58 protein-coding genes and 1 tRNA gene (1 of these 59 running past the window's edge) are annotated in these 57,671 nt (G+C 64.0%); 14 read left to right on the top strand and 45 right to left on the bottom strand.

Translation table 11 applies throughout. The features are described 5' to 3' along the window. Positions 1-214: the 5' portion of a hypothetical protein gene (locus tag VLT15_06415; protein ID HSR44846.1), read on the bottom strand. 8 nt of this gene lie to the left of the window's left edge; the window shows 214 of its 222 coding nt (coding positions 1-214); the start codon lies at positions 212-214; its stop codon lies beyond the left edge, outside the window. 106 nt (positions 215-320) lie between these two features. On the opposite strand from VLT15_06415, the gene VLT15_06410 reads away from it, so the two are divergent. Next, positions 321-920 (top strand): hypothetical protein, encoded by a 600-nt coding sequence (locus tag VLT15_06410; protein ID HSR44845.1) that lies wholly within the window; start codon positions 321-323, stop codon positions 918-920. Here VLT15_06410 and lysS read toward each other — a convergent pair. From lysS to VLT15_06310, 20 genes are all read right to left on the bottom strand, one after another. Then, complete coding sequence (gene lysS, locus VLT15_06405) at positions 896-2,467, bottom strand: lysine--tRNA ligase (GenBank protein HSR44844.1); 1,572 nt, start codon at positions 2,465-2,467, stop codon at positions 896-898. The genes VLT15_06410 and lysS overlap by 25 nt on opposite strands. Positions 2,468-2,477: 10 nt before the next feature. Then, positions 2,478-3,398, bottom strand: a complete 921-nt coding sequence (panC, locus tag VLT15_06400; GenBank protein HSR44843.1) for a pantoate--beta-alanine ligase — start codon at positions 3,396-3,398, stop codon at positions 2,478-2,480. Beyond that, positions 3,395-4,216, bottom strand: a complete 822-nt coding sequence (locus VLT15_06395) for a DUF2520 domain-containing protein (GenBank protein ID HSR44842.1) — start codon at positions 4,214-4,216, stop codon at positions 3,395-3,397. Before VLT15_06395 ends, panC begins: the two co-directional genes overlap by 4 nt. A 104-nt stretch (positions 4,217-4,320) precedes the next feature. After that, positions 4,321-5,283 (bottom strand): 2-amino-4-hydroxy-6-hydroxymethyldihydropteridine diphosphokinase, encoded by a 963-nt coding sequence (folK, locus tag VLT15_06390; protein HSR44841.1) that lies wholly within the window; start codon positions 5,281-5,283, stop codon positions 4,321-4,323. Continuing rightward, a complete protein-coding gene (gene folB / locus VLT15_06385) occupies positions 5,280-5,639 on the bottom strand; it encodes a dihydroneopterin aldolase (protein ID HSR44840.1) in 360 nt (119 codons plus the stop codon). Before folB ends, folK begins: the two co-directional genes overlap by 4 nt. Before the next feature lies 1 nt (position 5,640). Continuing rightward, positions 5,641-6,132: a hypothetical protein gene (locus VLT15_06380; protein HSR44839.1), complete on the bottom strand. Its 492-nt coding sequence runs from the start codon at positions 6,130-6,132 to the stop codon at positions 5,641-5,643. After that, positions 6,129-6,992 carry a dihydropteroate synthase gene (gene folP / locus VLT15_06375; protein HSR44838.1) on the bottom strand — a complete coding sequence of 288 codons (864 nt, stop codon included), beginning with the start codon at positions 6,990-6,992 and terminating at the stop codon, positions 6,129-6,131. The genes VLT15_06380 and folP overlap by 4 nt, the downstream gene beginning before the upstream one ends. Then, positions 6,989-7,573, bottom strand: a complete 585-nt coding sequence (folE, locus tag VLT15_06370; GenBank protein HSR44837.1) for a GTP cyclohydrolase I FolE — start codon at positions 7,571-7,573, stop codon at positions 6,989-6,991. Before folE ends, folP begins: the two co-directional genes overlap by 4 nt. A 10-nt stretch (positions 7,574-7,583) precedes the next feature. Next, a complete protein-coding gene (gene ftsH / locus VLT15_06365; protein HSR44836.1) occupies positions 7,584-9,497 on the bottom strand; it encodes an ATP-dependent zinc metalloprotease FtsH in 1,914 nt (637 codons plus the stop codon). A 69-nt stretch (positions 9,498-9,566) separates the two neighbouring features. Continuing rightward, complete coding sequence (gene hpt, locus VLT15_06360; GenBank protein HSR44835.1) at positions 9,567-10,091, bottom strand: hypoxanthine phosphoribosyltransferase; 525 nt, start codon at positions 10,089-10,091, stop codon at positions 9,567-9,569. Further along, complete coding sequence (gene tilS / locus VLT15_06355; protein ID HSR44834.1) at positions 10,088-11,392, bottom strand: tRNA lysidine(34) synthetase TilS; 1,305 nt, start codon at positions 11,390-11,392, stop codon at positions 10,088-10,090. The genes hpt and tilS overlap by 4 nt, the downstream gene beginning before the upstream one ends. Then, the gene (locus tag VLT15_06350; GenBank protein ID HSR44833.1) at positions 11,371-12,423 is read right to left on the bottom strand and encodes a zinc-dependent metalloprotease; all 1,053 of its coding nucleotides are present in this window, start codon (positions 12,421-12,423) and stop codon (positions 11,371-11,373) included. Before VLT15_06350 ends, tilS begins: the two co-directional genes overlap by 22 nt. Beyond that, entirely contained in the window at positions 12,420-12,695 is a 276-nt protein-coding gene (locus VLT15_06345; GenBank protein ID HSR44832.1) for a hypothetical protein, read from the bottom strand. The genes VLT15_06350 and VLT15_06345 overlap by 4 nt, the downstream gene beginning before the upstream one ends. A gap of 56 nt (positions 12,696-12,751) precedes the next feature. Further along, positions 12,752-12,988, bottom strand: coding sequence for a mycothiol system anti-sigma-R factor (rsrA, locus tag VLT15_06340; GenBank protein ID HSR44831.1), 237 nt, complete (start codon positions 12,986-12,988; stop codon positions 12,752-12,754). Further along, entirely contained in the window at positions 12,981-13,562 is a 582-nt protein-coding gene (locus tag VLT15_06335; GenBank protein ID HSR44830.1) for a sigma-70 family RNA polymerase sigma factor, read from the bottom strand. Before VLT15_06335 ends, rsrA begins: the two co-directional genes overlap by 8 nt. A gap of 80 nt (positions 13,563-13,642) precedes the next feature. Then, a tRNA-Thr gene (locus VLT15_06330) sits at positions 13,643-13,714 on the bottom strand. 70 nt (positions 13,715-13,784) lie between these two features. Continuing rightward, on the bottom strand, positions 13,785-14,330 hold the full coding sequence (locus VLT15_06325; protein ID HSR44829.1) for a lysophospholipid acyltransferase family protein: 546 nt from the start codon (positions 14,328-14,330) through the stop codon (positions 13,785-13,787). Between the two features lie 94 nt (positions 14,331-14,424). Beyond that, on the bottom strand, positions 14,425-15,504 hold the full coding sequence (locus VLT15_06320) for a DNA polymerase III subunit delta' (GenBank protein HSR44828.1): 1,080 nt from the start codon (positions 15,502-15,504) through the stop codon (positions 14,425-14,427). Continuing rightward, entirely contained in the window at positions 15,498-16,100 is a 603-nt protein-coding gene (tmk, locus tag VLT15_06315; GenBank protein HSR44827.1) for a dTMP kinase, read from the bottom strand. Before tmk ends, VLT15_06320 begins: the two co-directional genes overlap by 7 nt. Continuing rightward, positions 16,097-17,386, bottom strand: a complete 1,290-nt coding sequence (locus VLT15_06310; GenBank protein ID HSR44826.1) for an MFS transporter — start codon at positions 17,384-17,386, stop codon at positions 16,097-16,099. Before VLT15_06310 ends, tmk begins: the two co-directional genes overlap by 4 nt. A gap of 332 nt (positions 17,387-17,718) precedes the next feature. Between VLT15_06310 and topA the strand changes: the two genes are divergently transcribed. Next, complete coding sequence (gene topA, locus VLT15_06305; GenBank protein HSR44825.1) at positions 17,719-20,286, top strand: type I DNA topoisomerase; 2,568 nt, start codon at positions 17,719-17,721, stop codon at positions 20,284-20,286. An 82-nt stretch (positions 20,287-20,368) separates the two neighbouring features. On the opposite strand, the gene VLT15_06300 is transcribed toward topA, so the two are convergent. The 13 genes from VLT15_06300 to VLT15_06240 all read right to left on the bottom strand — a co-directional run bounded on the left by VLT15_06300 (position 20,369) and on the right by VLT15_06240 (position 33,425). Continuing rightward, complete coding sequence (locus VLT15_06300; GenBank protein HSR44824.1) at positions 20,369-20,833, bottom strand: EVE domain-containing protein; 465 nt, start codon at positions 20,831-20,833, stop codon at positions 20,369-20,371. Between the two features lie 82 nt (positions 20,834-20,915). Beyond that, positions 20,916-22,223, bottom strand: a complete 1,308-nt coding sequence (locus VLT15_06295) for a PhoH family protein (GenBank protein ID HSR44823.1) — start codon at positions 22,221-22,223, stop codon at positions 20,916-20,918. A 90-nt stretch (positions 22,224-22,313) separates the two neighbouring features. Beyond that, positions 22,314-23,261, bottom strand: a complete 948-nt coding sequence (locus VLT15_06290) for a threonine/serine dehydratase (GenBank protein ID HSR44822.1) — start codon at positions 23,259-23,261, stop codon at positions 22,314-22,316. Positions 23,262-23,285: 24 nt separating this feature from the next. Then, the gene (locus VLT15_06285) at positions 23,286-24,521 is read right to left on the bottom strand and encodes a histidine phosphatase family protein (protein ID HSR44821.1); all 1,236 of its coding nucleotides are present in this window, start codon (positions 24,519-24,521) and stop codon (positions 23,286-23,288) included. Between the two features lie 55 nt (positions 24,522-24,576). Then, the gene (locus tag VLT15_06280) at positions 24,577-26,673 is read right to left on the bottom strand and encodes a sodium-translocating pyrophosphatase (protein HSR44820.1); all 2,097 of its coding nucleotides are present in this window, start codon (positions 26,671-26,673) and stop codon (positions 24,577-24,579) included. Positions 26,674-26,862: 189 nt separating this feature from the next. Next, positions 26,863-29,508 carry a cation-translocating P-type ATPase gene (locus tag VLT15_06275; protein HSR44819.1) on the bottom strand — a complete coding sequence of 882 codons (2,646 nt, stop codon included), beginning with the start codon at positions 29,506-29,508 and terminating at the stop codon, positions 26,863-26,865. Between the two features lie 14 nt (positions 29,509-29,522). Then, on the bottom strand, positions 29,523-29,918 hold the full coding sequence (locus VLT15_06270) for a hypothetical protein (protein HSR44818.1): 396 nt from the start codon (positions 29,916-29,918) through the stop codon (positions 29,523-29,525). 17 nt (positions 29,919-29,935) lie between these two features. After that, entirely contained in the window at positions 29,936-30,313 is a 378-nt protein-coding gene (locus tag VLT15_06265) for a TadE/TadG family type IV pilus assembly protein (GenBank protein ID HSR44817.1), read from the bottom strand. Beyond that, positions 30,313-30,465 carry a DUF4244 domain-containing protein gene (locus tag VLT15_06260; GenBank protein HSR44816.1) on the bottom strand — a complete coding sequence of 51 codons (153 nt, stop codon included), beginning with the start codon at positions 30,463-30,465 and terminating at the stop codon, positions 30,313-30,315. The genes VLT15_06265 and VLT15_06260 overlap by 1 nt, the downstream gene beginning before the upstream one ends. Before the next feature lie 89 nt (positions 30,466-30,554). Continuing rightward, positions 30,555-31,172: a type II secretion system F family protein gene (locus tag VLT15_06255; GenBank protein HSR44815.1), complete on the bottom strand. Its 618-nt coding sequence runs from the start codon at positions 31,170-31,172 to the stop codon at positions 30,555-30,557. A gap of 2 nt (positions 31,173-31,174) precedes the next feature. Further along, positions 31,175-31,834, bottom strand: a complete 660-nt coding sequence (locus VLT15_06250; protein ID HSR44814.1) for a type II secretion system F family protein — start codon at positions 31,832-31,834, stop codon at positions 31,175-31,177. After that, complete coding sequence (locus tag VLT15_06245) at positions 31,831-32,892, bottom strand: ATPase, T2SS/T4P/T4SS family (GenBank protein ID HSR44813.1); 1,062 nt, start codon at positions 32,890-32,892, stop codon at positions 31,831-31,833. The genes VLT15_06250 and VLT15_06245 overlap by 4 nt, the downstream gene beginning before the upstream one ends. Beyond that, positions 32,883-33,425: a hypothetical protein gene (locus VLT15_06240; protein HSR44812.1), complete on the bottom strand. Its 543-nt coding sequence runs from the start codon at positions 33,423-33,425 to the stop codon at positions 32,883-32,885. The genes VLT15_06245 and VLT15_06240 overlap by 10 nt, the downstream gene beginning before the upstream one ends. A 229-nt stretch (positions 33,426-33,654) precedes the next feature. Here VLT15_06240 and VLT15_06235 point away from each other — a divergent pair, with 229 nt between their 5' ends. Continuing rightward, positions 33,655-34,476, top strand: coding sequence for an HAD-IB family hydrolase (locus VLT15_06235; GenBank protein HSR44811.1), 822 nt, complete (start codon positions 33,655-33,657; stop codon positions 34,474-34,476). A 27-nt stretch (positions 34,477-34,503) separates the two neighbouring features. Next, the gene (locus tag VLT15_06230; protein HSR44810.1) at positions 34,504-35,838 is read left to right on the top strand and encodes an MFS transporter; all 1,335 of its coding nucleotides are present in this window, start codon (positions 34,504-34,506) and stop codon (positions 35,836-35,838) included. Here the strand turns inward: VLT15_06230 and VLT15_06225 are convergent. Then, positions 35,829-36,353 (bottom strand): hypothetical protein, encoded by a 525-nt coding sequence (locus VLT15_06225; protein HSR44809.1) that lies wholly within the window; start codon positions 36,351-36,353, stop codon positions 35,829-35,831. The two genes, VLT15_06230 and VLT15_06225, sit on opposite strands and share 10 nt — an antisense overlap. A gap of 45 nt (positions 36,354-36,398) precedes the next feature. Between VLT15_06225 and VLT15_06220 the strand changes: the two genes are divergently transcribed. The 4 genes from VLT15_06220 to leuD all read left to right on the top strand — a co-directional run bounded on the left by VLT15_06220 (position 36,399) and on the right by leuD (position 39,679). Beyond that, positions 36,399-36,926, top strand: coding sequence for a macro domain-containing protein (locus VLT15_06220; protein ID HSR44808.1), 528 nt, complete (start codon positions 36,399-36,401; stop codon positions 36,924-36,926). Further along, entirely contained in the window at positions 36,923-37,603 is a 681-nt protein-coding gene (locus VLT15_06215) for a hypothetical protein (protein HSR44807.1), read from the top strand. Before VLT15_06220 ends, VLT15_06215 begins: the two co-directional genes overlap by 4 nt. A 64-nt stretch (positions 37,604-37,667) precedes the next feature. Continuing rightward, a complete protein-coding gene (leuC, locus tag VLT15_06210) occupies positions 37,668-39,077 on the top strand; it encodes a 3-isopropylmalate dehydratase large subunit (protein HSR44806.1) in 1,410 nt (469 codons plus the stop codon). Next, positions 39,074-39,679 (top strand): 3-isopropylmalate dehydratase small subunit, encoded by a 606-nt coding sequence (gene leuD / locus VLT15_06205; GenBank protein ID HSR44805.1) that lies wholly within the window; start codon positions 39,074-39,076, stop codon positions 39,677-39,679. The genes leuC and leuD overlap by 4 nt, the downstream gene beginning before the upstream one ends. Before the next feature lie 188 nt (positions 39,680-39,867). Here leuD and VLT15_06200 read toward each other — a convergent pair whose 3' ends face one another. The 10 genes from VLT15_06200 to VLT15_06155 form a co-directional block, all read right to left on the bottom strand. Continuing rightward, positions 39,868-40,653: a glycerophosphodiester phosphodiesterase gene (locus tag VLT15_06200; GenBank protein ID HSR44804.1), complete on the bottom strand. Its 786-nt coding sequence runs from the start codon at positions 40,651-40,653 to the stop codon at positions 39,868-39,870. Positions 40,654-40,756: 103 nt separating this feature from the next. Then, positions 40,757-42,103 carry an imidazolonepropionase gene (hutI, locus tag VLT15_06195; GenBank protein HSR44803.1) on the bottom strand — a complete coding sequence of 449 codons (1,347 nt, stop codon included), beginning with the start codon at positions 42,101-42,103 and terminating at the stop codon, positions 40,757-40,759. Positions 42,104-42,106: 3 nt separating this feature from the next. Further along, positions 42,107-43,765 carry a urocanate hydratase gene (hutU, locus tag VLT15_06190; protein HSR44802.1) on the bottom strand — a complete coding sequence of 553 codons (1,659 nt, stop codon included), beginning with the start codon at positions 43,763-43,765 and terminating at the stop codon, positions 42,107-42,109. Positions 43,766-43,845: 80 nt separating this feature from the next. Continuing rightward, positions 43,846-44,856, bottom strand: a complete 1,011-nt coding sequence (locus VLT15_06185) for a branched-chain amino acid aminotransferase (GenBank protein HSR44801.1) — start codon at positions 44,854-44,856, stop codon at positions 43,846-43,848. A gap of 97 nt (positions 44,857-44,953) precedes the next feature. Continuing rightward, positions 44,954-46,456 (bottom strand): histidine ammonia-lyase, encoded by a 1,503-nt coding sequence (gene hutH / locus VLT15_06180; protein ID HSR44800.1) that lies wholly within the window; start codon positions 46,454-46,456, stop codon positions 44,954-44,956. A 144-nt stretch (positions 46,457-46,600) separates the two neighbouring features. Next, positions 46,601-47,038, bottom strand: coding sequence for a hypothetical protein (locus VLT15_06175; protein ID HSR44799.1), 438 nt, complete (start codon positions 47,036-47,038; stop codon positions 46,601-46,603). An 87-nt stretch (positions 47,039-47,125) separates the two neighbouring features. Further along, positions 47,126-49,684 (bottom strand): MMPL family transporter, encoded by a 2,559-nt coding sequence (locus VLT15_06170; protein ID HSR44798.1) that lies wholly within the window; start codon positions 49,682-49,684, stop codon positions 47,126-47,128. 77 nt (positions 49,685-49,761) lie between these two features. After that, complete coding sequence (hisC, locus tag VLT15_06165; protein ID HSR44797.1) at positions 49,762-50,832, bottom strand: histidinol-phosphate transaminase; 1,071 nt, start codon at positions 50,830-50,832, stop codon at positions 49,762-49,764. A 27-nt stretch (positions 50,833-50,859) separates the two neighbouring features. Beyond that, positions 50,860-52,191, bottom strand: coding sequence for a metallopeptidase TldD-related protein (locus VLT15_06160; GenBank protein HSR44796.1), 1,332 nt, complete (start codon positions 52,189-52,191; stop codon positions 50,860-50,862). Next, positions 52,188-53,621, bottom strand: coding sequence for a TldD/PmbA family protein (locus tag VLT15_06155; GenBank protein HSR44795.1), 1,434 nt, complete (start codon positions 53,619-53,621; stop codon positions 52,188-52,190). Before VLT15_06155 ends, VLT15_06160 begins: the two co-directional genes overlap by 4 nt. A 93-nt stretch (positions 53,622-53,714) precedes the next feature. Between VLT15_06155 and VLT15_06150 the strand changes: the two genes are divergently transcribed. The 6 genes from VLT15_06150 to VLT15_06125 form a co-directional block, all read left to right on the top strand. Further along, on the top strand, positions 53,715-54,281 hold the full coding sequence (locus tag VLT15_06150; protein ID HSR44794.1) for an LOG family protein: 567 nt from the start codon (positions 53,715-53,717) through the stop codon (positions 54,279-54,281). Between the two features lie 6 nt (positions 54,282-54,287). Beyond that, positions 54,288-54,563 (top strand): hypothetical protein, encoded by a 276-nt coding sequence (locus VLT15_06145; GenBank protein ID HSR44793.1) that lies wholly within the window; start codon positions 54,288-54,290, stop codon positions 54,561-54,563. A gap of 2 nt (positions 54,564-54,565) precedes the next feature. Continuing rightward, positions 54,566-55,435, top strand: coding sequence for an NUDIX hydrolase (locus VLT15_06140; GenBank protein HSR44792.1), 870 nt, complete (start codon positions 54,566-54,568; stop codon positions 55,433-55,435). A gap of 75 nt (positions 55,436-55,510) precedes the next feature. Continuing rightward, positions 55,511-56,641 (top strand): aminotransferase class V-fold PLP-dependent enzyme, encoded by a 1,131-nt coding sequence (locus VLT15_06135; GenBank protein HSR44791.1) that lies wholly within the window; start codon positions 55,511-55,513, stop codon positions 56,639-56,641. Between the two features lie 92 nt (positions 56,642-56,733). Continuing rightward, complete coding sequence (locus VLT15_06130) at positions 56,734-57,252, top strand: hypothetical protein (GenBank protein HSR44790.1); 519 nt, start codon at positions 56,734-56,736, stop codon at positions 57,250-57,252. A gap of 12 nt (positions 57,253-57,264) precedes the next feature. Next, the coding region (locus tag VLT15_06125) for a DUF87 domain-containing protein (GenBank protein ID HSR44789.1) at positions 57,265-57,671 on the top strand (407 nt) is incomplete at its 3' end.

The raw sequence follows: 57,671 nt of genomic DNA, 5'->3' as shown, positions 1-57,671 counted from the left end.
GGAAGTCGACCAGCGAAGGCTGAGTCGACCTCGAGAGAGCCTCAAGGATCGTCTGATAGGCGGCGGCGCGCCTCCGTAGCTCACCGACGGGCGCAGCGTCGACCCGAAGCGAAGCCGACTCAGCGCCCGGCGCCGATTCAGCAGAGGGACGGCCCTCAACCTGGAGGGTCTCCTGCTCCATCAATCGCGACGAGGGCTCTTCACCAATCCTCATTGATGTCTCCCCGTGGGACGGACCTGCTTCATCAAACTGCGTTTCGGAACCCGCACGACTACCCAGTCGGCAATCCTGCGCTATCGATAAGGCATGATTCCGGCCGGTGGTCACTATCCTCGACTTGCTGATGGACATCGATCCTGCAAACGAAGAACCCGGAACCATCGAAAAGGCGCTCATCGCCCGTGACGATGAGATCCGTCGTCTGAGGCTTGCACTGGACGTGCTGTCTCCGATCGACCCTGCATCCGGAACACTCAATCGGAACGGACTACTCGACGCAATCCAGGAAGCGTTGAACTGGCTTGCCCGACGCAAGGACCGGTTCGGGATACTCCTCATCGAGGTGAAGGGACTACCGGACTCCCCTACCGATGACGACCACCGCTGGCTGGACGGGCATTTGGAAGCCGTGATGAGCGCAACACTGAGAGGCGTCGACAAGATCGGCCATCTCGATCGCCTCACTTATGTAGCCGTGCTCAGGGAGTTCAAAGTCGAGGGGGTCACGGCACTTCTCGATCGCCTGACCGCCATTCTCCGAGTGGAGTCGGAACACCTGGAATCCCTGACGCTGAGCGCCGCCTTCACGCTGGTAGCGGTGCAGAACGGGGAGAACCGCCGGGCCGGATCACTACTCGGAGAAATCGAGTCGCTGAGGGGCCGGGCAACCGTCGATCATCCGGTCGTCGTCGAGCTCTGATCCGGCGGCGGACGCCGGCTGCCGCTCTCCGGCTTCAGGTGCGGGAACAACAGGACTTCACGGATCGTCGACTGCCCGGTCAGCAGCATGACCAGACGATCGACACCGATGCCCAGACCGCCGGTCGGAGGCATGCCGTACTCGAGAGCGCGGATGAAGTCCTCGTCGATTGGATGGGCCTCCTCATCGCCGGCGGCCTTCGCCTTTGCCTGCTGCTCGAAGCGCTCTCGCTGATCGAGCGGATCAATGAGCTCCGAGAAAGCATTGCACAGCTCCATTCCTCCGGCGAACAACTCAAACCTCTCGGTCAGGTTCGGGTCCCGGCGATGGACTCTTGCAAGGGGCGACGTTTCCTTCGGATGATCGATCACGAAGACCGGCTCCCATAGATCCGGTTCAACCAGGTGTTCGTACAACTCGGTGATCACCTTGCCCTTGCCCCAGGCGGCATCCGGCGTGATCCCCTTGGAAAGTGCCAGCTCACGCAGTTCCGTCAGCGACAGGTCGAACCCAACCGATTCCCCGAGTGCCTCGGACAGCAGATCGAGCAGCGTGGCCCGCCGGTAGGGAGGCGTGAGATCGATTGGTCGACCGTCGTATTCGATCTGCATCGATCCGGTTGCAGCCTCGGCGACTGCCGCCACCACCTCTTCCACCAACTCCATGATGTCCCGATAATCGGCGAATGCCTCATAGGCCTCGAGTGTCGTGAACTCGGGATTGTGCGTCGTGTCGACACCCTCGTTGCGGAAAATCCGGCCCAGTTCGAACACGCGCTCTAGGCCACCGACTACCAGCCGCTTGAGGTGGAGTTCGGTCGCGATGCGCAAGTACATGTCGATGTCGAGCGCGTTGTGATGGGTCTCGAAGGGCCGTGCCAGGGCTCCGCCGGCTTGTGACTGCAGTACCGGCGTCTCTACCTCGATGTAGCCGCGCTCTGTGAACTGTCTGCGAAGCTCCGCGATGATCTGCGACCGGGTCAGCGCGATGCGGCGGGCCTCATCGCTCACGATGAGATCCAGGTATCGCCGGCGGTAGCGTCGCTCGACGTCTTTGAGCCCGTGCCACTTCTCCGGCAGCGGCCGGAGTGATTTCGAGAGCAACACCCACGACCGGACCCGCACACTGAGCTCACCCTTCTTCGTGGTGATTATCTCGCCCTCGGCGCCCACCCAATCCCCGGAGTCGACGCCGCCGAAGCGCTCGAACTCATCTGCTCCGAGTGTGTTGCTGGCGACGAAGAGTTGAATCCTCCCCGTCTGATCGAGGAGCACCGGGAACATGAGCTTCCCGAAGCTGCGCACGTTCAGGACTCGGCCTGCGACTGCAACGATCCTGCCGGTCTCGGCCCCCGGTTCCAGGTCGCCGTACTCGGCATGCAGCTCGGCGGCCGTTGCCGTGCGGTCAAACCTGTAGGCGTACGGTTCCCCGCCTCCAGACCGTATCTCGGAGAGCTTCTCGAGGCGGCGCGCGGTGATCGGGTGCGCGGCGAGCCCGGCGTCTTCCGGAATATCCTGCGGTTCGTCTGACGGTTTCTCGTCGGTCATGGGGGACACTCTAAGTTCCAAGCTCCAAGTTCCGGCTTCTTGGTTCGTTCGGCGCGTACAAGATGCTCCCGTGGTCGAGCCGGGTCCCCCTGTCGGCGGCGACACCGGCGCCGGTGACGCTCAGGAACACGTTGTCGATGAGTCTGGTCTCACCGACCCGCGCCGCCACCGCCAGGAAGGCATCATCCTCCAGGCGGTCGACCCTCCTGGCAGACGAAGCCCCGGCCAGAGAAACGTAGTCGATGAGAACCCCGTCGAGACGAGCCCGCACGATGGATTCGAGCCGCGCTCCGTCCCGTTCTCCGTCTTCTGCCGCATCCGCCGCCGCCATCAGTCCCGATGAGATTCCCAGAGCCCTACTTCGCTCTCTTGACGAAAGAAAGACGTTGCGACTCGACAACGCCAATCCGTCCTGCTCCCTCACGATCGAAACAGGGATCACCCGGATCGGGATCGAAAGGTCCGCTGCCATCCTGGCAACGGTGGCCAACTGCTGAGCATCCTTGCGGCCGAAGTAGGCGCGGTCGGCTCTGATACCGGCGAACAACTTGGCGACAACAGTCGCAACACCGTCGAAATGACCGGGGCGGTGAGCGCCTTCCATCTCTTCGGTGGTCCCGGACACGGTCACTCTCGTCAAAGGTTCCTCCGGATACATCTCGTCGAGGTCGGGCGCAAACAGAACGTCGACGCCGCGGCCCTCCGCCAGTGCGGCGTCCCGATCCAGGTCGCGCGGATAGCGGGATAGGTCGCTCCCCTCGTCGAACTGGAGCGGGTTCACGAAGAGACTCATCACCACCGTGTCACAATCGCGACGTGCCGCATCGACCAGGGCCAGATGTCCCTCGTGCAGAAACCCCATCGTCGGAACGAGCCCCAGCGTGCCGCCGGCCGAAGCCCGCACATCGGAGAAACGTTCCACGATCCTCATCGAAGCATCTCGTGCATCGCCGCGTCTGCGCCGGCCAGCCTGGCAGTTGCGCGTCCGAACGCCTTGAAATCGGCTGCCAGGTCGGGATCGACCTCTGCCACGGCCCCGATCTGCGCCGACACGGTACCCAGGTCACCTCTGGCAATAGGGCCCGTCAGAGCATCCCGCGGCCCCACATCGAATGCGTTGGCGACGACCTCGGAGACCAGGGGCCGTGCGAGCCCAAACGGCACTCCGGCGGCTTCGAACAGTTCTTCAGCCAGCGCAAGCGCAGTCAGCACGTAGTTGGCCGCGCAGGCGGCGGCGGCGTGATATAGAGGGCGCCGGCCGTCTTCGAGCTTGAAAGGACGCGCCCCGATGCTGATAGCCAGATCCTCCAGTCTCGCCTCGAGCGGCGAATCGGCAGTGATCCCGACGGCGGCACCCGCCAGGGCTGCGGCGCCGTCTTGAGGGTTCGGCATCGTCTGCAGCGGGTGAAAACCCCCGATGTCGAGCCCGGCAGACCCGAGGGCGCTGAGGGCATCGACGGAGGTGAGTCCTGAGAGATGCACGGCGGCTGAGGAACTGGCTGCAACCGGGACGAGCCGCTCGGCGACCGGCCGGATCGCGTCGTCACGTACGGCCACGACGACGAGATCGCAGTCGGGAAGAGGAGCGTCCCAGTCGAGTGCCGGAGCACCCAGGGTGGCCGCCCGGGCCGCGACGTTCGACCGGCCCAACACGCCGACGATCTCGTGTCCGGCCCGCCGTGCTGCGAGCCCAACCGACATTCCGGCACGCCCCGGCCCGACAATGACGATGCGGAGTGGTCTGTCCATCGGCATAACGGTAGTCAGGGGTGCCGGGGGCGAGGAGATTACGAATAGGCCATCGGCTGTGATCTCCGGGAGCCGGGGGACTGCGCGGGCCTAAGGCCCATCGCTCACAGAACCCACGGGACCAGCCGCGCCCGGGTTCTCTCCCGATACTCGGCGTAATGCGGGAAACGATCCAGCAGTCTCATCTCTTCCCGTCCGGCTTTCATCCAGAAGAAGACGCCGGCGAACATCGCCGCCAGCAAGCCGTAGAGGGAAGCCCCGAAGAGCGCCATACCGGCGAGCCCCAGAACGGTTCCGCCGTATATCGGATGCCGAGCCTTCGCGTAGACGCCGGCACGGATGATCTCACCACCGGCGAGCGGCTCCGGGAACGGTGTGAGCCGATCGCCGAGATGCCGGAGCCCGAGCATCCCGAGAGCGAGGCCGGCGAGGGCGACAACGGCACCACCGACGCGCAGGGCAGATCCACCCGGGAGAACCGGGCCGCCCGTGCCCAGAGCAACAACGACCAGCCCTATCAGCAAGAACTGGGCGGCCACCCACCAACCACCCCTTTCGACAAAGCCCTGCGCCGCCGGCCGGGGCGGCCACCAGCCGCCGAGGTCGGTGAGATCCTGGTCGGCAACACTTGCTTTCAAGGTCGAAACCCTGGTCCCGTCGGGCAATGCTGCTTCCGGCCAGACGTTCAGCAGGGGCTCGACGACAAAGCGCCGCTCATGCATCCGCGGGTGCGGAACCACACAATCGTCGGTTGCATGGCTCTCCCGGCCGTACAGGAGCAGGTCGAGATCGAGGGTTCTCGGGCCCCAATGGATCGTGCGGGTCCTGCCTCGCCGGCGTTCGATGTCGTGCAGCCCGGCCAGCAGCTGCTCCGCGGGCAGCATCGTGTCCACGATGGCAACTGCGTTCAGATAAGGGCCCTGCTCGGGTCCACCCACGGGAGCCGTCTCGTACAGGCCTGAGACGCCCACCACTTCCCCGCAGGACGCCAGGCCCCTGACGGCGAACTCGAGGTTGGCGCGCCGATCGCCCAGGTTCGATCCCAGCGCGACGGCCGCTCTGGTCATCGGGACCGGCTGATCGTCGTTGAGACGTCCGCGAAGGGGACATCGATAGGGGCAGAAGGCTTGTGCACCGTGACATCGACCCCCATCACTCGCTCGTTCTCGAGAACCAGATCCGCTACCCGCCCGGCCACCCGCTCGATGAGATCCCAGCGTTCGTTGGCGACCCTGTCGCGTATGGCCACTGCGAGGTCGCCGTAGTGGACGGTGGTCGAAAGATCATCCGAATCGGCAGCCTCCGACAGATCGATTGCCACATCGACATCTATCACGAATACCTGCCCGCGCAGCTGCTCCTCGCTCAGCACACCGTGATGAGCGAATACCTCAATGCCGTGCAGTCGAATCCAATCGGTCACATCAATCCCGGGTGAAGCGTTCCGGTACCCGGATCATCGCCCTGGCTTTCGGTCCGAGCGGCTTGCCCAGGATCTCCTGAATCACTGCGGAGGCGATGATCGGGTCGTCCAGGTAGCCGGCATGCACGAGATACCCGGCAAGGAGTCCGCCGATCCCTTCGTCGATTGTGTCCCGGTGGACCAACACAACCGACTTCTTGTCCTTCAGCGCCTCATCGAGGGTGGAGAAGAACGGCATGAGGCTGCCGTTCTCATCCTCCGGACCGAACGGGCAATGGAGTACTTTGAAGCCGGCGTCCTCGTAGGCGGAGACATTCTGGTTTCCAGGCAAGAGCGAGACGATCGATGTGATCTTTGCCTCTCTTCGGAGCCAGGCGATCTCCTCTTCGCGGCGAACGCGACGATGCTGAAAGCCGTAGCCGCCGATGCGTTCACACACCGCCAGCCGACCGGCGATAACCCACACAAACTCTCTCGGTTTGAGACCCGTCATCCACCGACCTCATCGAAGTTCCTCGATCGCACGATAGCGTCGGCAACCCGGGCAGATTGGAGGTTCCCGGGAACATCATGAACCCGGACGCAGAATACTCCGGCGGCCACGGCCAGGGCAGTCGTACCGGCCGTTGCCGCGTCCCTGTCCAGAGGGTCCGGCAATCCGGCCAGCGCACCTAGAAACGACTTGCGCGATGTTCCCAGAATCACCGGATACGAGGTCGACGTGAAGGCCTCGAGGTCGTGGAGCAACCTCAGGTTGTGCTCGATCGACTTCCCGAAACCAATGCCCGGGTCGAGGCAGATGCGCTCCCGGCCGATACCCGACGATTCGGCCAGGGCGGCGCTCTCCAGCAGGGCGGCCAGAACTTCCGCGGTCACATCGTCGTAGTGAGGCTCGGCCTGCATCGTGGCCGGCGTGCCCTGCATGTGCATGAGCACCACCCCGGCGCCCCGGTCGGCGATCAACGCGGCCATCGCCGGATCCGACAGGGCAGAGACATCATTGATTATCTCTCCACCTGCCGACAAGGATTCCTCGGCGACGCAAGCTTTCGTGGTGTCGACAGAGACCACGATGCCGTCTGCTGCAAGCGCCCGCACTACCGGCACCACCCTCCGAGCTTCCTCTTCCGCAGATACGGGAGGCGCCCCGGGCCTCGTCGACTCTCCCCCGACGTCGACGAGGTCGGCCCCTGCCGCGGCCAGCCGACGCCCATGGGCGACCGCCTCCGCCTGGTCGAAGAACCGGCCTCCGTCCGAGAAGGAGTCCGGGGTGACGTTGACGACTCCCATCACGAGCGTGTGATCGTCATTGCTCAGAGCCCTGGTTCGCAACTGCCAGTCCACGAGAGTCATCGACCGCCGTAGATCAGCGAAAAGGCTTCAGCCCGGGTCGCATCCAGGTCGCAGAAAGCGCCGCGGACTGCCGACGTGACGGTTATCGATGCGGGTTTGTTAACGCCACGCATGCTCATGCAAAGGTGCTCGGCCTCTACGACCACAAGGGCTCCATGCGGCTTCAACCCTTCCATGAGCGTGTCGGCTATCTGCGTGGTCAGGCGCTCCTGAAGCTGCGGCCGGCGGGCGAAAGCTTCGACCAGACGCGCCAGCTTGGAGAGCCCGGTCAGACGACCTTTCGGCAAGTAGGCGACATGAGCCTTTCCGTGAAAGGGCACCAGGTGGTGTTCGCACATCGAATAGAAGGCAATGTCCTTGACCAAAACCATCTCATCGTGGCTCTCGTCGCTGAAGACGGTGCTGATCACGCTGCCGGGGTCGACCCGCAACCCGCCGAACACCTCGGCATACATCCGGGCGACTCGTTCCGGGGTGTCCACGAGGCCTTCCCGGTTGACGTCCTCACCCACTGCTTCGAGAATCGCCCTGACCGCCTTGGCAATAGCTTCCTGCTGGACTTCGGATCCGGCCTCTGCCATATGCTGCTCCTCAGGTAACCGGGCCGTGCTCGGTGATGTGCGCAGCGGCCGCAAACTCCTCCGACGATGACGTTGCGGGCATCTGGATTCGCATGGCCCCGTCCGTAGTGTGCTCCCACTTGGGCACATCGTGGAAGAGCGCGGCAACCTCCTCGGCGTCGATCGTCTCTTTATCGATCAACTCGGCGGCAATGCGATGCAGAGAGTCCTCGTGAGCGGTCAGTATCTGCTGCGCCTCGTCGTGGGCCTGGCTGATTAGCTTTCGGACTTCGGAATCGATGTACGAAGCGACTTCGTCGGAGTAGTCGGGCTGCCGCGAATAGTCGCGTCCGAGGAAAACCTCTCCCGCCGCGTGCCCATACTTCATCGGTCCGAGCCGGTCGCTCATCCCGTATTCCATGACCATCTTGCGGGCGAGATCGGTGGCCTTGTCGATGTCGTCGCTGGCGCCGGTTGATGGGTCGCCGAATATCAGTTCCTCGGCTGTGCGTCCACCCAGCAAGAGGGCCAGCTCGTCGACCATTTCGCTCCGCCGCTTGTAGAACCGATCCTCGGTGGGGAGGGAGAGGGTGAATCCGCCGGACCGACCGCGCGGAATGATCGTCACCTTGTGAATCGGATTGGTGTTCGGCAGAGCAAACCCCACCAGCGCGTGCCCGCCCTCGTGATAGGCGGTCAACTTACGTTCCGGTTCCGAGATGACCCGGCTGCGTCGCTCGGGACCGGCGATGACACGGTCGATGGCTTCCTCCAACTCGTCCATCCCGATGCGCTTCTTGTCGCGTCGGGCGGCCAGCAAAGCGGCTTCGTTGATCAGGTTGGCGAGGTCCGCTCCGGTGAACCCCGGGGTTTGGCGAGCCAGGACCGTGTTGTCGATCTCGTCCTCGAAGGGCTTGCCGCGCGAATGCACGGCCAGAATCGCTTCGCGACCTTTCAGGTCGGGTCGATCGACGACGATCTGACGATCGAAACGGCCCGGACGCAACAAAGCCGGGTCGAGGATGTCCGGCCGGTTGGTACCGGCGATGACGATAACGCCCGTGTTCACGTCGAAACCGTCCAGCTCGACCAGCAACTGGTTGAGGGTCTGCTCGCGCTCATCGTGCCCGCCGCCCAGGCCGGCACCGCGGTGCCGACCCACTGCATCGATCTCATCGATGAAGATGATGGCCGGCCCCTGCGCCTTCGCCTGCTCGAAGAGGTCGCGTACCCGGCTGGCGCCGACGCCGACGAACATCTCTACGAAATCGGAGCCCGAAATCGAGAAGAACGGGACACCGGCCTCACCGGCCACCGCCCTGGCGAGCAGCGTCTTCCCCGTTCCCGGCGGCCCGTAGAGCAAGACGCCCTTCGGGATCTTGGCGCCCATTGCGCGAAACTTCGACGGGTTCTGGAGGAACTCTTTGATCTCCTCCAGTTCTTCAATGGCTTCATCGACCCCTGCAACGTCGTCGAAGGTCACCTTGGGTGTGTCACGGGTGACCTGCTTTGCCTTGGCCTTCCCGAACTGCATGACGCGATTGCCGCCGCCCTGCATCTGGGTGAATATGAAGATCATGAATCCGATGAGGAAGAGCCAGGGCAGAAGGCTGATGACGACCTCCCATATGGAGGTGTCTGATTCGGCCGTCATCGCAACCTGGTTCTCAACGAGGATCTCCGTGAGCGTCCCTTCCCATTCCGGCGGGTAGGAGAAGGTGAAGTCGGGCGATGTGTCGGGCCCATCCACACGGTCGCCGGTAACGAGATCGGACCTGGTGAAGATCGTGACCGACTCGATCTCGCCGTCTTCAACCAGCTGAACGAACTCACTGGCAGTGACATCGACGGCCTGGTCACCGGTCTCAAACCAGGTTTGAGCAACGACGACCATGAGCACGACGACGACGCCGTATACGAGGATGGTACGAAGGGTTCTGTTCATGAAAGCTCGCTAATCACTATCACGGGCTTCCACATGGTATGCCGCTCTCGGAACTACACAGCATCGAGCTCAGTCATCTTCTTCCATCACGGCAATCTGAGGCAGATTGCGGAGCTTCCCGGCGTAATCGAGGCCGAAGCCGACAACGAACTCCGGGCCTATGTTGAAGCCCGTGTATTTCACGTCGAGCGGGACCCGCTGGATCCCCTCCTTCACCAACAATGCCGCTACTTCGAGACTGGCCGGACGGCGGACCCGCAGGCTCTTGAGGAGGTAGCTGAGGGTGAGGCCCGAATCGATTATGTCCTCGACGATCAGCACATCCCGGCCGGCGATCTCCTGGTCGAGATCCTTGAGAATCCTCACCACGCCCGACGTCTGAGTCGCCGCGCCGTACGAAGACACGGCCATGAAGTCAAACTCAACCGGAACCGTCAAATGACGGGCGAGGTCGGCCATGACTATGAAGGCGCCCTTCAACACGCCGATCATGAGTAGATCCTTGCCCTCGTAGTCGGCGTTGATCTGGGCGCCGATTCTGGCGAGCGCTCCGTCGATTTCTTCGGCGGATACGAGTGTTCTTCCGACTTTCACGGGATCTCCATTGCTGCGTTTACCCAAAGGTAGCGCCGCGTGGACGATCCCACCCAAACGGACCGGGAGATTCCCGCTCCCGGGATCCACACGACCGTCTCGCCGGAGAGCACGACGGGCCAGGTCGACCGCTGGTCGGCCGGCACCCCCACTCGTCTGAGCCGCTCGGCAACAGGCACGCCGTCGACGACATCCCCCGGTTCGGCACACCGGATGGTCAGGTGAGGCGGGAGGGAATCTGCATCTGACACGGCCGTCCACGAGGAGAGCGGATAGGCGGCGGGCGGCCGCTCATCCGTCCACGCCGCGAATGCCCATGAGCCGAATCGAGCTTCTCCCGGCACGGTCCACCCGCGCGCTGCGGGTGGTTCCGGGTCGGAAGGGCGGGCGATGATCAACCAGGGGCCGCTTCGATAGGCTCTGATCCCCCCGGAGACTTCGGCCGACGCCGCGGTGCCGTAGGCAACGGCTACCAGCCTGTCGATCTCGCTCCTGGTGCCGGCGTGGGGACCGCGCACCAGTCTCATCGCCTCGCGCAGAGCCTGCTTCGCGGCCGCCGGCCCAACCGCATGGAGCTCGGGTGCGGCCAGCGCCACGCCGTTGTCGACCTTCCGGATGCGGACCCGTTGTTGCCGTTCCGGGAGCTCCGCCGCCACCGTTTCCGCCAGGGAGGCGAGAGCGGTCCGAAGCTGCGGATTGAACCGCCTCTCGAGATCCGGGATCGTCTCCCGCCGGATCTGGTTTCTCCTCGGATCGGGATCATCGTTGGCGGGATCATCGCGCCACGGGAGGCCCAGCAGGGTCGCCAGCTCCCTCGTTTCCGATCTCGTTACACCAAGAAGCGGCCGCACCAGGTTGCCTCGACGGAAGGGGATGCCGACGAGTCCGTCCAATCCGGCACCGCGCAGGATGTTCAGCAGGACGGTTTCGGCCTGGTCATCTCTCGTATGTCCGGTCACGAGCAGTTCGCCTGCTCGCAAGGCCGACTCGAGCGCTGAGTAGCGCACAATCCTCGCCTGATTCTCCGGAGATGCCCCTGCCGGGATATCGACCTCGCGGACATCCAGGTCGACCACCAGCCTCGCAGCAATGGCCGCGGCAGCCTCCCTCATCGCAGGCGATCCGTCCAGCCGGTGGTCGATATGGATTGCCCTGCATCGGACACCGGCTTCCACCATCAACCACGCCACGACGGCGCTATCGGCTCCCCCGCTCAGCGCGATCGCAGCGGGCCCGGAGGGAATCTTCCCCAACGCCCGTACCCGGGCAGACAGTTCGCCTAGGCGACGCGAGCCAGCCATGCCGAAGGATCGTGGATCTCATCGAGTGTGGGCAGCGAGTGCTCGCCTTGCCATACCAGGTCGACCGCCTCCCACCCGGCCTCGCGCTCGACGGCGAGCACGAACTTCTCTCCCAGCTCGTACTGGCGAAGCTTCATCTCGAGTCCGGTGATCCGGAAGAAAGCCGCGGCGCGTGCATCCATCCGGCGTCGCTTGAGGATCGAGGACATGCGCTTCTGCGTCACCAGGTGCCGGGCCCCTATGCGGTCCATGATCACGTGACCGTGGCCTTCCAGAACAGACATGAGCGCCTGTACTTTGTCGATCAGTTCACGCTGTGAATCGCTGGCAAAGAGACCCAGCAGACCTGCCTCCCCGATGAAGTCTGTTTCGCCCTCACCTGCCGCCCTGATCTCCTCGATGATCCTCTTGAATCGGCCGCGCTCGGGCTCGGCGCTCTCGATCAACCCCCGAACCAGAGACAGGAAGTAGTCCTGCATCCACGGCACGGCGGTGAACTGGGCGCGATGGGTGCTCTCGTGCAAGGCGAGCCAGAACCGGAACTCGTCCGGATTGAACTGATTGGCCCGCTCCATGGCCAGCACGTTGGGTCCGACGAGAAACACTATGTCACCATCCGACTCGTCGGTGGGAAGCACTAGTTCGTACTGGCCCAGCACCCGCCGCGACATGACACCCAGGAGTGCACCGGTCTCCGCCGCCACTATCCGCCTGGCGAAACCGGCCGCTTTGGCACCGACGACTCCGGCCTGATTCAGTCTCCCGGCGATCTTCGCCTCGGCCGGTTCCATCAGCCGTGAGAAGAACTCGACGTTGCGACGAACCCAGTCGGTCCGACCTACCACCTCGACCCCGGCGCTACCCCCCGGGATCAGGCCGGTTTCCTCACCAACGAGTTCTCCGGCACGTTCGAGCAGGGCGGGTGCCTGGCGTCGAAACGATTCGATGTGATAGGTAGATTCGAGTGGGTGGCTGCCTGCGACCCGATCGGCCACTCTCACGGCCAGGGACCAGGGAATGCCGCCGGTCATCGCACTACGCGATACCGTTTGCCGACTACTCCGACGAAGTACTGCACGACGGTGAGAACGACCGCCAGCACCGCAACCACCAGCAGCGTCGGGATGAGATAGCGATAGGTCCACGAGGGAGTGGCTTCGGTCTCCGCCGGTTCCGGCGCCTGTATCGCCGGCACGTCACTCTGTGCGACCGCATCGACAACGGCGAGCGCGGCGGGCGCAACTGCCAGCAGTGCGAAGATCAGGAACAGAAGTAGCGCGATTCGGCGAGCGGTGTTCGACATGGTCGAAGAGATTAGCCGCAGGTCGCGCATGGCGGGTCCGGGCGCAGCACGAGCGACTACTGACGGCCCTCGCGCAAGACGCTGCGCAGGCGCTCGAGCAGTTCTTCCGGCACGTCCTCTGAACACTTGTCGCGGACGACCGATCTGAAGCGATGCTCGAAATCGTAGGCTCCTTCGCACATCCGGCACGAACGAAGGTGCCGGTTGATGCGGAACCGGCGATACCAGGTGATCTCACCGTCGAGGTAGAAGTAGATCCTCTCTACCGCCTGCTCACAGCTTCGCCTACTCATCGGTGTCCTCCGGTTGGCCCGTCAGGCCGCGTCCACTCGCGAACTCCCACAACGCTTTCTGGAGCGCCTTTCTTCCACGGTGCAACCGGGACATCACGGTTCCGATCGGGACGTCCATGATCTCTGAGATCTCCTTGTAGGAAAAACCTTCGACATCTGCCAGCAACACCGGCAGGCGGAAATTCTCGGGAAGCGCCTCGATCGCCTGTTTGACATCGGAATCCACGAACCCGGACAACACCTCGTCTTCTGCGCTGCGCGCAGCTTCTCTCGTTCCGTCCGAGGCGACACGGCGATACAAGTAGAGGGCCTCCACCTCTCCGAGGTCGACCTCTTGCGGGCGTCTCGCCAGCTTTCGATAGCGGTTGATGTACGTGTTCGTCAGTATGCGATAGAGCCACGCTTTGAGGTTCGTTCCCGCGGTGAACGTCTCGTAGGCGCGGTATGCCTTCAGGAAGGTCTCTTGAACGAGGTCCTCGGCATCCGCCGGATTGCGGGTCATGCGCATCGCCGCGGTATACAGCTGGGGGGCATACTGCATCGCATCGGCCTCGAAGTTGGCTTGATCAGCCACGGAATCTCCTGTCGCCGTGGTGACGATACCAACCGGTGGAAGGCGACGGACCGGCTGCGTATGCATTCCGACTGGAACGGAGCCGGAGCGGGGATTCGAACCCCGGACCTGCTCATTACGAGTGAGCTGCTCTACCCCTGAGCTACTCCGGCGGCGGCCCGGAATGATAGGGCATCGGGGAGCCTGGGGCGAAGTAGGAGTCCGACCCCTGCCGTCTCCCACTCAGTGCGGGCCCTGATCCATGTGATCGTTCATCCAGGCAGCCCAAGCCGCCATCATGGTCGATGCCGGGTTGTCCAGATCGCGGTAGTCGCCCGGATTCAATGCAGGCCCGATCGTCACTGTTACATGACTGCGGCGGAGCCGGCCGGCGCCCAGGCCGAAGGCTTCGTCCGTACCGGTCACCGCCACCGGCACCAGCGGCACATCAGCTCGCAGGCTCAGCCAGGCGGCAGACGGCGCGGAATCCGAAGCTCCCCAGGCGTCCACGATTCCTCCCTCGGGGAAGATCCCGACAGATCCGCCGGAACGCAAGTGATCGACGGCCGTCCGGATGGCTGCGAGCGGCACCCGGATGCGAGAGAGCGGGATTGAACCGAACGCCCGCAGCACTGCGTCGAGCCAGAGATGGACGCCCCACAGGCCGTCGACCGCCAGAAACCGGAGTGGTTTGCCCACGGCGATGCCGACGATGGGCGGATCGAGATGGGAGAGATGATTGGCTGCCAGAACGATTGGGCCGGCCGGCAAGGCAGCCTCATATCTCACCCGCAGCCGCCACCCGGCACGCGCCAGAAGCCGGGCGGGAGGCAGCGCCAGCTTCCAGGCCAGGAGCCACCACCTGAACGGCGGAGCCGCGGGGTCAGGTGCCGAGGTCGGCAAAGAGCTCCGCCAGCACCAGCTTCCGCCGCTGGTTCGACCGTAGAGCAACGACCGCGCCCAGAACACGCTCGGCGGCAGCAACCGCCCGGGCGGGTGTGATCATCGCAAGATCATGCACCGGTATGTCACGATTGCGCACCTCGCCTCCGAACTGCGCTGCCGCCGAATCGGTGTACCAGGACGCAAGCATCTCCAGGCCCGAAATCACCAGGGCCTGTTCGGCCCGTTTCCGTTCCCGGGCCTGCCTGTCCTTGAGCGCCTTCCCGGCTCCTCCTTGACCTTCCGCCTCCGCGACCTCATCGACGTGGCGCTGTTCGAGGGCGCCGAGCATCGGATCGAGGGCCTCCAGAACCTCTTCGGCCAGGAGAAAGGCTCTCCCGGGATTCGGCGATACGCGTTGAGGTATGCCCATCCAGGTCCGCCGGTATGCGGCGGCCTCGGGCTGCATGGCGAGTGTGAGGGCCAGGCCCGGGCGTCCCCCGGCGACCTTGGCGACCTGCTCGGCCTGCTCGGGCTCGACGCCCCTGCTCACCAGCCCGGCTACCAGCTCACTGTGGTTGACCCGGCCGAGCTGCACGGTCCTGCAGCGGCTGGCAATAGTGCTGGGCAAGTCCTCCTCGGCTTCGGTCGCAAGCAGGAACACCGTCGAGGCTGAGGGTTCCTCGAGAGTCTTGAGCAGGGCGTTCGCCGCTCCCTCGCTCATCGCCCCGGCCTCGGCGATGAGGAAGACCTTCCGGTCTCCCTCGACCGGTGTCATCCTCGACTGCGCGACGGTCGTCCGCGCCTGGTCCACGGTGAGCAGCGCGGTTCCTGCCGGTTCTATGGCGACGAGGTCCGGATGAGTGCCGGAGCCGACACGTCGACAGGTCGAGCAAGGCGCATCGTGCTCGCCCCGGGTGGGGCAGAGAAGCGCGGCGGCGAATCGTCTGGCAACGGTGGACTTGCCAACGCCGGCCGGGCCGACGAAGAGGTAGGCCTGTCCCGGACGGACTACATCCCTGGCGAGCAGATCAACGACCCTCTCGTGGCCGATGACATCTTCGAAGAGAGGCCTCACCATCGCTGCTCGACGATGTCGATGACTGCCGCAACGACCTCTGGGAGGGGACGGTCGGCCGCCACGCTACGGAACACGTCCGGCTCCTTCTGTGCCAGCTCGGCGAAAGTCTCGGCAACCCGCTGCTGGAAGTGGACACCCTCCGCTCCGATCCGATCGGCCGTCGATTGCCGGGACAGTCCTATCGCCGGGTCCAGCTCGAGAAGCACGACCAGCTCGGGCCAGGTTCCCAGCAAACCGGCGGCGTTCACCGTCCGAACTGTCTCAACCCCCAACCCGCGGCCGCCACCCTGATAGGCCAGCGACGAATAGACCGTCCTGTCGCTGATCACCCAGGTCCCGGCGGCGAGCGCCGGACGAACGACGTCGGCGACGAGCTGAGCTCGCTGAGCGGCGAACAGCAAAGCTTCGGTCCAGGGTTCCAGATGATCGCCGTGCAGGAGTAGTTCGCGGATCCCCTCCCCGGCAGGAGTCCCGCCCGGCTCACGGACGACGATGGCGTCGCGGCCGGTTGAGCGAAGATGGTCCGCGAGTCGCAGCGCCACCGTGCTCTTTCCCGTTCCCTCGACTCCCTCGAGCGCGATGTAGCGAGCGCTCATGGCCTATTCCTGTTCGACCGGCGCCGGCCCCAGGAGAAGGCTTCGGAGGCGTCCTCGATCCTGCGTTTTGCCTCGGGCGTGAGCCGCTGACCTCTGATCAGATCACGAACGGTCCAGACGGATAGAACTCCGGACAGCAAGACGATGATCCCTCCGAGCATCAACACTGCGCGGACTCCGTCGTCGAGCGGCGAGGGCAAGTGGCCGTCGATTGCTGCGGCGACTGCTCCCGCCAGCGCCACAGATGCGAGGAGAGCGGTCCGCACCACCGTGAACAGGGCCGCAAAGGTGCGGCCTCGGATCTCGTCGGCGACCTGCTCGTGAAGTGCACTGAAGCCCATTACGTAGGCTCCTCCGGCGCCGAGCCCGACAAGGAACACCCAGCCCACTGCACCGAGCACGGTGTTGACGACCGACGTCATCATGGTTGCCAGACCGGTCACGATCAGGCTCACGGCGAAGAAGATCTCGTACTTGAACCCCGAGATGTTCAGGCTTGCCACCACCAGCATGCCCAGACCTACGCCCGTCCCCAGGGCCGTCAACAGGACGCCGAAGCCCGAGTCTCCCGCATTGAGGGCGTCGACACTGAACGGCTGCCCGAGCACGAAGAGCGAACCCCCGCCGAACAGAGCAGTCGCCATCCCGAGGATGATGACCCGAACGTGCTTTTCCCGGGCGACGAAGGCTATTCCTTCTTTGAGGTCCTCCCAGGGGGTCTTGAGATCGAATCGGTGGTCTCGCCGGCGCTCATCCGGGATGTCGGGCGTCTTGAGCGCCATGGTCGCAACGATCAGGCCGCTTATCACGAACGTGAGGGCATCGGCGAGAAAGGCGAGGTTCCTGCTGGCAATGGCCGAAGCTTCCGGAATCCACTCGCCGATCTTCGAGACAATCGACCAGCCGATGGAGCCGAGCGGGAAGGTCCCGTAGGCACTGACGAGGCTCAGACTGTTGGCCGTCACGAGTTGCTCCTCGGTGACGATATTCGGAATGCTCGCTTCGCGTGCCGGCTGACGGATCAGCGTGAGCACCTCGAGCGCGAACGAAATCAGAAACAGCTCCAGCAGGTTGTCGACGAGCATGAGCAGCAGCACAATGGCGCCGCGGCCGAAATCGGCGATGACCATCGTCCATTTGCGATCCAGCCGGTCGGCGACGACGCCACCGACCGCCCCGAAGATACCGGGTAGCAGCCGGCCGACGAGCGGAACGATGATCCCGGTGACGCCACCGATCTCGTTCGCCAACGCGATGGTGGCAAACAGCGCTATCCAGTCGCCCAACGACGAAACGGTCCCCGACCACCACAACCTGGCGAACGGACCTCTACGAATGAGCCGGATCGACTCGATCTCTTCCCCTTTCCGAAAGGAAACGATATCAGGGATGGAAGGCGGCCAAATAGGTCGGCCCCGCCCGACCCCTTCGCTGGGTCCCGCTACCGACTCACGGGGGCCCTGGGTTCTGGGTTCTGAGTTCTGCAATATGCCCGGAACCACCGGGTCGGCGGCAGCAGCAACTTCCTCAGGCGCGCCACGGAACCCAGAGCCCGGAACCCAGAACGGTTCTCCGAGATTCACGCCATGTCCCTGATTCGACGTAGTATCTGGCCCCCGTGACCAAACCTCTGATCATCGTTGAGTCGCCCGCAAAGGCGCGCACTATCGCCGGATACCTCGGCGGCGACTTCGCCGTCGCGTCTTCGGTCGGTCACATTCGCGACCTTCCTCGCAACGCCAAGGAGGTCCCCGACAAGCTCAAGGGCAAGCCCTGGGCACGGCTGGGCGTGAACGTCGAGGCCGGGTTCGAGCCGGTCTACGTCGTGACGAAGGAGAAGAAGGAAACGGTCACACAGCTTCGCAAGCTGGTCAAACAGGCCTCCGAGCTGTACCTGGCGACGGACGAGGACCGCGAGGGCGAGTCCATCGCCTGGCATCTGCTCGAAGTGCTGAAGCCGAAGATTCCGGTGCATCGAATGGTCTTCCATGAGATAACCCCCGATGCAATCCGTGCTGCGCTCACCTCCCCGCGTGAGGTCGACAAGCAACTCGTCGATGCCCAGGAAGCACGCCGCATCCTGGATCGCCTGTACGGATACGAAGTCTCGCCGGTCCTCTGGAAGAAGGTGCGCCAGGGCCTATCGGCGGGCCGCGTCCAGAGCGTCGCCACCCGGATAATCGTCGAGCGGGAGCGCGAACGGATGGCCTTCCGCTCAGCTTCATACTGGGGTCTCGATGCCACGTTCGCCGGCGGAGCGGAGAACGGGACATTCGATGCCCCGTTGGTGGCAGTCGACGAGAAGCGGGTTGCCACCGGCAAAGACTTCGACGAAACCGGCCGGGCCCGGCGAGACGACGTGCTGATCCTCGACGAGACCACCGCCAACGAACTGGCCACCGCCCTCACAGGATCGGTTGCCACCGTCAGTTCGGTCGAGCGCAAGCCCTACAAGCGCTCCCCCTATCCGCCGTTTCGAACGTCGACCCTCCAGCAGGAAGCCGGACGCAAGCTCCGCTTCTCTGCCCAGCGGACCATGTCGGTTGCACAACGCCTCTACGAGGGCGGCTACATCACCTATATGCGCACCGATTCGATCACTCTCTCCGAGACTGCGATCGTGGCGGCCAGGGCCCAGATCCAGGATCTCTACGGGCCCAGGTACCTCTCCGAGAAGCCACGAACCTACTCGAAGAAGGTTCGCAACGCCCAGGAAGCCCACGAAGCGATCCGGCCGGCAGGTGATCGATTCCGAACGCCCACGGATGTCTCGAAGGAACTGGAGAACGATCAGGCCCGCCTTTACGAACTGATCTGGAAACGCACGGTTGCTTCTCAGATGGCGGACGCGACCGGCGAGACGCTCCAAGTCCGGCTGACGGCTCCTGCAGGTGATCGCTCGACTGAGTTCAGCACCAGCGGCCGGACGATCACCTTCCCGGGTTTCCTGCGAGCCTATGTCGAGGGATCCGACGACCCGGATGCCGAGCTCGACGATCAGGAGCGACGCCTGCCGGCGCTGGCCGAGGGTGACACGGTGCAGGTCGAGGCGGCGGAAGCCGGCGGGCACGAGACGAAGCCGCCGGCCCGCTTCACGGAGGCCTCCCTCGTTCGGAAGTTGGAAGAACTCGGAGTGGGACGCCCGTCGACCTACGCCTCGATCATCTCAACGATCCTGGACCGCGGATACGTATGGAAACGTGCCACCGCACTCGTGCCGACCTTCACGGCGTTCGCGACGGTGACGCTCCTCGAATCGCATTTCCCGAACCTCGTCGATTACGCGTTCACTGCGCGCATGGAGGACGACCTCGACAAGATCTCGAACGGGGACGAACAGTCCACCCCCTGGCTGTCGAGCTTCTACTTCGGCAACGGGCAGCCCGGTCTGCACGACATGGTCTCTTCGCAGCTGGCCGAGATCGATGCCAGAGCTGTGAACTCGATACCGGTGGGCGTCGACGAGTCCGGCACCGAGATCATCGCCAGGGTCGGACGGTACGGGCCGTATCTCGAACGAGGAGAGGATCGAGCGAGCATCCCCGAGGACCTGGCTCCGGACGAGTTGACCAGGGAGAAGGCCCTCGAGCTGCTGGCGATGCCGAGCGGAGACCGGGTGCTGGGCACCGATCCCGGGACCGGACTGCCGGTCGTGGCCAAGGCAGGCAGATTCGGCCCCTACGTCCAACTCGGTGAGCCGGAAGAGGGATCGAAGGAGAAGCCCAGAACGGCTTCGCTGTTCAAATCGATGTCTCTCGACGATGTCTCGCTCGAGCAGGCACTGCAGCTCCTCACCCTGCCGCGCCTGCTGGGCACCGACCCTACCGACGATGAGCCGGTCGAGGCCCTCAACGGTCGATACGGGCCGTACATCCGCAAGGGCAAGGAATCACGGAGCATCGAGACCGAAGAGGAGCTCTTCACCGTGACACTCGATGATGCGTTGAAGCTGCTCGCAGAGCCGAAGAAGCGCAGGGGCCAGCGAACCGCCGCACCGCTGAAAGAGTTCGGCAACGACCCCTCATCAGGCAAGCCCGTGGTGCTGAAGTCCGGCCGCTATGGGCCCTATGTGACCGACGGTGAGACGAACGCCTCACTCCGAAAAGGCGACGACCCCGAGACTCTCACCGAGGAGCGGGCCTACGAGTTGATCGCCGACCGGAGAGCCAAGCAGGAGAAGAAGTAGGCCGGGGGTCGGGCTGCGTGTTTCCCGAGATTCACCCGACTCTTCGGCTCAGGGTGCCGGGTTCCTGGTTACGAGCCGCTTCCTAACCCGCGTCGCTTCTCGCCAGATCGACGATGAAGTCGAACTGGTCGCTGGTGACGGGCTGCACCGACAACCTCGACCGATTGAGCAGGACCATGCCGGCCAGCTGGGGATGCTCCTTCAACTCGTGGAGCGAAACCAGGCGCGGCAGCTTCTCGACGAACGACACATCAACCATGATCCAGCGCGGATTCTCGGGGTCGGACTTCGGATCGAAATACTTCTGCTCCGGGTCGAACTGGGTGTGATCTACGTACGGCCCGCTGGCGATTTCGGCAATACCGACGACGCCGGGAGGCTTGGCGTTCGAGTGGTAGAAGAGCACCCGATCGCCGATCTGCATCTCGTCCCGCATGAGATTGCGGGCCTGATAGTTGCGAATGCCGTCCCAGTGCTCGGTCCCGTCCCTCTCGAGATCATCGATCGAATACGCATCGGGTTCGGATTTCATAAGCCAGTACCGCATGGCACCATTGATAGCACTTCCAGGATTTTCTCAGCAATACTGTGGCTCCCCACGCGCATCTACATTGCCGAGAAACCGTCGGTTAGAGGATCGTGGCGGCCATCTCGGCGAGTGGACTCCGGATCGACCGCTCCAAAGTCACGTGGCCGAACAACGGGGAACCTTTGAACTTCTCGATCAAGGCCGCCATGCCACCGTACGGCGAGACGTACGGGTTGTCGACCTGAGTCAGGTCACCGCAGAAGATCACCTTCGAACCTCTTCCCATCCGGGTGAGGATCACCTTCAGGGTGGACATCTCGAGGTTCTGCGCCTCGTCGATGATCACGATCTCATCGGTTATCGAGCGCCCACGAAGGAAGGTCACCGCCGCCATCTCCACCTCGTTGCGTTCCAGGAGTTCGTCCACGGCGTCCCGTGCGTCGTCCGAAGACAAATCGCTGAACAGGGCGTGGAGATTGTCGTAGATGGCAGCCATCCACGGTTCGAGCTTCTCCTCGAGATCACCGGGGAGATAGCCGACCTCCTGGCGGCCGACGGCAACCAGCGGCCGGTATACGGCGACCCGCCGATATCGATTCGACTCGACGACCTGCTCAAGCGCGGCTGCGAGAGCAAGGAAAGTCTTGCCCGCCCCGGCCATTCCCATGATGGAAACGGCAGGTACACCTGGGTCGAGGAGAAGGTCCAGCGCAAAGATCTGCTGCATGTTCTTGGGTTCGACCCCGAAAGCACGAGGGTGGCCGTGCACACGGTTGACGACCGTATTGGGAACGGTCTCAACCACTCTGGCCAGCGCCGATTGCGACCCGCATTTGAGCACGGCATATTGGTTGATCATCGCCTCCACGTCGGGCAACGACACCTTGTGGTCGGCAAACAACTGGTCGATGGTGCTCCTCTCAACCGTCACCTCGATGATGCCCGTGTAGAGCTCCTCAACGGGGACCGTGTCGGCTCGATAGTCCTGAACCGGGACCCCCATCTGAGCACCCTTGATCCGCAGGGCCGCGTCCTTCGTAACGAGCACCGGATCTCCGCCGTCGTCAGCCATGTTCAGGCAGGTGGCGAGAATACGATGGTCCGTGGTTCTCGCATCGAACACCTCGGGCAGCCGGGGCGAAACGATCCCGTTCAGCTCAATCCTCAGCAGGCCGCCGCCGGGGAGCGGAACAGGGTCGCGCAAACCACCCTCACGAGAAGCGCCTAGCCGTTCGAGCAGACGCAACGCGGACCGGGCATTTGCGCCAACCTCGTCGTGCCGGATCTTCATGCGATCGAGTTCCTCGATCACCACGAGCGGCAAGATCACCTCATGCTCGTCGAATCGAAGGATCGAGTTGGGATCGGCCAAAACAACGCAGGTGTCCAGGACGTACGAGCGGGTCACGGGGTCAGGGCCTCCTCTGGCGTCACGCTTACTAGCAAACTCGTTCCAGACGGCGATTACAAGGACCCCGCAGGCATTTCGTGCCGGTTCTCAACCGAAGCGATCGGTGTAGGTACACAGATCCGCGACTGACAAGTTGCCGCCGCAGAGCACGAGGACCAGTGTGCCATCGGCTCGCAGGCGGTCGCGCAACCGCCTGGCGGCCGCCAGTGTGCATGCCGCGGCCGGTTCGGTCACCAGCTTCGCCCGCTCAAAGAGAAAAGCCATGGCTTGCACCGCTTCGGCGTCCGACACCACGATCACGTCTTCGAGCCGGTCACGGGCTATCTCGAACGGGACCTCGCCCGCGTACGGCGAGCCGAGGGTCTTGGCGATCGAGGTCGGCGTCATCGTCTGCGGAGATCCGGCCTGCAGCGAACGAGCCATCACGTTCGCTCCCTCGGTCTCCACGCCCCACACCCGCACGTCGGGTCTGAGCCCCTTGATCGCCGACGTGACTCCGGCCATGAACCCACCGCCGCCGATCGACACGATCACATCGGTGGCTTCGGGAACCTGATCGAGGAGTTCGATTCCCAGAGTCCCGTTCCCAGCCATCATGCTGGGATCGTCGAACGGGTGCATAGGACCCCAGCCCTCACCAACCAGCTCTTCGTATCTGATGAAGGCGTCGGCTATCGACGGAGCCAGTTCGACCTGCGCACCGTAACCCCTGGTCGCCTCGAGATAGTTGGCCGGCGTCGTCTCCGGCATCACAATCAGGGCGGGCACACCCAGCCGTCCCGCCGCATAAGCAAGGCCCTGCGCGAAGTTGCCGCCGCTGATACCCACGACGCCGGCGGCCCGGTTCTCATAGGCGAGGAGTTGGTTCACCGCGCCACGCGGCTTGAAACTCCCCGTCTTCTGGAAGAGCTCCAGCTTGAGGGACACGTCCATACCGAGCTCCCTGGTCAGGGTGCGACTGGTCGCTACAGGAGTCTCGACGACGTAGGGAGCAATAGTTCGGCGCGCGGACTCTATCTCGGTGAGTGGAATCATCGGCAGACAGTACCGCGCAAGTGCCTATTCGAGATGCGCAGCCACCGCATAATCGGCGAGGACCGGGCCTTCTCGGGTGAGAACGACGTGCGTCACCGCAGTGTTGGCAGGGACGATGGTATCCAGAACATCAGGCCATCCGACCCCCATATTGCCCAGGGCGTATGCCCTTATGGCTCCACCATGAGAAACGACGGTGATGCGACGCTCTCCATTGGCAGCCACCACCTTCTCAACACCTGCCGTCATCCGCTCGGACAGTTGGGCCCATGTCTCTCCGTCGCCTCCGCGCGGCAGGTCCTCACCCCTTCGGAAGATCCTGTCGGCCAGCTCGGAATCGCCGTCGGCAGTCTGCAGTTCGTCAAAAGTCTTGCCTTCCCACGACCCGAACGAAATCTCGGCAAACTCACTCACCTCGGTTACGCCGTCGGCCGCGATCGCAGCAGCGGTCTCGGCAGCACGCCCCAGCGGGGAGGCAAACACTGATCGCTGAGGCCCGTACCACTTCGCCAGTTTGCCGGCCTGCTCCCGACCGCGATCGTTCAATCCCCAATCCGTCTGGCCCTGAACCAACTGTTGAAGGTTGGCATCGGTCTCGCCGTGACGGACGAAGGTGAGCAGAGGATCACCCTTGTCGAGTTTCTCGAGTGCCCATTCGTTGAGCGGGCCGAGGTGCCCCGTGTCGTTGTAGGTGGCCAGACGAAGGTGGCCGTGAACGTGACGGAAACTGGTCAGGGAGGTGTTGGCGGGGCCGGCGAAAGCCGAAGTCGGCGCTTCGATCTTCCAATGCAACCTGGCCAGGGTCTCGACAATCCCTCCATGCGTGACGACGACCGCCCTGTCACCATCATCCAGTCTCGACTGAAGCGCATCGAGGGCGGCCGAAACACGATCACGAATCTGGAGAATCGTTTCGCCGGTTCGACCCATCGGGACTTCCTGGCCGGTGAAGACGGCGATCAGCTCATCCGAGTAGATCTCCGATATCTCGGAGAACGTCATGCCGTCCCACAGACCCAGATCCATCTCCTTCCACGCCGCATCGACTTCGACCGGCAGACCGAGCGGCGCGGCCGTCTGGTTCGTGCGATCTAGCCCGCTGGTGATGATGAGATCGGGAGGGTTCTTGAGTAGGCGAGCTGCGACGGCCGAAGCCTGCGATTCACCGAGCCTGGTCAGGCGACCGCCGTGACGGCTGCCCTGCCAGATGCCCGCCTCGTTGGCCTCGGATTGTCCATGACGCAGGAAAGTGATCTCCATTGGCAGCAAGGATGCCCGGATTCAACGGTGTGGCCAAACCGGGTCCGGGTGATGCCTACCCGATGAATGCCGATGCGAAGACCAAGCTCACAATCGTCATGACCTTGATGACGATGTTCATCGCGGGACCGGAGGTGTCCTTGAAAGGATCGCCGACCGTGTCGCCGATGACCGCGGCTTTGTGAGCTTCAGAGCCCTTGCCCCCGAAGGCACCCGCCTCGATGAACTTCTTCGCGTTGTCCCAGGCACCACCGGCGTTCGCCATGTAGATGGCGAGAAGGAACCCTGTGACCAGCGCTCCGGCCAGGAAGCCTCCGAGTGCCTCGACGTTGACGAAGCCGATCACCAGCGGGAGGATGATTGCCAGCGAACCGGGCAGCACCATCTCACGCAAGGCGCCTGCCGTGGCGATGTCGACGCATTTGGCGTACTCGGCCTTCACACCTTCTTTCCCCTCCCGGAGACCGGGGATCTCCCGGAACTGTCTGCGCACCTCTTCGATCATCTCGTTGGCCGCCCGACCGACGGCGTTGATCGTCATGCCGGAGAACAAGAATGGGAACATCGCCCCGAGGAACAAACCGATCGTCGTCTCGACGTTCATGATGTTGATCCCGTTGGCCAGCGGGTTGATCACCCCCGACGCTTCAGCCGCATTGCCGACCGCCTGCGTGAACGTGGAAAAGAGCGCCAGGGCGGTAACTGCGGCTGACCCGATGGCAAAGCCTTTCGCCACGGCTGCGGTCGTATTGCCCAGGGAGTCGAGCGCGTCGGTTGCCTGACGGACCTCGGGTGGGAGGTGGGTCATCTCGGCGATACCGCCTGCGTTGTCCGCAATGGGACCGTACGCGTCCACGGCGATCGTGATACCCAGCGTCGCCAGCACGCCGATCGCGGCAATGGCGACGCCGTATATTCCACCGAGGTCGCCGAGGGCCATTTCGCCGGCCCAGTAGGCGCCGCCGATACCCGTAGCCGCCACGATGACCGAGTAGGCGGCCGACCGCTTGCCCTCTGCGATGCCCGACAGAATCACCGTGGCGGGACCGGTTTGTGACTGCCGTGCGATTTCCTTGACCGTCTTGTAGTGGTCGGATGTGTAGATCTCGGAGATCTTGCCGATCGTGAATCCAACCAGCAGTCCGATCGCTACAGAAAGGAACAACCCGAGCGGGTTCACACCCTCGATCGATCCGAACATCAAATATGAGAGACCGAGCACGCCGGCCGCCGCCAGGATCATCGCCGTGTTGGTGCCCCGGTGGAGGGCGGGTGCGAGGTCGGAGTCGGACTTGGGCTTGACGAGGAATGACCCGATGATCGAGGCGAGCATCCCGACCGCCCCAACGGCGAGCGGGAAGATGACTGCTTCCGCCTGGTAGGCGGCCCCCGTGAAGGCGAGAGCCGCGAAGGCGATCGGCGCGACCAGCGAGCCGATATACGATTCGAAAAGATCCGCACCCATCCCGGCCACGTCGCCGACGTTGTCGCCCACGTTGTCTGCAATGGTGGCAGGGTTGCGAGGATCGTCTTCCGGAATGCCGGCCTCGACCTTGCCGACCAGATCCGCTCCTACATCGGCCGCCTTCGTGTAGATCCCGCCTCCCACACGGGCGAACAGGGCGATAGACGACCCTCCGAGTCCGATCGCTGCGACGATCTCTGCGCCGCGTCCGACCTCGAATCCGCTCAGCTCAACGAAGATCAGGTAGCCGAGGGCCACACCCAGAAGTCCGAAGCCGGCAACTGTGAATCCCATCACCGCACCGCCGCGGAAGGCGAGGGGAAGCGCCTTGACTATGCCGCCGGTGCGGGCCGCTTCCGTGGTTCTGGCGTTGGCCGCCGTGGCGATTCTCATTCCCACGAAACCGGCTCCGCCCGATAGCAATGCGCCGGAGAGGTAAGCCAGCGCCCGCAGCCAGCCGTCGTCCAGAAGGAATCCAATCAAGAGGAACATGACAGTCACGAAGACCGCCACCCAGGTGTACTCACGCTTCAGGAAGGCCATCGCCCCGGCTCTGATGTTCGAGGAGATCTCGATCATCTGCTCGTTTCCCTGACTCATCGCCAGCACGCGTCGGGCGAAAAAGGCGGCTAGCCCCAACGCTGCGAGCCCCATGACCACCGCGGACCAAAGAAAGAACGTGTTCATAAGAATTTCACTCCCGTACAACCAAGCTGGGCGGGAGTATAAAGGTGGGCCAGCGGCGCCAAACCGCCAGGCCCGGTTTTCCCGGCAATACTGTTGATCTGGGCCAACAAGAGCATTGCCGAGAAAGTGCGATGAGGTTTCTCAGCAATACTGTGGTTCCTCACGCGCACCAGTATTGCTGAGAAAACGTCAGTCCCGCACCGTCTCCGATAGGGGGCGGCGACGCAGAAGCGCCCGCTTGATGGCGTCGATTCCGAGGAACGGCAGAACAGTCAATGCGAGGATCACCGGCCAGTCGGTCAACTCGATCGGCACGGTCTCGAATAGCCGGTTGCCGATTGGCAGATAAACGACCAGCAGGTGCAGCACGAGAGAACCGGCCACCCCCCACGTGAGCACCCGGTTCCCGCCGAAGCCTATCTTCCAGACGGTCGTTCCCTGCGCACGGATGTTGTAGATGTGCGCCAGTTGTGCCGTCACCAGCGTCGTGAACACAAGCGTCCGCACATACTCCCACTCCGCCTCCCGCACGTAGTGGGCCCAGACGAGTGCCCCGAGTGCGCCGGCAGCCAGAAACCCGCCCTGCCACAGCAACCGCATCTGATGGGGGACACTGAGGATGTTGCGCCGCTCATCCGGCGACTGCTCCATCAAACCCGGCACCGGCGGGTCGATACCCAATGCGAGCGCAGGCAACCCGTCGGTGACCAGGTTGATCCACAGCAACTGGGTCGCGAGCAGGGGTTCGCCCAGGGCTCCGAAGAACAAGAACCCCAGGAACATCACCAGTACTTCCGAGACGTTGGCGCTGAGCAGGAAATAGACGACCTTCTTCAGGTTCGAGAAGATCGCCCTGCCCTCCGATACCGCCCGGATGATGGTGGCGAAGTTGTCATCGGCCAGCACCATGTCGGCGGCCTCCTTGGCCACATCGGTGCCGGTACCCATCGCCACTCCGATGTCCGCCGCCTGCAAGGCCGGCGCATCGTTGACGCCGTCGCCGGTCATGGCAACGATGGCCCCCGTGGACTTCCAGGACCTGACGATCTTGACCTTGTCTGCCGGGTCAACCCGGGCGAAGACTCCGATGTCTGCAACGATGGCATCGAGTTGCTCCTGCTCCATCGACCGCAACTCCGTACCCGCCAGAGCCGCCCGCCCCTCCAGCAAACCGAGATCGTCTGCGATGGCTTTGGCGGTCACCACGTGATCGCCGGTGACCATGACCACCCGCACGCCGGCTGATCGGGCATCATCGATCGCACCGCGGGTTTCGGGTCGCAGCTCATCGCTCATCCCGGCCAAGGCGACGAATACCAGGTCGTGGTCGGCGGCCGCCAGGTCGGACGGAGCCTGTTCCATCAGGCGGTATGCGAACCCGAGCGTGCGGAGTCCCTTCGCCGCGAACCCGGTCGCAGTGCCCATCGCCGCGTGAAGCCGTTCGGCATCCAGTTCAACCGGACCGTCGCGCTGCTCGAACGAAGTACATCGGCTCAATACGACCTCCGGTGCTCCCTTGACCGCGATCAGGAATCGCTCGCCGGCCGGGTGGAGAGTGGTCATCATCTTCCGTGAGGAGTCGAAAGCAACCTCGTCCAGTCGGGGGTTGGCAGCTCGCACATCGTCCACACGGAGAATCGTCGGGTCGATCGAACGGAGGAGGGCAACCTCGGTCGGATCGCCGAGGTATCCGTCGGACACCTTCCGTGCGTCGCTGCAGAGGGCGGCGATCTGTGCATACCGCCAGACCCTCCCGTCGGCCCCCTCCGCCTCCGCCGGCACTGTGTGAAGGTCGGCGAACTCGAGCGCCTGCACCCGCATTTCGTTCCGGGTCAAAGTACCCGTCTTGTCGGTGCAAATCACCGAGGCGGCCCCGAGAGCCTCCACGGCGGGAAGCCGGCGAACGATGGCGTTGTTCTTCGCCATCGTCTGCACCCCCCTGGCCAGAGTCACCGTGACAACGGCCGGTAGACCTTCGGGAATGGCGGCGACCGCCAGCGCCACTGCAATCAGGAAGACGGTCTGCACCGTCTCCATCGATTGGTCGCGAGCCATGCCGAGCAGGAAGATGACAACGGCGATGCCCAGCGTGATCCAGGCGATCCGGCGACCAACGCGAGCCAGCTCGATGGAGAGCGGCGACGGATGATCCTCCGGGTCGAGCAGTTCGGCGATCTTTCCCATTTCGGTTGAGGGGCCTGTTGCCGTGCATATCGCGTGACCGCGTCCCGCCGCGATCACCGTTCCTGCGAACACCATCGAGCGCCGGTCGCCCGTTCCTGCATCGGCAGCGACGGGCTCGAGGGTCTTCGAAACCGGCAGGCTCTCACCAGTGAGAGTCCCCTCTTCGCTCTGAAGATGAACGGCCCGAACCACGCGAGCGTCTGCCGCCACCTTGTCGCCCGCCTCCATCACCAGCAGGTCACCGGGGACGACCTCGGTTGCCGGAATGTCGATCTCTGACCCGCCGCGCACGACGAGTGCTGTGGGAGCCGCCATCTCCCTGAGCCTTGCCAGGGCATCCTCGGCGCGAACCTCTTGCGTGTATCCGATAACTGCGTTGAGTGCCACGATCGCAAGGATCACCCCGGCATCGATCCACTCCTGAAGCAATGCACCGCTGACCACGGCCGCAACCAGCAGCACGAAGATGAGCATGTCGCTGAACTGCGAAACCAGTATCCGCCATCGGCCGGGCCCCTTGCTCTCCCCGAGTTCGTTGGGACCAACCTCTTCGAGGCGTCGGGCGGCTTCGTCGAAAGCCAATCCGGCACGGATGTCCGTCTTCAATCCGGCCACCACGTTTTCGATACTCAAGGCATGCCATTCGGCCATCCCATCAAGCTACTTCATCGCGTCGGATCCCCGGCAGCGGAGGAACCCAACAGCCCTACCGGATCGAACTCGGCGGCAGAGACGGCGGCAACGGTGATTGATCCCAGCCCCAGCACATTCACCTCGACCGCCACCTCTACGCGGACGACGCGGGACCTCCACGAGGCGTCGGTTTCGCACCCTGTGCATTCGATCAGAGTCCCCCCGTTGGCGGTCGCAAACCTGGCGGCCTCCTCGATCGCCGATCCGCTCGCTCCGAACGGCCTGAAGGTCACCGGTGCAGCAGCGAGCGCCGCCGAATCTGCCGCCACTTGAACCGTTTCACGGGCGAGTTGAATCTGTGCCAGCCCACCGATGCAGGCGGCCAGCACGGCCATCAGTCCGATCACCGCCGCCAGCACGACGGTCACCGAACCATCGTCACCCTTCACAACTCGACGCGCATCACCGATCGAGCCGACAGGTCGACAGGCACCCCGCCGAAGATGACTGCAGCCAGATGATGGGTGAGCGACAGACGGACAACGGCTTCCCGGCCGACCACGGCAGGGCGCTCGACCGTCACCATCACGTCTCGGGCCAGCCCATCGTTCAAGGCTCCGCGCACTGCGTCGACGGCCACAGCAGGGTCGGGATTGGTGGCGGCTATCCGTGCACCGTGCCTGGCTGCACCCAGCAACTCGAGCTGAACCCGTGCCACCACCGCCACCTCCACCAGAGCGACCAGCACCAGCAGAACGACCGGGATGACGAGGGCGAACTCAACCGTCGCCGAGCCCCGCTCGACTGCCATCGTTCTGCGCATCACCGAACGAATCCGATGACCTTGTTGATCACAGAAGAGAAAAAGGACGGGATCAAACTGGATCCTCCGATCCAACCGACCAGCGCCATGGCAAGCGTCGCCGCAGCAAGAAACACCAGCACATACTCCACGGTGCTCTGTCCGTCTTCCATCGTGACTCTCATCCACATGGGTGAGTTCCTTTCACGCAATCCGGCAAATTGCCGGGCGCCGGACTCCGGCCGGCTCCGGGGGGAAATCCTCAGGGCAACAAGGGACCGAGCATCCTTTGAATCGACCCGACCGCGGCGGGACCGGCTGTGAGCAGAAGGAAGCCGGGGAGCACGAGCAGCGCCAGCGGGATCGTCATTCTGACCGGTAGCTTTCTGGCCGACTCGATCCGAGCCGCCCGCCGCGTTTCTCGCTCCTCGGCGGCGAAAGCGGCCACCGTTGCCGCCAGAGGGGCACCGCTCACCTGCGCTCGAGCCAATCGGTCAAAGAGCGGCGCGGCATCACCCTTCGATCTGCCCAGCGCAGCTGCCAGTCCGAGGTAGCGAGCATCTCGCAGAAGCCTTTCCAACTCTGCTCGCTCTCCTGCTCCGACGGCTGCCCGCGCCGTCTCCAGCGATCCCTGCAGGCTGAGTCCGGCTGCAGCACCTACCACCAGGGCGCCTGCGATGGCCTGCATGTCGACCGCGGGGTGTCCATCAGACGGTCTACGCAAAGCGAATGCAACCCACACAGCCGCGCACGCAAGACCAACGGCAAGATCCAGGCCGAGCACCACGACGAGCGACGCGGCAGCGAACGCAAGCCGCTCCCCGGCGCTTCTACGCAGCAGGGAGAAGGCACAGGCAGCCGCCGCCACCGTCACCGTCACCATCAAACCCTCTCCGCCAGATGGACCATTCGCCAGATCGACAGGAGACCGGCTGCGATCAGGACGAACCCGGCAGCCAGGAACCAGAGGGTCACCGACCCTCCGGAGGTGAGCGCATCCATACGGCCGGTCGCGGCGAGAATCACCAGGAGAATCAGCGGCAGCACGGCGATGACGGCCGCCGACATCCGCACCTGGGCGGTCGCGACGCGCCGCTCGTTGGACATCTCGTGTTCGTCTGATGCCAGAAGCGCGATCGCCTCGAATGTGTCAGCCACCCGCCCGCCGCTCTCCCCTGCAATGCGAACGGCGTTGGCCGCGGCGCGGCCCACGAGCGGCAGGCACGCTTCGACCGCAGTGGCGAGTTCATCAAACGGGCGGCCGATCCGGCAGGCGCGCGCCAGCCTGTGCTCGTCGATGTCTCGCGCCGAGGTTTCGAGAGCTCTCCTCAGAGACGAACCGCTTCGCAACTCGTCGGCCATACCCCGGCAGAACCGGATATCGACCGACCATCGAGCAGCCGAATCTCGTCTCAGAACGAACAGCGCCAGCAAGCAGAGAATCCCGAACCACGGTTCCACCATGGAGGCCACGGCGACTCCGACGATCACCCACGGCACGCCCACCGCGACGGCGATTCCGGTCATGATCGCTCCGGTCATGACCGGTAGACCTCCTCGAGCCTCTCCCCATCGATATGGACGATCGAGATGATTCGACGCTTGGATCGATCTCTTCCCATCTGAACGATGACGTCGACGGCGGCCCACAGTTGAGTCCGGATGGTCCGGGCGTCGAATCCGCCGCCACCCATCAGCGCCAGCGTCTCCAGACGCAGGAGTGCCTCTTCCGGACTGTTGGCGTGCACGGTCGCCATCGAGCCTCGATGTCCGGTGTTGAGTGCACCGACGAGGTCGAGCGCTTCAGGGCCCCGCACCTCACCCACGATGATCCGGTCGGGTCGAAGCCGCAAAGCGACCCGGACGAGATGGCGAAGGGTGACTTCTCCACGGCCCTCGGCGTTGGCCGGCCGCGACTCGAGACGCACCACGTGACCGGACGGTGCGAGTTCGGCGGCGTCTTCCACGGTCACAACCCTCTCCTCGGACGGGATCGCCCGGGACAGGACGTTCAGCAGGGTGGTCTTGCCCGTCCCGGTGCCGCCTGCCACCAGGACACTCTGCCTCCGGATCACGGCGTCGTGGAGAAGCTCGACCCCCCTTTGATCTACGGCTCCGGAAGCGACGAGATCATCCAGGCTTCCGACCGCTTGCGTGAATCGGCGGATCGCGACGACGGGCCCGTCCACTGCAATCGGGGAAATCGTTGCGTGCAGCCTGCTGCCGTCGGGCAACCGTGCGTCGACGGTCGGAGAGGCCAGATCGAGACGTAGTCCAAGAGGTCCGATGATCCGCTCGACGGCGGCCGCTATGTCGTCGCCGTCTTTGAATCGGACGGTGGTCTTCTCGAGCCGACCGTCACGTTCTATCCAGACATCATCCGGAGAGTTGACCAGAACGTCCGACACGCGATCGTCTCGCAACAGCGGTTCAATCGGCCCCATGCCGATCAGCGCATCGATCACCAGCTCAGCCGTGCCGGGTGGTGCGAGCGGCGCCTCTTCTCTCAAGAGATCCGGGATGGCGCTCTGGAGCCCTGCTCGGTCGAGCGGGACGTTCGAATCGATGACCCCGGCTACCAGTCGCTCGATCAGCTCCATGAGTGCTCCCATACGGGCCGCCAGGCTCGTACCCACCGGTTCCGGGCCGGCACAGAACCGTGCAGGAGGCTTCGCACGGTGCCGCCGCCGGGGCGGGGTATCTCTATCCCTTCAAGGCCGCGTTCGGCATAGAAACCGGTTCTCTGGAAGACGCAGAAGCGATCCGGCGAGGGACTGAGGGCGCCGGGCAGCAACGGGTATACAGGAACGACCGGAGCGAACAGGCCGGCGTCGGAGGGGCTGCGCAACACGACGTACGGCCATCCCTCGATCAGCGCCCGCACCACCGCCTCTGCCTCGCCGGGGTCCACGCCCCCATTGGCCAGCACCGCCGGGCCACCTGCATGTGGACGGAGATCATCCCGGCGCGGGCCCGAGCGAACCAGCTCAGCCAGTGACCCCGTACCACCGAACGAAGGTCCATTCGGATCCAGATCGATCAGCAAACAGGTTCCGGCCGCGGCCGCCAGCCCGATCGGAGCCAGGACAGACAGAAGCCCGTCACCTCGAGTCCATATGGTCAATGCCGTCACGAAACCTCGCTGCTCGACACCGAAAACGTATGAGGCACCGCAGGCACATACAACCCCTTGTCAAGCCATGGTTTTCATGGCTGAATGGAGGGTCCGGCCATCGCGTCGACGGACCGACAGGCGATCGACGATCCCGATCACGGGCCGGGCGCGCTGCACATGGCCCGTGCTGATGGCTCATCGCTTACAATCTCAAGCGGTGATCGACAAACACACACCATCAGGCGGGATGTCCGAACCGCCGCACGCCGCGGCGTTCTTCGACCTCGACAAGACGATCATCGCCAAGTCGTCGACCCTCGCGTTCGGGCGCCCCCTCTACAAAGCAGGCCTGCTCAACCGGCGCGCGCTGCTCAAAGCCGGGATCGCCCAGATCGTCTATGTGATGGTGGGGGCCGATCACGACCAGATGGAGAAGGTGCGGGAGCAGCTCCTGGCGCTGACGAAGGGGTGGGATCGCGTCCAGGTCGGCGAACTGGTGCGAGAGACCGTGGACGAGATCGTGGCCCCACTCGTGTATGCCGAGGCGCTGGCCATCATCGATGAGCACCACCGGGCAGGACGCAAAGTCGTGATCATCTCCTCGAGCCCGGAGGAGGTGGTACGCCCCCTGGCCGTCTACCTGGGAGTCGACGACGTAATCGCCTCACGCTCGAAGTCCGGCCCGGACGGGCGCTATACGGGTGAGCTCGAGTTCTACGCCTACGGACCGGGAAAAGCAGAGGCAATCCTCGAACTGGCGGAGCGAGAGGGCCTGAACCTGGAGGATTCCTACGCCTATTCGGACTCGATCACGGACCTGCCGATGCTGGAAACGGTCGGACACCCGGTGGTCGTGAATCCGGACAAGGAGCTGGAAGAGATCGCGTCGGACCGCGACTGGCTCGTGATGGAGTTCGACCGGCCGGTGACACTGCGAACTCGGCTGGCAACCCTTCCGAAGCCGGTACCGGTGATCTCTGGAGCTGCATTAGCCGGTGCGATCGGCTCGGTCGCCATCTGGTGGGCGCTGCGCACACGCAGAAAATCCTCCTGGCTCAGTCGTCTGTAACCTCTCGACATCGTGGGAGAGGGTCCATTGAGCAGCAGCGAGCAGAAACTCGGCAAGAACTACTGGACCCTGCTGACGTCCAGCGTCGTCTCCAATTTCGGCGACGGCATCTCCACCGTCGCCTATCCGTGGCTCGCATCGGCGGTGACCCGTGATCCGCTGCAGATAGCCCTCATCGGTGTCGCCACCCGCATTCCCTGGCTGGTCTTCACGCTCCCGGCCGGCGTCATCGCAGATCGGGTCGATAGACGGAAGCTGGTCGCCTGGACGGACACCTTCCGATTCGCTCTGACACTGGCGGTTGCGTTCGTTGTGTTGCTGGCCGGCTCCGACCTGGCCGCCCCCGACGCGATCGCAGCCGGGACATCGGCGACCCCGGAGCGCGCCGGATTGCTGCTCGGCGTGCTCTATGCGTCGGCGCTGTTGTTTGGATTCGCCGAGGTGCTGCGTGACAACGCCGCCCAGACGTTGATGCCGTCGATCGTCGACAAGGCACTGCTCGAGAAGGCCAACGGACGGATGTGGGGCGGCGAGATGGTCATGAACTCCTTGCTCGGCCCCGTGCTCGGCGGATTCATCATCGCCGTCGCGTTCTCTCTCCCCTTCTTCGTTGACGCCGTCACCTTCGCCGTCTCGGCCGCGCTCCTCTTCACCCTGCGCGGATCGTTCGTCGTCGAGCAGGCTGTGGACCGGCCGTCGTTCATCGGTCAGATCAAGGAAGGACTGGCCTGGCTCTGGAAACACCGTCTGCTACGAGTGATGGGGATCATCCTCGGCGTGATGAACGCCATGTTCTCGATGGCACTCGCCACCTATGTGCTGTTCGTCCAGGAGATCCTCGAACTCGACGCATCCCAGTTCGGACTGTTGATGACCTCCGGTGCTGTTGGAGGTGTAATAGGAAGCTTCACTGCTCCCCGCGTGAGCAAAGCCATCGGCCCGGGGTCTTCCCTCTTTCTCACGCTCCTCGGGTCCGGGGTCACCCTCGTACTGACCGGGGTCACCTCCAGCTGGATCGTCGTGTGGGTCATGTTCTTCGTGGGGAGCTTTCTGGCGGTGCTGTGGAATGTGATTACCGTCTCACTGCGCCAGACGATCATCCCCGACGAACTCCTCGGAAGGGTCAATAGCGTCTACCGCTTCCTTGCCTGGGGGATGATGCCGCTGGGGATGCTGGCCGGAGGGGCGATAGTCACGCTGGTGGAGGGCGTGTGGTCCCGCGACCTTGCACTGCGCATGCCCTTCTATGTTGGAGGAGTCGTCTACGCGTTGCTTTTCCTGGCGGCCCTGCCCGTCCTCAACACGCGTCAGATAGAGCGGGCAAGAGAGGAAGCCGAGGTTCGCTCTCCCGATCAGGTCTGATCGGGCGACCCGTCCGGTTCAGAACGTCGCAGCTTCGGATAGTCGGCCAGCGCCCACCACGCGAGCAGCGACAGCGACGAGGCACCGAGGGCGAGAGCCGCCCAACCCCAGCGTTCGGTAGCAGCGTCGAGAGCGACGACTCGGTCCTCCTGCCCTGCAGCCGCCTCATCGAGCAGCACCGCAGGGTCGACTCCGAGCTCGACCAGCGCCACTCGCCTGGACAGATTCGAGGATCCGTCCGCCCAGATGGCCTCGAAGATCACAACGAGGTCGGCACGCTCTGTGAGCGCAGTACCCGCATACTCTCCCTCACCTCGATTCATCAGGGTCACGATGGAGCGATCGTCACCGGGGTCCACCAGGTGGGCGACGACGGTCGCCGGCGCGCCATCGACCACAACCGAGATGGTCACCTCGATCTCACCGCTGGAGACTGCCACCGCATCGGCGGAGGCAGGGCCGAAGACGCCGCCGACCTCAATGACTAGAAACGCGACCGAAACGAGGGTCTTCATACTCCGACTGTATCGACGCGGCCGGACAATCGGTAGCCTGACGCTATGAGTGAGTCTGCCGGATCGGTCCGCGTGGTGCACGGGGACCTCACAGAACAGGACGTGGACGTCGTCGTCAACGCGGCCAACGAGCAACTCGCTCACGGCGGCGGGGTGGCGGCGGCGCTCGTGCGTGCCGGTGGCCGGGTCGTGCAGGAAGAGTCCAACGACTGGATCCGCCGCAACGGCCCGCTCACCTCCGGCAGTGCCGCGATCACCCGGGCGGGTGCGATGCCGGCCGGGTGGATCGTCCATGTGGTCGGACCCCGATACCGTCGCGGGGGGAACAACGTGGAGCTCCTCCGGGCCGCCGTGTCGGCGGCACTGGCCGCGACTGCGGATATCGGCGCGCGGACGGTGGCAATGCCCGCTATTTCGGCGGGAATCTTTGGATACCCGCTGGAAGAGGCGACGGCGGTGATCGCCGATGCTTGCCGTCGCTGGTTGGACGGACACCCGGGGGCCATCGACGAAGTGCGGCTCGTTGGATACGACACCGCGACCGTTGCAGCTTTCGAGAAGGCCGTGTCGTGACCGAGGGACGGGTATCCAGGGTCTTCCGCCGTGCCTCGGACAAATGGGATCGGGGCCGGGTACCGCCCGCCTTCGACGCGGGGACGATCTGGGAGAGGATCCAGCAGGGGAGCAACCACATCGGTGCCCGACGGCGAATCATCACCCACCTGGCAGATTCCCTCCTCGTCGAGGAAACCCTGGCGCTGGCGGAGGCAGGGTTCGTCGGTTCCTGGCACGGGAGCTTGTCTTTGACGGCCCCGCCCGAACCGACCTGGACCGCCTACTCGTTCGCCATCGGAGACGCAGAGCCCGTCAGCTACACCTGTGAGGACGAGACGACGATCCCCCGCTTCGCGCTGTATCCGGTTCTGGTGCGAATCCCATTCGAAGCAGGCCACCTCAAGGCGATCAGGGTTCTGGACGACCGGACGGGGCGCGCCGCCGATGAATCGCATCTCGTGTCCGTCGGCTGGGATGAGGCCATCAACGGGCAGTGGTGGCGGATCGATCAGTATCACGAAGGCGAGAAGAGAGCGGCCTACTGGCTCGATGCGCAGCACCGCCTGATGCGTTCGGACTGGGAGGGAGCAGTTCTCGTGGTCGCCGAGTCGCGGGCGGCGGGCCTGGGGGATCTGGCCGACGTGCTGGACCCGATCTTCGGCGGCATGAGGGAAGAAGATCCCGCCCCGCAGTGAGGAGCGCCGGCCATGACACGAACGGAGCCTCCGCTACGCTGTCGCCTTCACAGGAGGATGCCCTTTGAAGAGAACGCTTCTCGACAAGGTCTGGGACGACCACGTCGTCTACTCGGCGGTGGGGGAACCAGACCTTCTCTACATCGACCTCCACCTCGTACATGAGGTCACATCGCCGCAGGCGTTCGACGGCTTGCGGCTGGCATCAAGGCGGGTACGGCGGCCGGATCTCAGCCTCGCCACCATAGATCACGGAGTGCCGACGACCGGTCGCGAGTTCGGTATCACCGATCCCCTCTCGAAGCAGCAGATCGACGCACTGATCGCCAACTGCGCCGAGTTCGGCATCACCCTCTACGGCCTGGATGACCCCCGGCAGGGGATCGTGCACGTCATAGGACCCGAGCAGGGGATCACCCAGCCCGGGATGACGATCGTTTGTGGCGACTCCCACACGGCCACGCACGGCGCGTTCGGGGCGCTCGCCTTCGGCATCGGCACCTCCGAGGTCGAGCACGTGCTGGCAACCCAGACCCTTCCGCAGTCGAAACCCAGGTCGATGGCCATCAACGTCGACGGCGACCTCCCCACGGGTGTTACCGCCAAGGACATCATTCTCGGCATCATCGCCAGGATCGGCACAGCCGGTGCCACCGGCTACGTCATCGAGTACCGGGGATCCACCATTGGCGGGTTGTCGATGGAAGGGCGAATGACGATTTGCAACATGTCCATCGAAGCCGGAGCACGCGCCGGAATGATTGCTCCGGACGACACCACCATCTCCTACCTGAAGGGCCGCCCCAGGGCTCCGCGCGGCCAGGATTGGGAGGAGGCGGTCGCATACTGGAAATCGCTCCAATCCGACGAAGGAGCGGCTTTCGACCATGAGATATCGATCGATGCATCCGACCTCGAGCCTTATGTGTCGTGGGGAACCAATCCCGGACAGACCCTCCCGGTCACCGGTTCGATACCTTCCCCGGAAGACTTCGACGAGCCCATAGACCGAGATTCGACGGCACGGGCCCTCGAGTACATGGGTCTCGAAGCCGGCACGCCGATCATCGGGATCGAACTCGACAAGGTGTTCCTCGGCTCCTGCACCAACGGCCGGATCGAGGATCTGCGGGCGGCGGCAGGCGTCATCGAGGGCAAACACGTGGCGCCCAATGTCTCGGCGATCGTCGTCCCCGGTTCGGGACTGGTGAAGCTTCAAGCCGAATCAGAGGGGCTGGACCGGATCTTCATCGAGGCAGGATTCGAGTGGAGGGATGCCGGATGCTCGATGTGTCTGGGAATGAACCCGGACATCCTGGACCCCTTCGACCGGTGCGCCTCGACCTCGAACCGGAACTTCGAAGGAAGACAGGGCAAGGACGGACGGACACATCTGGTGAGTCCCGAGATGGCCGCGGCGGCCGCGATCGCCGGCCGATTCGTCGACGTCCGCACCTGGGGAGGCATGACATGAAAGCCGTCCAGAAGGTGGTCGGAACCATGGCACCGCTGCCGCGGGCGAATGTCGACACCGACCAGATAATGCCGAAGCAGTTCCTCAAACGCACACAGCGGACGGGCTACGGCGAGTTCGTCTGCTGGGACTGGCGACGCAAGCCGGATGGCGAGCTGAACCCCGACTTCGTACTCAACAAGCCCGAGTATGCCGGAGCCTCCGTGCTCGTTTCCGGGCCGAACTTCGGGTGCGGGTCCTCGCGGGAACACGCTCCGTGGGGCCTGCAAGACTGGGGATTCGAGGCGATCATCGCCCCCTCTTTCGCGGACATCTTCTTCACCAACTGCACCAAGATCGGCCTGCTGCCGGTCGTCCTTTCCGAAAAGGAAGTGCAGTATCTACTCGATCTGGCCGCAGAGGATCCGGCCGCCGAGGTGACCGTCGACCTGGTCGACATGGTCGTCGAGGCGCCCGGCCTGACCGCCGATTTCGACCTCGACCCATTCGTACGGCATCGCCTGCTGGCGGGGCTCGACGACATCGGGATCACGATGGAGCACTCCTCACTGGTCGACTCGTTCGAGGCGGCCCGACCGAGCCACAAACCGGTCGTCGGCTAGCCGGGTTACCGTCCGCTCCACCAAATGCCGTCGAAGAAACGTTTAGGTTTCCGGGCACATGCCGACGGGAGGCCTGATGTGCACGTCGCCTGCGGTCGGGTTTTCCCTGGCGCCGGCCGAACAAGAGGCCGTGCACACCTGAGGCCCCGGCACCCCCTGCCGGGGCCTCGGTTATTGCAGAGAACCGATCAGAGGTTGGACCGATCCCTCAGCACCTGCTTCAGGACGTCCGGCCGGTCCGATATCAGCGCATCGACCCCCATGTCGAGCAGCCGGTGCATCTCCTCCGCTTCGTTGATGGTCCAAACGTGCACCTGTTTGCCGACTTCGTGAGCTGCACGCACGAACCTGGCATCGACCACCGTCGTCCGTCCGTAAGACACCGGTACCTGCATCGCGTCCGCGCGGATGTTCAACGATCGCCCTACCCGCGAAGCGGCCCAGATGGCGCGCGTTTCCCACGGGCCGGAAGATGAAGCCACGGATGATCCCGCCAGCCGGCGGAACCTCGCAATCCGACCGTCCTTGAACGATCCGACGATGACGCGGTCATGGAGCTTGAACCGGTCGATGAACTCCGCGAGCAGGCTCTCTATGCCCGACTGCTTCAGGTCGAGGGTCAGATGCACATCAGGAAAGGACACCACCACCTCCTCCAGAGACGGTATGCCCACTCCCCTGGCCCGAAACGGGAAACCGCCCAGCGGGTCGTGGCGGAAGCCGGCGTCGATCCTCCCCAGTTCGGCAAACGTACGGTGCTCGACCTGCCCGGTGGCATCGGTCGTCCGCTGGAGCGTGTCATCGTGAAAACAAACGAGAACACCATCTGCCGAGGCGTGCAGGTCGGTCTCCAGATAGCGAAAACCCAGATCAACCGCCCCCTGAAAAGCAACCATGGTGTTCTCCGGCCACAGCACGCGGCTTCCCCGATGCGCCATCGCAATCGGGTGTTCGTGCAGGAAGAAAGGCTTCATGAACCAAGAAAGTACAACGAACGCCCGGCACCGTAAAGAGCAGACCCACCCGAGTCGCGCCCGGCGACGAGCGTGGCGGTCTGGCAGGGATTGAGATCCGCTCTCAACCGACTACCACCCGGCCGTCCTTGATCACCTTCCAGGTTGCGGATCGATCCGGGTGGTATGCGATGTCGATGTAGTTGTCCGTGTCCAACACATGTAGATCGGCAACGGCCCCCACCCGCAACCAGCCCTTGTCCGGCTCCTCGACGGCGAGTGCTCCCCCGCGGGTCGCCGCCCAGATCGACTCTTCGACCGTCAAGCCCATCTCCAGCGCCCCCAAAGCCACCACGAACTGCATCGACTCGACGTTCGACGTTCCGGGATTGCAATCGGTCGCCAGGGCGATGATCGCTCCCGCGTCTCGAAGCAGACGAGCGGGAGCCTGTTTGGATCGCATGGACAGGGAGGCCGCCGGAAGAAGTACCGCCACCACGCCGGCATCTGCCAGCAACGACGCCTGCCGGACGGTTACATGCTCCAGGTGGTCGGCCGATATGGCCCCTATCTCGACCGCCAGCTCGAGGCCACCTGTGTCGCCCAGCTGGTTGGCGTGCAAGCGCGGACGAAGCCCGTGCCGACGACCTGCAGCGAGCACACGGCGGGCCTCGTCGACCGAGAAGACTCCTGCATCGCAAAAGACGTCGCAATAGGCGGCCACCGGAGCGACCGCCGGCAGCATCTCTTCCTCGATGAGCCATAGGTAGGCATCGCGGTCACGTCGATACTCCTCCGGGACTGCATGGGCTCCGAGAAACGTGGAGACCACGTCGATGGGGAGGCGGCGCCCTATCTCGCCGGCGACCTCGAGCATGTGCCGTTCGGTGAGGGTGTCGAGTCCGTAGCCCGATTTGATCTCTACGGTGGTCGTGCCGAGGGACAGCATCCGGTCGGCTCGTTCCAGCGCCAGATCCAGCAGCCGGTCGGGCCCTGCCGCCCGCGTCGCCGCGACTGTGGCCTGGATTCCACCACCGGCCGCCATGATCGACTCGTAATCTTCGCCACGCATCCGGCGGCCGAACTCCTCGGCTCGATCCCCGTCGTAGACGAGATGGGTGTGTGAGTCCACGAATCCGGGAAGGACCGTCCGCCCTCCGCAATCCAGAGTGATCAGCGACCGGTATCTCGACGGAAGCTCGCGTTCGGGACCGATCCACGTGATGTTCCCACCGCGAACCGCGATGGCTCCACCTTCGATCGGTCCCTTCTGACGGGGGTCGTTCGTGATCATCAGCCCGATGCCCGTGAGCAACAGGTCACCGGAAGTTTGCTCAAACGCGTGCTCGCCGGTTATTTCGACGGCAAGGCGGGCGCACTCGTCACAAATCGCGACGTCACGATGCCCGGCGAGGAGGTGTGCAACCTGATCTTCAGGTTTGGCACAGAAACTGCAGATTCGACGCGCCAACGCCTATGCCTCGAGCATCGGGATAGTCACTCCACGGTCTCTCGCCACGTCTCTGGCGATCCGGTAGCCGGCATCTGCATGCCGCATCACACCGGTGCCCGGGTCGTTGGTCAGTACCCGGGACAGCCGGAGAGCACCCTCGTCGGTCCCGTCGGCCACCACCTGGGCGCCGGCATGAATCGACTTGCCCATTCCGACCCCGCCTCCATGATGAACCGCCACCCAGGCTGCGCCGGACGCGGTGTTGAGGAGGGCGTTGAGAATCGGCCAATCGGCGACCGCGTCCGACCCGTCGGCCATGCCCTCGGTTTCCCTGTACGGCGAAGCCACCGAGCCGGAGTCGAGATGATCCCGACCGATGACGATCGGAGCACTTACGACACCCTTCCGGACGAGTTCATTGAAAGCGACGCCGGCTTTGTCACGCTCGCCGTAGCCCAGCCAGCAGATTCTGGCGGGCAAGCCCTGAAAATGGACCCGCTCTGCAGCCATCTCGATCCAGCGATGGAGGCCCCTGTTGTCCGGGAAGAGGTCGAGCAAGGCCCGATCGGTGGCCGCGATGTCGGCAGGGTCTCCCGACAGAGCCATCCAACGAAACGGCCCCATACCCTCGCAGAAGAGATCACGGATATAGGCCGGAACGAAGCCCTCATAGGCGAAGGCCTTTTCGAAACCGCCCAACACGGCCTCGCCGCGCAGGTTGTTCCCGTAGTCGAACACCTCCGAACCACGTTCCAGGAATCCCACCATCGCTTCACAGTGGGCCGCCATCGACTCCCTGGCCTCGGCTATGTAACGCCGGGGATCTTCGATCCGGAGTCCGGCTGCTTCCTCCACGCTGTGGCCGCGCGGGACGTATCCGTTGAGAGGATCGTGTGCTGAGGTCTGATCCGTGACGATGTCAAAGGAAACGTCCCGGCGCAGCAGTTCGGGGAACACCTCGGCGGCGTTTCCCTCGACCCCGACCGACAACCCTCTCCCCTCGCGCTTGGCCGATTCGCACAGTGCCAGCGCCTCATCCAGCGAGGCGGCGGCGAGGTCCAGGTAGCCCGTCTCGATCCGACGCCGGATTCGAGTCGGGTCGACCTCCACACAGAGCGCTACACCATCGTTCATGGTGATCGCGAGCGGCTGCGCGCCGCCCATGCCGCCCAATCCCGCGGTGAGGGTTGAAGTGCCCCGCAGCGATCCGCCGAAACGCTTCTCGGCGATGGCCAGGAACGTTTGATAGGTTCCCTGCAGGATCCCCTGCGTGCCGATGTATATCCACGACCCGGCCGTCATCTGGCCGTACATCATCAGTCCGGCGGCTTCGAGTTCCCAGAAGTTCTCCCAGTCGGCCCAGTCGGGAACGAGCAGGCTGTTGGCAATCAAAACGCGCGGGGCCATCTCGTGGGTTTGGAACACGCCGACCGGTTTCCCAGACTGCACGAGCAACGTCTCGTCGTTCTCGAGCGAGCGCAGCGAACGAACGATCGCATCGAACGCCTCCCAGCTTCTGGCTGCCTTGCCCCGGCCGCCGTAGACGACGAGCTCATCGGGGTTCTCGGCGACCTCGGGGTCGAGGTTGTTCATCAACGACCGCAGGGCGGCTTCCTGCAGCCATCCCTTCGTGGAAATCTCGTTTCCGCGTGGGGCGCGAATGAGTCGTGGCCCGCTCATGTCTGCCTTCCTTTGCCTGCCTCAACGCTAGTTCGTCGCGCCGTTTGCGAGACGCCGTCGGCCGGTCCGAGAAACCGAAATCAGATCGAACGGATCCAGCCGTGGATATCCGGAGCAGAGCCCGTCTGAAGAGCGGTCAGGGCGGCGCGCAGGCGCAGCGTGTTGGGGCCCACCTCTCCGCTTCCCACGCGATACTCCCGTCCATCGTGGAGGATCTTCCCGACACCGGCCAACACGGCCGCCGTTCCGGACAAGGCAGCTTCGCCCCGTTCGACGAACCGCAGCATCTCGTCGATCGTGAAGTCCGCCTCGACCACCTCGTACCCGAGATCGCGGGCGATGACGAGCACCGAATCCCGCGTGACCCCCGGTAGAAAGGACGGGTCCAGCGGTTTGGTCAGCACGCGGTCGTCGTCCAGCAGGATGAAGTTGGCGGCGCCGGTCTCCTGGACATCACCCCCCGGCGCGAACAGCACCTGATCGGCAGAGTGTGTGTGCTTGGCCTCCATGATGAGGCCGAGGGCGGCCGCGTAGTTGGCTCCGGTCTTGGCCATGCCGAAGGTAGGCGTGGAGCGTGGTCGATGCTCCTCCACGACTACCTTGAGCGGGCGGATACCACCTGAGAAGTAGTCGCCGACGGGGGATCCGAGCACGTAGAGCAAGGCCTGCTTGCTGGGGGCGGCGGCCGCGCCGATGTTTGCCTCGGTGCCGATCAAGGTGGGACGGAGGTAGAGCGAACCGGGCGGCTCGGGGATGGCGTCCCTCGCATCGAGGACGACGCTGATGATCATCGTCTCGAGGAGCTCAGCGTCCGGCGCCGGAAGGCAAAGCAGTCTGGCGCTCTGCTGCATCCTCTCGATGTGGCGGTCGAGCCGGAACAACCTCAGATCGCCGTCCATGCCGCGGTGCGCCTTGAGCCCTTCGAAGACCGAACTCGAGTAGTGGAGCACATGGGCGGCCGGATGAATCGGAAGAGGGCCGACGGGTTCGAGATGGGGTTCGGCGAAACTCTCGCCGTCCCACCAGCTCATCGAGAGCCTCTCGACGAATACCGCGCCGAAGGGGGCGGACTCGTGTGCTGCAGTTGACATGGTGCCTCCCTTCGGAATGGGCCCCGGCACTTTAGCGAACCCCCGTTTTCGCGCGACATTCGGCACTCATAGGGGCTGAATGTCGCGCGAAAACGGGCTAGGTGAGGTGGCCGGCCCGAATCATGTCGGCGACGGCTTCGATCTCGTCCGAGAGCACGCGATCATCCTCGAGGGGAGGGACCACCTCTCGAACCCGACGAACGACCGCAGCTATCCGGGGAGAGGGTTCGAGCGGCCGGCGGTATTCGATTCCCTGAACCGCGCACAGGATCTCCACAGCCAGAACCCGGCTGATGTTGTCGAGCACCTGCCACAACTTGCGGCCGGCGCCCCACCCCATCGACACGTGATCTTCCTGGCTGCCGGAGGTAGGGATCGACTCAACTGAGGCGGGATGGCTCAGCACCCGGCACTCGGCGACCAGGGCCGCTGCGGTGTACTGGAGGAGCATGTAGCCCGAGTTGATTCCGGGCCTCGGGGAAAGGAAGGCCGGAAGTCCGCTCGACCGTTCGGGATCGAGCATCCGGTCGGTTCGTCGCTCTGAGATGTTGCCCAGTTCGGTTACTGCAATCGACAGGAAATCGAGGGCAAAGGCGAGCGGCTGACCGTGGAAGTTGCCCGCAGAAACCAACTCGCCGGTCTCGGGGAAGACGATCGGGTTGTCGACGACCGAACCCAACTCCCTGTCGAAGACCCCACCGGCATGCTCGAGCGTGTCCAAGACTGCGCCGTGAACCTGAGGGGCGCAGCGCAGACTGTAGGCATCCTGTACCGCGTGGACGAAATCATCCTGGTGGCTCTGCCCGATACCGGATCCGTCGAGCAGGTGCGCGATCCGTGCTGCAGAAACTTGCTGACCAGGGTGAGGCCGCAACGCATGGACCTCGGAGCGAAAGGGGCGAGAGCTGCCCATCAAGGCCTCCACGGAGAGCGCCGCGCCGAGATCTGCCGCCGAAGCCAGACGGCGGGCACGATGGAGGCCGAGAACCCCGAACGAGAGCATTCCCTCGGTTCCGTTCAGCAGACTCAGACCCTCCTTGGCCCGGAGACGGATCGGCGCCAGCCCGTGTCTGGCCAGCACCCGGGCGGCCGGTTCGACCACGTCGCCATCTTTCAGGAAGCCTTCTCCGATGATCGGAAGCGCCAGGTGCGCGAAAGGGGCCAGATCACCGGACGCCCCGACTGAACCCTGAGAGGGGACCACGGGCAGGAGCCCTTCACGGAGGAACTCGATGTAGCGCTCGACGATGATCGGCCTGACACCTGAGTGGCCCTGGGCAAGCGTCCTGGCCCGTAGGAGGAGCATCGAGCGCACCAGCTCGTCTGGGAGAGGGTCGCCCACACCGGCGGCATGGGAACGAAGCAACCGGACCTGGAGATCCTCGGCCTCAGCCCGATCGATCCGTTTGGAGGCCAGGGCACCGAAGCCGGTCGTGACGCCGTAAAGGGTCCTGTCTTCCGCAACCGCTCGTTCAACGATGTCACGAGCCGGAAGCATCCGCCCACGGACACCATGATGAAGAACCGCCTCGGCGCGACCCTCCGCAACGGCTACTACCTCGTCAATGCCAAGAGGTCCGCCGTCGATGGTCACGTTCATGTTGCGAGGCTATCAGTCGCCCGCCCCCGTTTCTCAGCAATACTGTGGTCCGTGGAGAACGATTACATTGCCGAGAAACCTGTGTCACTTTTCTCAGCAATACTGTGGTCCGTGGAGAGCAACAGCATTGCTGAGAAACCCGGATCACGATTGGCCGTAGGCCCGCTGCTTCTCTTCTAGCTTGCTCCAGACATAGGCGGGGACACTCGACCGCACCTCTTCGACCACGACGGAAGGTACGAGGCCCGGCGTCCGCCACGGGTAGTTGAACGAACGCCCATCGGAACGGACTTCCATCGACTCCAGTGCGCCCCCTGCCGAATCGTCGTCGGGAGGGGGGACAGACCGGGAATCGAACACCATGTGCCCGACCATCAGGGCGTGGAGTCTCGAGCGTCGCTCTTCCGGCCAGTGGAAGCGGCACTCCCAGCGTGGTGTCTCATCAGATGGATAGTCCGGTCGGTAGGCGATCTCGCCGCAGTCATCTGGACCGAGATGGATCTCGAACTCAAAGTGATCCGGGGGAGGAACTGCAGCCTCCCTGAACCCGTACCAGACCTCGAAATCGTCGTGAAGGAGCACTCCCTCATCCTGCCACGAACGGCAACCCCGGGGAACAACTCACCGTCCTTCGCGTGCACGAGCCGCCGGTCGAACCGGAGATGACGATCAGTCGATTGGAGCGATGTCCCGGTGCTCGACCACCGGCTCTCCGCGTTCCCGGTGCCAGCGGTCCCACAGGACCAGCATGGAGGGCAGCACGAACACGGCCGCGATCAACGCGAAGCTGATCGCATAGACCGTCACTGCGCCGAACTGCTGGAACGGTACGAGCGAGGACGTCACCAGGATTCCGAAACCGGCGACCGTCGTGAAGGCAGAACCCGCCAGGGCGCCACCCGTATGACGCGTGGTCGAATGGATCGCCTCTTCAGGATCGTCGAAGCGCTGGCGGTCCTCCTGATACCTGTGTGTGATGTGGATGGTGTACGGGACACCAATACCGATCGCGAGAGCCGAGATCGTGGCCGTCACCGGGCCGAACGGAATCCCGGTCCACGCCATCATTCCGAACGTCCACAGTACGACCAGCGCTACCGGCAGAATCGTGATGACTCCGAGGAACGGCCGCCGTGCCTCGATGAGGAAGTTGAGCACCAGCAGGATTCCTGCCGCAACCAGCGTGATCAGCAGCGACCTCAGCTGCGACTCCGACAGCGAAGTCACGACCACCTGCGAAATGATGTTCTCGTTTGTAGCAACCGCGGTAACCCCTTCGATGGCCGACACGGGCTCGAGGTCGAGGGCGAGGTCGGCGGCGAGTTGCTGGACTGCACCCTCGCCGGCATTGGTCGAGATCGACATGTCCACGAAGCCGTAGGATCCGTCATCGGCACGTGCCAGTACTGCGGCCATCTGATCCGGAGCCAGTTCCGAAGCCCTTTCATAGAGCGCGACGACGTCGGTATCGGCGGAGACGGTCAAGTCCTGCCGAAGGCCGGCGGCGAATGCGAACTGCGAGAACTCGGCGTTGAAGAGCGGCCCACCGCCGGAATCGGGCGGCGTGGCGAGATATGAGATGATCCTGGCCGGGAACTCCACGGCGGCGGTTCCGCCCGAACCGATCACATGCTCTGTGTCTGCCATGGCCTGCCATGCGGCAACGGACGCGTTGTGCACTGCCGGAGTTGCGACGTCTCCTTCTATGAGAACCTGGGTCCGCTCACCGAAACCACCGGCAAACTGCTCATCGAGTGCGTTGACCGTCTCGAGGATTGCCGATCCTTCCGGGATGAAATCGGTGAAGCTGAACTCCGTGGACAACTGCGTCGTCCCGAAGACTCCCAACCCGCCGAGAACGAAGGCCACGATGAGAGTGGGAATGGGTGCTTTCTCGGCAAACACCGAGGCCTTCCCCATGAGGCGAGGGAGCATCCTGTCCCCGCCCTTTCCGAACGATTCGATCGGGAGGCGCCCGCCGGCCTCGGCACGCCGATCGAGGAGCATTCGGACTGCCGGAAAGAAGGTGAGCATCAGCCAGAAGGCCGAGCCGATTCCGATGGCGGCGAGGATGCCGAAATCCCTGAGGGCCGGCACGGGGTTGGTCACATTGGTTAGGAACCCGACGCCGGTCGTCACGGTCGCCAGGACCAGCGCCACGCCGACGGTGCGGGTGGCGAGTCCGGCGCTTCGATCGACGGGGACACCCGCACCCATCTCCTCGCGATAGCGGGAGTTCAGATGAATGGCGTAGTCAACACCCAGGCCGATCAGGAGAATGGGCAGGATTTGCAGCATCTCCGAGAACGCGCCGATCCATCCGAGATAGCCGGGACCCAGGAGCACGCCCACGCCCTGCATCCAGGATATCGACATCATGATCGCGGTCATGGTCAAAGCCACGTCCGCCGCCGACCGCCGGAACGCACGGGCTCTGGTCATCCTCCCCTTCGGGTGCACCCAGTAGACGAAACCGAGAATCAGGAGGATGATCGCGAAGGCGGTTCCGAACAGTCTGCCGATCTCGTCGAGGAATACGTCCTGATCCTCGAAGAGCAAGAAGAAACTGAAGGGCTGCACCGACACCGCATCCGATGATGCCGCTCGCAGCTTCTCGGCCAGGTCGAACTGAATCTCCTGAATGCCCACCTCGTCGAGGTCGGCAACGTTCATCCAAACGACCATCAAACCTGCGCTCGAGGACGGGACGCTCAGGTCGGTGCCCTGGGAGGAGAGCAACTGGGTGAAGTACCCTGCGAACTCCGGAGGGAGCTGGTCCAGAGAATCACTGAATCCCCCTTTGACCGAACCGTCATCCGCCAGATCGGCAACCGAGACTCCTTGCGCCTCGAGACCCTGCAGCAACGGTCCGAAGAACCCCTGAATCGCGCCGTCCGGCCGTTCTGAGAGGTACGGTGCCGCCTCGCTCTCGCGGACTGCTGCGGTCGCAGCCGCATACGCTTGCAATCCGTCCACAGTCAGTACGTCGCCGGAGTTCGCTTCAAACAGGACCTGCATCGGCGTCTCGCTGTTCGAGCTGAACTTCTCGCCGATCGTCAGAGAGGCCGTCCACTCAGGAGCATCGGGAGCGAAGCCCTCGTTTCCCTGAGTCGTCTCCTGTTTGGAGATGAAGGAACCGAGGGCGACCGTGACTACGAGAGAGGCGATAACGATCGACCAGGGCGACTTCCGAACGACGCGAGCTAGAAGCCTGATGATTCTTTCCACGGGTCACTCCAGAGGCATGGTGGGGAAGGTGATGTCGCTACTACGAGACTAGGAGTCTGCCCGGTATACGAAAAATCTCACAGACCGCTGCCGACGGCCTGCAGAGCCTCCAGGAACCGGTCGTTCTCGACCTCAGTGCCGATGGTCGTGCGAACCCATCCCCCGACTCCCGGGCGGACGACCACACCGTGGGGAGCCAGGGCCGACGGATCGTCGGCGAACCGATGAAACAGGAAGTTCGTCTGGCTGTCTGCCCGCTCAACCCCCAGGTGATCCAGGGCCGCCGAAACCCTCGACCTCTCACGGCTGTTGTGGGCGACCCGCTCGGCAAGACGAGCCTGCCGGCGAAGAGCCTCTGTGGCAGCCGCCTGCGCGATCGCGTTGACCGGGAATGGCGCTTGTGTCTTGCGCAGCACCCGAATGGTGGCGGGCGAACCGACGGCGTAGCCGACGCGCAGCCCGGCGAGGCCGTAGACCTTCGAGAAGGTGTGTGTTACGACCACGTTGTCTCGTTCCAGCGCCAGGGGGACGGCTGTGGAGAAATCCGGCGCGTCGGCGTAGTGCATGTACGCCTCGTCGACAACTACCAGCACCCGGTCGGGCACCCGGTCGATGATCCATTTCACATCGCTGGACGAAAGGTATGTGCCGGTCGGGTTGTTCGGATTGCACAAGTAGAGGAGGGTCGTGTCGCTCCTTATCGCTTCGACCAGGCGCGGCGGGTCGTGTACCCACCGGGCAGTGAGCGGAACCTCGATGGGCTCGGCGCCGGCTATGTGCGTGATGACTCGATAGAGAACGAACGACGGAGTCGCGTACACCGTCGAAGTGCCGGAGCCGCCCATCGCCAGGCCGGTGGCTCGCAAGAGGTCCGAGCTCCCTCCCCCGAACCACAGGTGGTCCTCCGGCACGTTGAGGTGGGCGGCGGTTGCGGACCGGAGCACTCGCTGGTCGTTGTCTGGATAGCGGTTGACCCCTTCGCCGGCTGCCGCGATGGCTTCCAATACTTCCGGCCAGGGCGGAAACGGGCACTCGTTGGAAGCCAGTTTGGCAACGTCGCGGATTCCCAACTCTGCGGCAACTTCATCGATTGACCGACCCGGCGTATAGAGGTCTATCTGGTCGAGGTCGGCTCGGAATCGGGGCATGGGCTCAGAGTAACGAGTCGCGCGCGACTATCCCCCGGCGCCACCCGTGAAGTTCCACGACGCCAGGTGCATGGTCGGGGCGTGCACCATCCCGGGTCCGTACTCGGAATCCGCCGCACGGGCGTCATCGCCCAGGGCCAATACGTTGCCCTGACGGAGAACGTCGAAGAAGGACTCGGTGAACCGCAGGTTCGACACCGCTTTGGTCACCTTCCCGCCTTCGATCAAGAAGGTTCCGTTGCGGGTCAGTCCCGTGACATACAAAGTGGTCGGATCGAGGATGCGGCAGTAGTTGAACTCGGTCACCAGCAGCCCGCGCTCCACAGAAGCGATCATCTCGGCTTCGGAGCCGTCGCCGCCCTCGATGAACAGGTTGGTAGGCGCCGGGCCGAACTGGGCCGAGTACTCCCAGTCGTGGCCGGTCGATGCGACGCCCATTCGGGCGGCCGTGCGGCGGTCGTGGACGAACCCTCGACTCACTCCGTTCGTGATCAGCTCGACGGGCCGTTTCGGCGTTCCCTGCCCGTCGATCGGAATGCCCAGAGCAGCCGGATCCGTGACGTCGTCGCGGATCGAGATCTTCCGATCGAACTGAGCGGTGCCGGGCACGGCCCTGGTACGTCCTTCTGAGGCTGCCTTGCCGCCGAAGGCGAACAAGCCGACGAACGCTCCGATGGTTGCGACGCAACCGGGTCGCAGGATCACCTCATAGGTGCCGGGTTCCACGTCGATCGCTCCCACGGAAGCGCGGGCGATGGCGGCAGCCTCCTCACCGGCTTCGCGACCGTCGAGGGCGGCGAGCGATCGGGACCCGCGATGGGCCTTTCCGGCAGAGCCACCAGTCCTGTGGATTCCGTCGAGGAACGCCGACGTCGCCCTTCCCTCATAACGGAGGCCGCGATGATTGGCTATTGCCATGATCTCCTCGGTCGTGTCGCAGTAGCCGGCAGCGGACAAACCCTGCCCTGCGGAAATGAAATCGGCGACCACTGCCGCCCGTTCGTCGGGATCCGCAGAAGCCGTCGCCGGATCGTGATGGTGGACGTCACCGATGTCGCTGTGGGGCGGAAAACCTGTCCAGTCCACATCAACGGGACTCAATGCGGCGGCAGTCACGGCGGAAGCAACCAGCCGATTCAGTGAATCAGAGTCGGTGAGCGTCGTGGCCGCCCTGGCCGGCCGGCCGTCGTCGACGATCTCGAGAGTCAGGACGCCACCTTCCTCCTGCACGTTCTGGTGAATGAACGAGTTCGCGAATCGGGTCAGAGCCTTGCGGCTTCCCCTGAAGGAAGCCTGCGCTTCGAGGCCTTCCGGAACCCGTCCGGCAAGGTCTTCGCAGAGTTCAACGAAGCGGCTCATCCCAGCACCCCCACCCGTACGTCGCGGAAACGCGCCGGAGCAGCACTGTGCCCGGTGTGTCCGACCTGCAAGGGCTGACCCTTGCCGCAGTTGGGTGTTCCCCAATGGACCCGCTGGTCACCGCCGGCCAGACGATCCATCGAACCCCAGAATTTGGGTGTAATCCCTGTGTATGTGGGGTTCTTCAGCATTCGTCCGAGCCGGCCGTTCTTGATCTCCCATCCGACCTCACAGCCGAACTGGAAGTTCAGCCGGCGATCGTCGATCGACCATGATCGGTTCACGTCCATCAGGATCCCATGCCGGGTGTCGGCGATGATTTCCTCGAGCGAGTGCGGGCCGGGTTCGAGGCCGACGTTGGTCATGCGGACCATGGGGATGCGCGAGAAACCATCGGCCCTCACCATCCCGCCCGGAGGCAGTCCGGCGATTGAGGCGGTGTCGCGCCCCGAGAGGACTCCCACCCAGGTCCCCGCCTCGACTATCGCCACCCTTTGTGCGGGGGTTCCCTCATCATCGAAACCGAACGTCCCCAGAGCCCCCGGAATGGTTGCGTCTGCAGTGACGTTCATGAGCTCCGAGCCGTAGCGGAGCGAGCCGAGTTGATCGAGATCGAGAAACGATGTTCCGGCGAAGGCGGCTTCCCAGCCGAGGATGCGATCGAGCTCGACTGCATGGCCGACCGACTCGTGGATCTGCAGCGCCAGCTGACTTCCCTCGAGGACGACGTCCGTCACCCCGGATGGGCATTGGTCGGCGCCGAGCAGAGAGGCGGCTTCCTCCGCCACCCGGCCGACGTGAGCGGGAAGATCCCACTTCCTGATCACTTCGAACCCGCCGGTCTCGTACTGCCCGAATGACTGGGGATACGACCGTATCTGCGATTCGCCTTCACCGATCGCCAAAGCATCCATACCGCAGCCCGACTCGACGATGTTCTGGTGAATCCGGTGTCCCTGCGAGGAGACGAACCACTTGTCGGTATCCCAGAACTCGAGCTTCCCGCTCGTGCGTGAAATGCCGGGCGCGTCGAGCATCTCCGACGTAACCCGAACCAGCAGGTCGGCCTTCTCCCCGATGCCAACGCCGAACGGATCCTCGAGGACCGGCGTTGCGAACGCGGTTTCGACTATCGGGATTTCCGCCAGCGGCAGCAGCCGGCCCGGCACGCGAGCAGAGGCCTTGGCGATCGCACTCGCATTCTCTCCGGCCTCCCGCGCCTTCCCGAAGTCGTTGACCGCGTAGAAGCCCCACGACGACCCGATCAGTGCGCGGACGCCGACGCCTGCTTTCTCATCCTCGACGATCGCTTCGATGCGACCGTCTGCCGCCCCCAAACGCTGATGACGCGTTACCACGGTGCGGGCGTCCGCATATGAAGCACCCGCGCTCAACGCCCCCTCGACGGCCGCCGATGAAATCTCGAACAACTTGCCTCCCGTTGCGCGTTGGCGCAGCTTACGACCTCGCGCTTCGGGGGATCCAACTCGCGTGCGCGCGGAAGGGTCTAACCTGCTGCGGTCATGTCCCGCATCAGCGTGTTCGGCTCGTCCCAATCAGAACCGGGCGATGTCGACTATGAAAACGCCGTCAGGCTCGGAGGCCTTCTGGCCGAACGCGGCCACACGGTCATCAACGGCGGTTACGGCGGGCTGATGGAAGCAGTTTCTGCCGGTGCAGCCGGGGCAGGTGGTGAAGTGATCGGGGTCACAGCACCGACGGTCTTCCCCGGAAGATCCGGAGCGAACCGGTACCTGACCAGCGAGCAGCCGGCGCCGGACCTGGTTCGGCGGATAGGCACCATGCTCGACATATCCGACGCGGCGATCGCGCTACCCGGATCCCTCGGGACATTGACCGAACTGGTGATGACCTGGAACGTCAACTTCGTAGCCCAGTTTTCGGGGAAGGCTCCCATCCCATTGATCGCCGTCGGATCTCCGTGGTCCGACCTCGTTCCACTGCTCACCAAAGGCGTCTCGACCAACGGCGATCTGGTGACCTGTGTGAGTTCGGTAGAGGCGGCTGTGGCGTTGATCGATGCCCGGATGCCGCCATTTGAATCCCCCGGCCACTACTCTCAGAAGTAGCCGACCATGACTGAGACAGTCCCAACCTCGCCGACCCGCCCACGCCGGAACCTGGTGGGCCGGCACCGGGCGCGCACGTTCCTCGACACGGTCTTTCGGGTCCACGAACGCGCCTGCAGAAGGGGCGAGCATCGGTACCAGACGCCGCAACCGATCGGTGGCGGGATACAGCGCAGTTCATGCTCGGTGTGCGGCAGCGTCTCGATCGATCTGCGCGACCTGCCCGAACCTGCGCGGCCGCCTCGCCTGTTCAGGCGAAACAGCGTCCGTCAGCGAGGTTGACGTTGGTCGAAGAAGTCCTGGCGTCCGGTGGCGTCGTCTGGCGCTCCACCGGAGCCGAAATCGAGATACTCCTCATTCATCGTGACCGCTACCGCGATTGGACACTTCCCAAAGGCAAGCTCGACAAGGGAGAGTCGGATCTCGGGGCCGCTCTGCGCGAAGTCCGCGAGGAGACCGGAATGGTCTGCAAGCCGGGAGTACCCGTCGGAACCATGCGGTACGGCCTCGACAACGGCAAGGTGAAACGCGTCCACTACTGGTCCATGGAAGCGACAGGCGGAAGCTTCGCCCCCAACGACGAGGTCGATGAAGTCGTCTGGGCGACGCCGGCCGTCGCCGGTCGAATCCTCACCTACCAGCACGACATCGACCTCGTCACTTCACTCCAAGAGAATTGGTGGAACCTGACTGGTCGGATCTACCTGGTCCGACATGCCACCGCCGGGCGGCGAAAGGATTGGAAAGGCGAGGACGTGAAGCGGCCGCTGAGCAATCGCGGGTGGGAACAGGCGAATGAGATCGGCACCTTCCTCGCCGACGCCCAGGTCGAGAGATTGCTCTCCAGCAGCTACGTCCGCTGCCGCCAGACCTTTGAACCCGCCGCCGCTCTTCTCGGCCTCAAGGTCGAGAGGAGCGGCGCACTGCTCGAAGGGAGCGGCTCCAAACGCCTGGAGAAACTGATGAGGAAACTCGGCAACACGCCGGCCGCGCTGTGCTCCCACGGCGACATCATCCCGGCGCTGCTCGAGCGCCTATCGGCGTCCGGAACGGTTCTCGAGAGCGAAGTCGAATTCGCAAAGGGATCCATCTGGGCTATCGATGTAGTCGAGGGCACCTTTCCTTCGGCCAGGTACATACCGCCGTTTGCATGACGGCGCTTCGCACGCCCCGTCCGGGTTCGGGCGATGGCCCGAACCTGCAGGGGCTTCGACCCGTAGACTGATCCCATGAACATCCTCCGAGATCGCTTCCCGATACTTCACGACCGCGCCTACCTGGTGAACCATTCGCTCGGGGCGATGCCCGAAGCCGCCTCGGACGAACTCGCCCGGTATGCGACCGAGTGGGCGACGCGTGGTGTCGAGGCATGGAGGGAGGGGTGGTGGGAGACCTCGGTCACCGTCGGCGACGAGATCGCCCCGATCGTCGGAGCACCGACGGGATCCATTGCCATGATGCAGAACGTGACCGTGGCCGAAGGCGTCGTGGCATCTTGTTTCCGCCTGCAGGAGCCGCGCAACCGGGTCGCCTTCTCTGAGCTCAACTTCCCGTCGGTCATGTACCTGTGGGAGAACGTGCGGGGAGCAGAGATCAAGCTGGCCCGCAGCTGGGACGGTATCACCGTGCCGACCGAGACTTTCCTGGACGCCATCGACGACCGGACGGCGGTGGTCGCGCTCAGCCACGTCTTGTTCAAGAGCGCCTACATCCAGGACATCGCGGCCATAACCGAACACGCCCACGAAATGGGTGCAATGGTGGTTCTGGACTGTTACCAGTCGGCCGGGACTCTCCCTTTCTCTTTGACCGAACTCAACGTCGACTTCGCCGTCGGCGGGTCGGTCAAGTGGCTCTGCGGTGGGCCGGGCGCCGGATGGCTGTATGTGCGCCCGGACCTCCACGATGTTCTGAGGCCCGGCCTGGTGGGATGGCAGGCCGACGTCGAGCCGTTCGCTTTCCGGCCGGGCGGAATCGAGTACGCCGACGGGATCTGGCGGTTCCTCTCAGGAACCCCGAACGTGCCGGCCTGGTACGCGGCCCGGGCGGGTTACCGGACTGTGCGAGAGGTCGGGATGGAGACGATCCGCGCCACCTCACTGGATATGACCCAGCGCGTTATCGATATCGCAGACGGCCTGGACATACCGGTCCGCAGTCCCCGCCGACCGGAACTGCGCGGCGGGACCGTCACACTGGGGGTCGCCAACGAGCAGCAAGTCGTTGCGGAACTCATCTCGCGAGGGGTGATCGTCGACGGCCGGCCGGGTGCCGGCATACGGGTCGGACCCCATTTCTTCAACAACCTCGACGACCTCAACCAGCTCGAGGAGGCCTTGAAGGCCGCCCTTATCGGCTGATTGCGGCCCGCGCTAAAGGTTTTTCTCGATCCGTCGAATACTCGCTAGTAGTTGCACACACAACATGACTAGCCCGGCGGAGGGAGCACCCGATGCGACGCATCACGGTTGTAGGAATGATCATCTTGGGCCTGGTGGCCGTGCCGCTCATCGCGGCGGCGAAACCGGCGCCGGAGAAGAAGGTGGAAATCTGTCACTTCGACGACGATGGGATAGGGCATGTCATCAACGTGAGCGTGAAAGCACTTCCGGCCCATCTGGCTCATGAGGACTATGCCATCGATGGGAGCAACTCCGTCGAAGGCTGCGGAACAGAAGTACCTCCCACGGGAACCGGGACCCCTGCCCCAACGGCGGACTTCACATCCCTGAGCACCTGCGTCGACGACTTCATCGGTATCACCTGTACGCTCGCTTTAGATGGGAATGCTTCGACAGGCCAAATCGACACATACATCTGGTACGTAACCGGGGACCAGACCTCCCCAAGAAGCGCTGCGGGAGCTACAGCACAGATCGAGGGGTTGCCACGCGGCACCTACCAGATCGACCTCTCAGTTAGCGGCCCCGGCGGCTCAGCAACGACCACCGGAAGTGTCACGATCCCCTAAACCCTCCGGCACGTGAGCGCGAATGAGGCGGCCCGATGGGCCGCCTCTGCGCGTCCGGATACAATCCCCGACACAACGAGCAAGGAGCTGGGCGTGGTCGAGGTCGGTAGAGGTGAGCTTTTTCTGGGCGGCACGCTCGATCCCGGCACGGGCGAACGGGACGGCAACCAGGTCCTCTACGAATCCCACCACCTGACGACCCACGGGGTCATCGTCGGTATGACCGGTTCCGGCAAGACCGGCCTCGGCATCGTGACGCTCGAAGAGGCGCTTCTCTCTGGAATCCCGGCGCTGATCATCGACCCCAAGGGGGACATGGGCAACCTGTTGCTCAACTTCCCGCAGTTCCGGCCGTCGGATTTCCGCCCGTGGATCGACGAGGGGGAGGCCCGCCGCAAAGAGATCACCCCCGACGAGCT

It is taken from the genome of Acidimicrobiia bacterium, assembly GCA_035471805.1.
Lineage (GTDB): Bacteria > Actinomycetota > Acidimicrobiia > Spongiisociales > JAHEDJ01 > JAHEDJ01.
The sequence above is the reverse complement of the archived record's forward strand: the minus strand, read 5'-3'. Positions and strand labels throughout refer to the sequence as shown.

Coding starts and splice junctions, on each gene's coding strand:
- VLT15_06200 (HSR44804.1), bottom strand. CDS start 40,653: ATGAAGCCTTTCTTCCTGCACGAACACCCGATTGCGATGGCGCATCGG.
- VLT15_06185 (HSR44801.1), bottom strand. CDS start 44,856: ATGTCAACTGCAGCACACGAGTCCGCCCCCTTCGGCGCGGTATTCGTC.
- folE (HSR44837.1), bottom strand. CDS start 7,573: ATGGCAGAGGCCGGATCCGAAGTCCAGCAGGAAGCTATTGCCAAGGCG.
- VLT15_06160 (HSR44796.1), bottom strand. CDS start 52,191: ATGAGCCGCTTCGTTGAACTCTGCGAAGACCTTGCCGGACGGGTTCCG.
- tmk (HSR44827.1), bottom strand. CDS start 16,100: ATGAGCGCTCGCTACATCGCGCTCGAGGGAGTCGAGGGAACGGGAAAG.
- VLT15_06395 (HSR44842.1), bottom strand. CDS start 4,216: ATGGACAGACCACTCCGCATCGTCATTGTCGGGCCGGGGCGTGCCGGA.
- VLT15_06135 (HSR44791.1), top strand. CDS start 55,511: ATGAACATCCTCCGAGATCGCTTCCCGATACTTCACGACCGCGCCTAC.
- VLT15_06320 (HSR44828.1), bottom strand. CDS start 15,504: ATGGTGAGGCCTCTCTTCGAAGATGTCATCGGCCACGAGAGGGTCGTT.
- hutU (HSR44802.1), bottom strand. CDS start 43,765: ATGAGCGGGCCACGACTCATTCGCGCCCCACGCGGAAACGAGATTTCC.
- VLT15_06150 (HSR44794.1), top strand. CDS start 53,715: ATGTCCCGCATCAGCGTGTTCGGCTCGTCCCAATCAGAACCGGGCGAT.
- VLT15_06225 (HSR44809.1), bottom strand. CDS start 36,353: ATGAAGACCCTCGTTTCGGTCGCGTTTCTAGTCATTGAGGTCGGCGGC.
- VLT15_06275 (HSR44819.1), bottom strand. CDS start 29,508: ATGGCCGAATGGCATGCCTTGAGTATCGAAAACGTGGTGGCCGGATTG.
- rsrA (HSR44831.1), bottom strand. CDS start 12,988: ATGAGTAGGCGAAGCTGTGAGCAGGCGGTAGAGAGGATCTACTTCTAC.
- VLT15_06380 (HSR44839.1), bottom strand. CDS start 6,132: ATGACGGGTCTCAAACCGAGAGAGTTTGTGTGGGTTATCGCCGGTCGG.
- VLT15_06130 (HSR44790.1), top strand. CDS start 56,734: ATGCGACGCATCACGGTTGTAGGAATGATCATCTTGGGCCTGGTGGCC.
- VLT15_06260 (HSR44816.1), bottom strand. CDS start 30,465: ATGGAAGACGGACAGAGCACCGTGGAGTATGTGCTGGTGTTTCTTGCT.
- hisC (HSR44797.1), bottom strand. CDS start 50,832: ATGCCCCGATTCCGAGCCGACCTCGACCAGATAGACCTCTATACGCCG.
- folK (HSR44841.1), bottom strand. CDS start 5,283: ATGACCAGAGCGGCCGTCGCGCTGGGATCGAACCTGGGCGATCGGCGC.
- VLT15_06245 (HSR44813.1), bottom strand. CDS start 32,892: ATGGAGCTGATCGAGCGACTGGTAGCCGGGGTCATCGATTCGAACGTC.
- VLT15_06265 (HSR44817.1), bottom strand. CDS start 30,313: ATGCGCAGAACGATGGCAGTCGAGCGGGGCTCGGCGACGGTTGAGTTC.
- leuD (HSR44805.1), top strand. CDS start 39,074: ATGAAAGCCGTCCAGAAGGTGGTCGGAACCATGGCACCGCTGCCGCGG.
- ftsH (HSR44836.1), bottom strand. CDS start 9,497: ATGAACAGAACCCTTCGTACCATCCTCGTATACGGCGTCGTCGTCGTG.
- panC (HSR44843.1), bottom strand. CDS start 3,398: ATGAGGATCGTGGAACGTTTCTCCGATGTGCGGGCTTCGGCCGGCGGC.
- VLT15_06300 (HSR44824.1), bottom strand. CDS start 20,833: ATGCGGTACTGGCTTATGAAATCCGAACCCGATGCGTATTCGATCGAT.
- VLT15_06220 (HSR44808.1), top strand. CDS start 36,399: ATGAGTGAGTCTGCCGGATCGGTCCGCGTGGTGCACGGGGACCTCACA.
- VLT15_06250 (HSR44814.1), bottom strand. CDS start 31,834: ATGACCGGAGCGATCATGACCGGAATCGCCGTCGCGGTGGGCGTGCCG.
- folP (HSR44838.1), bottom strand. CDS start 6,992: ATGACTCTCGTGGACTGGCAGTTGCGAACCAGGGCTCTGAGCAATGAC.
- hutH (HSR44800.1), bottom strand. CDS start 46,456: ATGAACGTGACCATCGACGGCGGACCTCTTGGCATTGACGAGGTAGTA.
- VLT15_06235 (HSR44811.1), top strand. CDS start 33,655: ATGTCCGAACCGCCGCACGCCGCGGCGTTCTTCGACCTCGACAAGACG.
- VLT15_06345 (HSR44832.1), bottom strand. CDS start 12,695: ATGTCGAACACCGCTCGCCGAATCGCGCTACTTCTGTTCCTGATCTTC.
- VLT15_06350 (HSR44833.1), bottom strand. CDS start 12,423: ATGACCGGCGGCATTCCCTGGTCCCTGGCCGTGAGAGTGGCCGATCGG.
- VLT15_06145 (HSR44793.1), top strand. CDS start 54,288: ATGACTGAGACAGTCCCAACCTCGCCGACCCGCCCACGCCGGAACCTG.
- VLT15_06290 (HSR44822.1), bottom strand. CDS start 23,261: ATGATTCCACTCACCGAGATAGAGTCCGCGCGCCGAACTATTGCTCCC.
- lysS (HSR44844.1), bottom strand. CDS start 2,467: ATGACCGACGAGAAACCGTCAGACGAACCGCAGGATATTCCGGAAGAC.
- tilS (HSR44834.1), bottom strand. CDS start 11,392: ATGGCTGGCTCGCGTCGCCTAGGCGAACTGTCTGCCCGGGTACGGGCG.
- VLT15_06280 (HSR44820.1), bottom strand. CDS start 26,673: ATGAACACGTTCTTTCTTTGGTCCGCGGTGGTCATGGGGCTCGCAGCG.
- VLT15_06285 (HSR44821.1), bottom strand. CDS start 24,521: ATGGAGATCACTTTCCTGCGTCATGGACAATCCGAGGCCAACGAGGCG.